General features: G+C 64.0%; 55 protein-coding genes and 1 other RNA gene (2 of these 56 cut by a window edge). 30 read left to right on the plus strand and 26 right to left on the minus strand.

All coding sequences use genetic code 11. The features are described 5' to 3' along the window. Both NCR39_RS01380 and NCR39_RS01385 read left to right on the plus strand, forming a co-directional pair. Positions 1-535, plus strand: partial view of an acetyl-CoA C-acyltransferase gene (locus NCR39_RS01380; RefSeq protein ID WP_250450260.1) — the final stretch only. The gene continues 665 nt to the left of window position 1, outside the view; only the last 535 of its 1,200 coding nucleotides appear in the window; its start codon lies off the left edge, out of view; the stop codon is at positions 533-535. Between the two features lie 55 nt (positions 536-590). Continuing rightward, positions 591-1,355, plus strand: coding sequence for an enoyl-CoA hydratase (locus NCR39_RS01385; RefSeq protein WP_250450261.1), 765 nt, complete (start codon positions 591-593; stop codon positions 1,353-1,355). 6 nt (positions 1,356-1,361) lie between these two features. On the opposite strand, the gene fdhD is transcribed toward NCR39_RS01385, so the two are convergent. Then, positions 1,362-2,189, minus strand: coding sequence for a formate dehydrogenase accessory sulfurtransferase FdhD (gene fdhD / locus NCR39_RS01390; protein WP_250450262.1), 828 nt, complete (start codon positions 2,187-2,189; stop codon positions 1,362-1,364). Between the two features lie 202 nt (positions 2,190-2,391). Here fdhD and NCR39_RS01395 point away from each other — a divergent pair, with 202 nt between their 5' ends. Together NCR39_RS01395 and NCR39_RS01400 are read left to right on the plus strand one after the other, a co-directional pair. Next, a complete protein-coding gene (locus NCR39_RS01395) occupies positions 2,392-2,871 on the plus strand; it encodes a nitrate reductase associated protein (RefSeq protein ID WP_250450263.1) in 480 nt (159 codons plus the stop codon). A gap of 167 nt (positions 2,872-3,038) precedes the next feature. Beyond that, a complete protein-coding gene (locus NCR39_RS01400) occupies positions 3,039-6,176 on the plus strand; it encodes a sensor domain-containing protein (RefSeq protein WP_250450264.1) in 3,138 nt (1,045 codons plus the stop codon). 14 nt (positions 6,177-6,190) lie between these two features. Here NCR39_RS01400 and NCR39_RS01405 read toward each other — a convergent pair whose 3' ends face one another. Continuing rightward, positions 6,191-6,586, minus strand: a complete 396-nt coding sequence (locus NCR39_RS01405; RefSeq protein ID WP_250450265.1) for an acyl-CoA thioesterase — start codon at positions 6,584-6,586, stop codon at positions 6,191-6,193. A gap of 238 nt (positions 6,587-6,824) precedes the next feature. Between NCR39_RS01405 and NCR39_RS01410 the strand changes: the two genes are divergently transcribed. Further along, the gene (locus tag NCR39_RS01410) at positions 6,825-8,702 is read left to right on the plus strand and encodes an ABCB family ABC transporter ATP-binding protein/permease (RefSeq protein ID WP_250450266.1); all 1,878 of its coding nucleotides are present in this window, start codon (positions 6,825-6,827) and stop codon (positions 8,700-8,702) included. Positions 8,703-8,717: 15 nt separating this feature from the next. On the opposite strand, the gene NCR39_RS01415 is transcribed toward NCR39_RS01410, so the two are convergent. Continuing rightward, a complete protein-coding gene (locus NCR39_RS01415) occupies positions 8,718-10,106 on the minus strand; it encodes an MFS transporter (RefSeq protein WP_250450267.1) in 1,389 nt (462 codons plus the stop codon). A 261-nt stretch (positions 10,107-10,367) separates the two neighbouring features. Between NCR39_RS01415 and NCR39_RS01420 the strand changes: the two genes are divergently transcribed. The 6 genes from NCR39_RS01420 (at position 10,368) to NCR39_RS01445 (ending at position 16,115) form a co-directional block, all read left to right on the plus strand. Then, positions 10,368-11,339 carry a LysR substrate-binding domain-containing protein gene (locus tag NCR39_RS01420; protein WP_250450268.1) on the plus strand — a complete coding sequence of 324 codons (972 nt, stop codon included), beginning with the start codon at positions 10,368-10,370 and terminating at the stop codon, positions 11,337-11,339. A gap of 108 nt (positions 11,340-11,447) precedes the next feature. Next, positions 11,448-12,740 (plus strand): Glu/Leu/Phe/Val family dehydrogenase, encoded by a 1,293-nt coding sequence (locus tag NCR39_RS01425; RefSeq protein ID WP_250450269.1) that lies wholly within the window; start codon positions 11,448-11,450, stop codon positions 12,738-12,740. A gap of 273 nt (positions 12,741-13,013) precedes the next feature. After that, positions 13,014-13,907 (plus strand): glutamate/aspartate ABC transporter substrate-binding protein, encoded by an 894-nt coding sequence (locus NCR39_RS01430; RefSeq protein ID WP_250450270.1) that lies wholly within the window; start codon positions 13,014-13,016, stop codon positions 13,905-13,907. Positions 13,908-13,975: 68 nt separating this feature from the next. Further along, positions 13,976-14,716 carry an amino acid ABC transporter permease gene (locus NCR39_RS01435; protein WP_250450271.1) on the plus strand — a complete coding sequence of 247 codons (741 nt, stop codon included), beginning with the start codon at positions 13,976-13,978 and terminating at the stop codon, positions 14,714-14,716. Beyond that, positions 14,716-15,393: a glutamate/aspartate ABC transporter permease GltK gene (gene gltK / locus NCR39_RS01440; RefSeq protein ID WP_250450272.1), complete on the plus strand. Its 678-nt coding sequence runs from the start codon at positions 14,716-14,718 to the stop codon at positions 15,391-15,393. The genes NCR39_RS01435 and gltK overlap by 1 nt, the downstream gene beginning before the upstream one ends. Further along, positions 15,390-16,115: an amino acid ABC transporter ATP-binding protein gene (locus tag NCR39_RS01445; protein ID WP_250450273.1), complete on the plus strand. Its 726-nt coding sequence runs from the start codon at positions 15,390-15,392 to the stop codon at positions 16,113-16,115. The genes gltK and NCR39_RS01445 overlap by 4 nt, the downstream gene beginning before the upstream one ends. Positions 16,116-16,162: 47 nt before the next feature. Here the strand turns inward: NCR39_RS01445 and NCR39_RS01450 are convergent, their stop codons facing one another. After that, the gene (locus NCR39_RS01450) at positions 16,163-17,065 is read right to left on the minus strand and encodes a class II glutamine amidotransferase (RefSeq protein WP_250450274.1); all 903 of its coding nucleotides are present in this window, start codon (positions 17,063-17,065) and stop codon (positions 16,163-16,165) included. 229 nt (positions 17,066-17,294) lie between these two features. Here NCR39_RS01450 and pyrC point away from each other — a divergent pair, with 229 nt between their 5' ends. From pyrC to rnpB, 3 genes are all read left to right on the plus strand, one after another. Continuing rightward, positions 17,295-18,365, plus strand: coding sequence for a dihydroorotase (pyrC, locus tag NCR39_RS01455; protein WP_250450275.1), 1,071 nt, complete (start codon positions 17,295-17,297; stop codon positions 18,363-18,365). 1 nt (position 18,366) lies between these two features. Then, positions 18,367-19,215 carry a DUF3025 domain-containing protein gene (locus NCR39_RS01460; protein ID WP_250450277.1) on the plus strand — a complete coding sequence of 283 codons (849 nt, stop codon included), beginning with the start codon at positions 18,367-18,369 and terminating at the stop codon, positions 19,213-19,215. Between the two features lie 12 nt (positions 19,216-19,227). After that, positions 19,228-19,640, plus strand: an RNA gene (gene rnpB / locus NCR39_RS01465) — RNase P RNA component class A. 64 nt (positions 19,641-19,704) lie between these two features. On the opposite strand, the gene NCR39_RS01470 is transcribed toward rnpB, so the two are convergent. Next, the gene (locus NCR39_RS01470; RefSeq protein WP_250450279.1) at positions 19,705-20,127 is read right to left on the minus strand and encodes an OsmC family protein; all 423 of its coding nucleotides are present in this window, start codon (positions 20,125-20,127) and stop codon (positions 19,705-19,707) included. 621 nt (positions 20,128-20,748) lie between these two features. On the opposite strand from NCR39_RS01470, the gene rplM reads away from it, so the two are divergent. The 3 genes from rplM to erpA all read left to right on the plus strand — a co-directional run bounded on the left by rplM (position 20,749) and on the right by erpA (position 22,158). Further along, on the plus strand, positions 20,749-21,177 hold the full coding sequence (rplM, locus tag NCR39_RS01475; protein WP_040052975.1) for a 50S ribosomal protein L13: 429 nt from the start codon (positions 20,749-20,751) through the stop codon (positions 21,175-21,177). 11 nt (positions 21,178-21,188) lie between these two features. Then, positions 21,189-21,581, plus strand: a complete 393-nt coding sequence (gene rpsI, locus NCR39_RS01480; RefSeq protein WP_008351569.1) for a 30S ribosomal protein S9 — start codon at positions 21,189-21,191, stop codon at positions 21,579-21,581. Positions 21,582-21,792: 211 nt separating this feature from the next. Then, positions 21,793-22,158 (plus strand): iron-sulfur cluster insertion protein ErpA, encoded by a 366-nt coding sequence (gene erpA / locus NCR39_RS01485; protein WP_040052974.1) that lies wholly within the window; start codon positions 21,793-21,795, stop codon positions 22,156-22,158. A gap of 72 nt (positions 22,159-22,230) precedes the next feature. Here the strand turns inward: erpA and NCR39_RS01490 are convergent, their stop codons facing one another. Next, positions 22,231-23,361 carry an anhydro-N-acetylmuramic acid kinase gene (locus tag NCR39_RS01490; protein ID WP_350029658.1) on the minus strand — a complete coding sequence of 377 codons (1,131 nt, stop codon included), beginning with the start codon at positions 23,359-23,361 and terminating at the stop codon, positions 22,231-22,233. A gap of 245 nt (positions 23,362-23,606) precedes the next feature. On the opposite strand from NCR39_RS01490, the gene tyrS reads away from it, so the two are divergent. From tyrS to NCR39_RS01510, 4 genes are all read left to right on the plus strand, one after another. Then, entirely contained in the window at positions 23,607-24,863 is a 1,257-nt protein-coding gene (tyrS, locus tag NCR39_RS01495; RefSeq protein WP_250450281.1) for a tyrosine--tRNA ligase, read from the plus strand. Beyond that, positions 24,860-25,303, plus strand: coding sequence for a D-aminoacyl-tRNA deacylase (gene dtd, locus NCR39_RS01500; RefSeq protein WP_040052972.1), 444 nt, complete (start codon positions 24,860-24,862; stop codon positions 25,301-25,303). Before tyrS ends, dtd begins: the two co-directional genes overlap by 4 nt. Continuing rightward, positions 25,300-25,947, plus strand: coding sequence for a histidine phosphatase family protein (locus tag NCR39_RS01505; protein ID WP_250450283.1), 648 nt, complete (start codon positions 25,300-25,302; stop codon positions 25,945-25,947). Before dtd ends, NCR39_RS01505 begins: the two co-directional genes overlap by 4 nt. Positions 25,948-26,027: 80 nt before the next feature. After that, positions 26,028-26,291: a hypothetical protein gene (locus tag NCR39_RS01510; RefSeq protein WP_250450285.1), complete on the plus strand. Its 264-nt coding sequence runs from the start codon at positions 26,028-26,030 to the stop codon at positions 26,289-26,291. On the opposite strand, the gene NCR39_RS01515 is transcribed toward NCR39_RS01510, so the two are convergent. Together NCR39_RS01515 and ruvB are read right to left on the minus strand one after the other, a co-directional pair. Further along, entirely contained in the window at positions 26,288-27,205 is a 918-nt protein-coding gene (locus NCR39_RS01515; RefSeq protein WP_250450287.1) for an oxygenase MpaB family protein, read from the minus strand. The genes NCR39_RS01510 and NCR39_RS01515 overlap by 4 nt on opposite strands. A gap of 3 nt (positions 27,206-27,208) precedes the next feature. After that, a complete protein-coding gene (gene ruvB, locus NCR39_RS01520; RefSeq protein WP_040052969.1) occupies positions 27,209-28,270 on the minus strand; it encodes a Holliday junction branch migration DNA helicase RuvB in 1,062 nt (353 codons plus the stop codon). 240 nt (positions 28,271-28,510) lie between these two features. Between ruvB and NCR39_RS01525 the strand changes: the two genes are divergently transcribed. After that, the gene (locus NCR39_RS01525; RefSeq protein WP_250450288.1) at positions 28,511-28,894 is read left to right on the plus strand and encodes a hypothetical protein; all 384 of its coding nucleotides are present in this window, start codon (positions 28,511-28,513) and stop codon (positions 28,892-28,894) included. A gap of 62 nt (positions 28,895-28,956) precedes the next feature. On the opposite strand, the gene ruvA is transcribed toward NCR39_RS01525, so the two are convergent. From ruvA to NCR39_RS01565, 8 genes are all read right to left on the minus strand, one after another. After that, entirely contained in the window at positions 28,957-29,538 is a 582-nt protein-coding gene (ruvA, locus tag NCR39_RS01530; protein ID WP_250450289.1) for a Holliday junction branch migration protein RuvA, read from the minus strand. 24 nt (positions 29,539-29,562) lie between these two features. Further along, positions 29,563-30,105, minus strand: a complete 543-nt coding sequence (gene ruvC / locus NCR39_RS01535) for a crossover junction endodeoxyribonuclease RuvC (RefSeq protein WP_250450290.1) — start codon at positions 30,103-30,105, stop codon at positions 29,563-29,565. 89 nt (positions 30,106-30,194) lie between these two features. Beyond that, entirely contained in the window at positions 30,195-31,760 is a 1,566-nt protein-coding gene (purH, locus tag NCR39_RS01540) for a bifunctional phosphoribosylaminoimidazolecarboxamide formyltransferase/IMP cyclohydrolase (RefSeq protein ID WP_250450291.1), read from the minus strand. A 64-nt stretch (positions 31,761-31,824) separates the two neighbouring features. Continuing rightward, complete coding sequence (locus NCR39_RS01545) at positions 31,825-32,058, minus strand: Fis family transcriptional regulator (RefSeq protein ID WP_040052966.1); 234 nt, start codon at positions 32,056-32,058, stop codon at positions 31,825-31,827. Next, a complete protein-coding gene (dusB, locus tag NCR39_RS01550; RefSeq protein WP_250450292.1) occupies positions 32,055-33,146 on the minus strand; it encodes a tRNA dihydrouridine synthase DusB in 1,092 nt (363 codons plus the stop codon). The genes NCR39_RS01545 and dusB overlap by 4 nt, the downstream gene beginning before the upstream one ends. Positions 33,147-33,485: 339 nt before the next feature. Beyond that, positions 33,486-34,685, minus strand: coding sequence for a UbiH/UbiF/VisC/COQ6 family ubiquinone biosynthesis hydroxylase (locus NCR39_RS01555; RefSeq protein ID WP_250450293.1), 1,200 nt, complete (start codon positions 34,683-34,685; stop codon positions 33,486-33,488). A gap of 16 nt (positions 34,686-34,701) precedes the next feature. Continuing rightward, entirely contained in the window at positions 34,702-36,099 is a 1,398-nt protein-coding gene (locus NCR39_RS01560; RefSeq protein WP_250450294.1) for an aminopeptidase P N-terminal domain-containing protein, read from the minus strand. A gap of 101 nt (positions 36,100-36,200) precedes the next feature. Next, positions 36,201-37,502, minus strand: coding sequence for a THUMP domain-containing class I SAM-dependent RNA methyltransferase (locus NCR39_RS01565; RefSeq protein WP_250450295.1), 1,302 nt, complete (start codon positions 37,500-37,502; stop codon positions 36,201-36,203). A 218-nt stretch (positions 37,503-37,720) separates the two neighbouring features. On the opposite strand from NCR39_RS01565, the gene NCR39_RS01570 reads away from it, so the two are divergent. Further along, on the plus strand, positions 37,721-38,500 hold the full coding sequence (locus NCR39_RS01570) for a response regulator (RefSeq protein ID WP_250450297.1): 780 nt from the start codon (positions 37,721-37,723) through the stop codon (positions 38,498-38,500). Between the two features lie 84 nt (positions 38,501-38,584). Here NCR39_RS01570 and NCR39_RS01575 read toward each other — a convergent pair whose 3' ends face one another. The 3 genes from NCR39_RS01575 to NCR39_RS01585 are packed head-to-tail and all read right to left on the minus strand — an operon-like array spanning position 38,585 to position 41,511. Next, complete coding sequence (locus tag NCR39_RS01575) at positions 38,585-40,027, minus strand: NAD(P)(+) transhydrogenase (Re/Si-specific) subunit beta (RefSeq protein ID WP_250450299.1); 1,443 nt, start codon at positions 40,025-40,027, stop codon at positions 38,585-38,587. Continuing rightward, complete coding sequence (locus NCR39_RS01580; RefSeq protein WP_250450301.1) at positions 40,028-40,348, minus strand: NAD(P) transhydrogenase subunit alpha part 2; 321 nt, start codon at positions 40,346-40,348, stop codon at positions 40,028-40,030. Positions 40,349-40,362: 14 nt separating this feature from the next. Continuing rightward, positions 40,363-41,511 (minus strand): Re/Si-specific NAD(P)(+) transhydrogenase subunit alpha, encoded by a 1,149-nt coding sequence (locus NCR39_RS01585; protein WP_250450302.1) that lies wholly within the window; start codon positions 41,509-41,511, stop codon positions 40,363-40,365. Positions 41,512-41,716: 205 nt separating this feature from the next. On the opposite strand from NCR39_RS01585, the gene NCR39_RS01590 reads away from it, so the two are divergent. The 4 genes from NCR39_RS01590 to NCR39_RS01605 all read left to right on the plus strand — a co-directional run bounded on the left by NCR39_RS01590 (position 41,717) and on the right by NCR39_RS01605 (position 45,292). Then, positions 41,717-42,199 (plus strand): NUDIX hydrolase, encoded by a 483-nt coding sequence (locus NCR39_RS01590; RefSeq protein ID WP_250450303.1) that lies wholly within the window; start codon positions 41,717-41,719, stop codon positions 42,197-42,199. Positions 42,200-42,206: 7 nt separating this feature from the next. Further along, the gene (gene mnmA, locus NCR39_RS01595; RefSeq protein WP_250450304.1) at positions 42,207-43,343 is read left to right on the plus strand and encodes a tRNA 2-thiouridine(34) synthase MnmA; all 1,137 of its coding nucleotides are present in this window, start codon (positions 42,207-42,209) and stop codon (positions 43,341-43,343) included. 135 nt (positions 43,344-43,478) lie between these two features. Continuing rightward, positions 43,479-44,036: a TetR/AcrR family transcriptional regulator gene (locus NCR39_RS01600; RefSeq protein ID WP_250450305.1), complete on the plus strand. Its 558-nt coding sequence runs from the start codon at positions 43,479-43,481 to the stop codon at positions 44,034-44,036. 230 nt (positions 44,037-44,266) lie between these two features. Beyond that, positions 44,267-45,292, plus strand: a complete 1,026-nt coding sequence (locus tag NCR39_RS01605; RefSeq protein WP_250450306.1) for an alpha/beta hydrolase — start codon at positions 44,267-44,269, stop codon at positions 45,290-45,292. A gap of 39 nt (positions 45,293-45,331) precedes the next feature. On the opposite strand, the gene NCR39_RS01610 is transcribed toward NCR39_RS01605, so the two are convergent. From NCR39_RS01610 to NCR39_RS01630, 5 genes are all read right to left on the minus strand, one after another. Further along, positions 45,332-45,943, minus strand: a complete 612-nt coding sequence (locus NCR39_RS01610) for a glutathione S-transferase (RefSeq protein ID WP_208863103.1) — start codon at positions 45,941-45,943, stop codon at positions 45,332-45,334. Between the two features lie 215 nt (positions 45,944-46,158). After that, complete coding sequence (locus tag NCR39_RS01615; protein ID WP_250450307.1) at positions 46,159-46,836, minus strand: PqiC family protein; 678 nt, start codon at positions 46,834-46,836, stop codon at positions 46,159-46,161. Further along, on the minus strand, positions 46,833-48,539 hold the full coding sequence (locus NCR39_RS01620; protein ID WP_250450308.1) for a PqiB family protein: 1,707 nt from the start codon (positions 48,537-48,539) through the stop codon (positions 46,833-46,835). Before NCR39_RS01620 ends, NCR39_RS01615 begins: the two co-directional genes overlap by 4 nt. Further along, entirely contained in the window at positions 48,532-49,221 is a 690-nt protein-coding gene (locus tag NCR39_RS01625; protein ID WP_250450311.1) for a paraquat-inducible protein A, read from the minus strand. Before NCR39_RS01625 ends, NCR39_RS01620 begins: the two co-directional genes overlap by 8 nt. Beyond that, the gene (locus NCR39_RS01630) at positions 49,218-49,880 is read right to left on the minus strand and encodes a paraquat-inducible protein A (RefSeq protein WP_250450313.1); all 663 of its coding nucleotides are present in this window, start codon (positions 49,878-49,880) and stop codon (positions 49,218-49,220) included. The genes NCR39_RS01625 and NCR39_RS01630 overlap by 4 nt, the downstream gene beginning before the upstream one ends. Before the next feature lie 405 nt (positions 49,881-50,285). Between NCR39_RS01630 and NCR39_RS01635 the strand changes: the two genes are divergently transcribed. The 3 genes from NCR39_RS01635 to NCR39_RS01645 all read left to right on the plus strand — a co-directional run bounded on the left by NCR39_RS01635 (position 50,286) and on the right by NCR39_RS01645 (position 52,169). Further along, positions 50,286-50,855, plus strand: coding sequence for a cytochrome b (locus NCR39_RS01635; protein ID WP_250450315.1), 570 nt, complete (start codon positions 50,286-50,288; stop codon positions 50,853-50,855). Positions 50,856-50,976: 121 nt separating this feature from the next. Then, a complete protein-coding gene (locus tag NCR39_RS01640) occupies positions 50,977-51,540 on the plus strand; it encodes a YceI family protein (RefSeq protein WP_250450317.1) in 564 nt (187 codons plus the stop codon). Positions 51,541-51,605: 65 nt separating this feature from the next. Beyond that, positions 51,606-52,169 (plus strand): YceI family protein, encoded by a 564-nt coding sequence (locus tag NCR39_RS01645; RefSeq protein ID WP_502800169.1) that lies wholly within the window; start codon positions 51,606-51,608, stop codon positions 52,167-52,169. 75 nt (positions 52,170-52,244) lie between these two features. Here NCR39_RS01645 and secF read toward each other — a convergent pair whose 3' ends face one another. After that, positions 52,245-53,195, minus strand: a complete 951-nt coding sequence (secF, locus tag NCR39_RS01650; protein ID WP_250450321.1) for a protein translocase subunit SecF — start codon at positions 53,193-53,195, stop codon at positions 52,245-52,247. 18 nt (positions 53,196-53,213) lie between these two features. After that, a protein-coding gene (gene secD / locus NCR39_RS01655) for a protein translocase subunit SecD (RefSeq protein ID WP_250450323.1) crosses the window boundary here: on the minus strand, positions 53,214-55,120 show its 3' portion. It continues 160 nt past the right edge of the window; 1,907 of the gene's 2,067 nt are visible here — the last part of the coding sequence; the start codon falls outside the window, past its right edge; the stop codon is at positions 53,214-53,216.

Below are 55,120 nucleotides of genomic sequence, written 5' to 3' on the forward strand. Positions count from 1 at the left end.
CGACGAAGGTCCGCGCGCCGACACCACGCTCGAAGGTCTCGCGAAGCTGCGTCCCGTGTTCGCGAACAAGGGCTCGGTGACGGCGGGCAACAGCTCGCAGACGTCGGATGGCGCGGGCGCGTTGATCGTCGTCTCGGAAAAGATCCTGAAGCAGTTCAACCTGACGCCGCTCGCGCGTTTCGTGAGCTTCGCGGTGCGCGGCGTGCCGCCGGAGATCATGGGCATCGGGCCGAAGGAAGCGATTCCGGCCGCGCTGAAAGCGGCTGGGCTTACGCAGGACGACCTCGACTGGATCGAACTGAACGAGGCGTTCGCGGCGCAATCGCTCGCGGTCATCAACGATCTCGGCCTCGATACGTCGAAGGTCAATCCGCTCGGCGGCGCGATCGCGCTCGGGCATCCGCTCGGCGCGACGGGCGCGATCCGCGCATCGACGGTCGTGCACGGCCTGCGCCGCCGCAACCTGAAGTACGGCATGGTGACGATGTGCGTCGGCACCGGCATGGGCGCGGCGGGGATCATCGAACGCGTTTGAGGCCGAATGGTCCGCGAGCGCCGTCGCTCGCGGATCGACATGAAGGAGACAGCGGATGGACATTCAGATCGAACGCGCGGAAGGCGTGTTGAGCATCGTGCTCAATCGTCCGGAGAAGAAGAACGCGATCACCGCGGCGATGTATCAGGAAATGGCCGACGGCCTCTACGAAGCCGAGAAGGACCCGGCCGTGCGCGCCGTGCTGCTGCGCGGCAACGGCGGCGCGTTCAGCGCGGGCAACGACCTCGAAGACTTTCTCAACGATCCGCCGAAGGACCAGGACGCGCCCGTGTTCCAGTTCCTGCGTCGCTTGAGCGCGATGCCGAAGCCCGTGATCGCGGCGGTATCGGGCGTGGCGGTGGGTATCGGCACGACGATGCTTCTGCATTGCGACATCGTCTACGCCGCGAAGCACGCGAAGTTTTCGCTGCCGTTCGTGCAACTCGGGCTGTGTCCGGAGGCGGCGTCGAGCTTGCTGCTGCCGCGCATCGCGGGCTATCAGCGCGCGGCCGAGAAGCTGCTTCTGGGCGAAGCGTTCGATGTCGATGAAGCGATCGGCATGGGCTTCGTCAACGGCGCGATGGACGCCGCCGAACTCGACGCCTACGCCTTCGAGCGTGCGAGGCGGCTTGCGGCGCTGCCGGCCGGATCGCTGCGCACGACGAAGGCGCTGATGAAAGGCGCGCAGTCGACGGACGTGGCCGCGCGCATGGAAGAAGAGGCGGCGCATTTCGCGCGGATGCTCGTCGCGCCGGAAGCGCGGGAGGCGTTCGCGGCGTTCTTCGGGAAGCGGAAGGCGGATTTCACGCAGTTCGAGTGAGGCCGCTCACTCCACGTCGTATTCCACGAAGCTGCTCTCCCGCGCGAAGCTGACGAGCCGCAATCCCGCCTGCTTGGCAATCGCAATGGCAAGCGACGTCGGCGCGGAAATGGTCACGACCATCGGCACGCCGACGCGCGCCGACTTGCGCACGAGTTCATAGCTCGCGCGGCTCGACAGGAAGACGAAGCCTTGCGTCGTGTCCACGCGCTGCAGCACAAGCTGACCGATGAGCTTGTCGAGCGCGTTGTGCCGGCCGACATCCTCGAACGCGAATCGCACGGCGCCGCTTTCGTCGCACCACGCGGCGGCGTGCAGGCCGCCCGTGAGCTTCGTCAATCGCTGATGCCCGGGCAACTCGCGCGCCGCGCGCTCGATCGCATCGGGCGAGAGCCGCGCGAGAAAGCCCGTGTCCGGCACCCGCTCCGGCTGAAGATCCAGCAAGTCGATGCTCTCGATCCCGCACACGCCGCAACCCGTGCGCCCCGCGAGCGCCCGCCGCTTGTCCTTCAGCGATGCGAACGCCTGCTGCACCACCTGCAAATGCACCTCGGCGTGCGGCAGCGCGTGACCGTCGTCGCGGTAATAGACCTCGATATCGTGGATATCGCTTCCCCGCTCGACGATGCCCTCCGTCAGCGAGAAGCCCACCGCGAACGCTTCGAGATCGCGCGGCGTGCACATCATCACCGCGTGCGAGATGCCGTTGTACACGAGCGCGACGGGCCATTCCTGACCGACGTTATCGCTCGCGACGGCAGTCTCGCCGCGCCGGTTTCTTCGCACTTGCCGTTCGACATAGCCCGGCTGATCTTCGGTTTCGATTTGATTCACTTGACTGCACTCCGTTGCCGCACGAACGATGACCGACGACGCCCGGGTATGCGGCTTGCTAAAGGAACGTGCTGTTCGCGCTGGTTCACAGGCGCACGCAGCGGCACAGATTGCACGGTTCCAGTTCAACACCAGGCCCTACAATAACTTAAGCGGGCGATGGGCGCCGGCGCGCGCCCCTCAAACCAACGAGGCTATCGCCATGGGACTTTACGACGCCGCCCGTCTCTTTCAGTTCGAGATCGAATCCTCGGACAACCTGCGCTTCATTCCGCTCGCGGTTCGCTTCAATCTCGACCGTTTCGGCATGCGCATCTCGCTCGATCAATGGCAGATGCTTCCTTATGACGATCGCGTGCTGCTCGCGCGCTTTCCGATAGAAGACGAAGCGGAACTGGAGAAGAACTTCGACCTCGCGCTCGAAGAGATGCTGAAAACGCACGCGAACGCCGCGCCGGAGAAAATCCCGCGCGATACCGAGCCCGTCTGGGCGCATACCGACGCCGTGCCCGAGACCGTCATCCGCCAGAGCAGTCTCGCGGGCGTGAGCGCGCCGAGCCTGTCGCGCTGGGCGAAACTCGACCGCTTCCAGCGCTATGCGCTCGCCAAGCTGTCGCGCAACACGGACAAGGCCAATCACGACTTCCTGCCCGCGATGCGCGAGTTCGGGCTGGACGAGTAGGGCGGGCGAAAGTTTTTTTCACGCGGCACTAAAGCCCGCGCAAACGCTGCCGTTATCCACGTTATCCATTAATCGCGGTGTGAACCTTGCGTTCGCACCGCGCTTTTGCGTGGGCGCGCGCGGCATGGGCGCATCCATCGCGGAACAACAGGATCGGCCCGTCGCTCATGACTCGTTTCCTCTCCAGGCGTTTGCTGGTCAACATCGCCGTGGTCCTTGCCGCACTCGGCGCGAATGCGTTCGTCGCGTGCGAGCGGATCGCGGATCTGCGCGACAGCAACGCCCGCACGCTGCGCTCGATGAGTCTCCTCCGCGATATCGCCGCGTATCGCAGCGCGCTCGGCGAGGCGCTCACGCAACTGAGCCGATTCGAGGCGACGGGCGTGGCCGAGTCGGCGGCGCAGCACGAAGCGCGCGAAGCGCATCTCGACGCGCTCGAAAGCGGCCTGCGCGCCCAGACCGCGATGGAGCCGGGACTCGGCGGCGCATTCGAAGCGCTCGCCGCGCGCGCCGCGATCATGCGCGACGACGCCAATCTCGCCGACGAACGCGCGCGCAACGCCCCCGCCGACGACTCGCGCGCCTGGGCCGACGCCGCGTTCGTCAGGCTCGGCGAAGATCAGCAGGCGATCGACGAAGAACTCGCGGCCGTCCGTTCTCGAATCGACATGGCGACGATCGCCGCGCTCGATCGCTCGGCAACCGGCTCCGGCGGCGCGATGCTGCTGCTCGCGTTCACCATGCTCGCGGGCAGCGGCGTGCTCATCTATCTCTTCGCGAGCCACGAGCGTTCGTCGCGCGAGAAGCTCGGCGTCGCGCGGGCGAAGCATCGCAGCAACGAGCGATTCCGCAGCATGTTCGAGGCGCATCCGGTGCCGATGTGGATCGTCGACCGGGAAACGATGCGCTTCATCGCCGTGAATCCGGCGGCCATCGGGCATTACGGCTATTCGGAAGCCGAGTTCATGGAGATGACGCTGCGCGATCTCCACGTCGCCGACGACTTCGACCGCTTCACGGCGCGGCTCGCGCGCGGCGGCGCGGAAAGCGGCGAGCGGGCGAACGAGCGTAGCGTTGAACGCGCGACGCGCGGCCAGCGATCGAGCGGCGTGTGGCGCTACCGGCATCGCGATGGCTCGACGATCAGCGCGGACGTGTCGCATCACGCGCTCACGTATTCGAACCGGCCGGGGCTCTTCATGCTCGCGAACGACGTGACCGACCGCATCAACGCGGAAGCCGAAGCGCGCCGTTCGAACGAGATGCTCGAAGCGGTCATCGACAACATTCCGCAGCGCGTGTTCTGGAAGGACCGCGAATCGCGCTATCTCGGCTGCAACAACGCGTTCGCCCGCGATGCGGGGCTCGCGTACAACGAGCAGATCATCGGCAAGACGGACTTCGAACTGCCGTGGTCCGCCGCCGCCGACGTGGTGCGCGCCGACGATCAGGAAGTCATTCAGACGACCGTGCCGAAGATGCATTTCGAGCGCGACGTGCTCGTCGGCGACACGCTGCATACGGTCGTCACGAGCATGCTGCCGCTGCTCGATGGCGAGGGCAATTCCATCGGCGTGCTCGGTTCGTATCAGGACGTGACCGAACGCAAGCGCGCCGAACTCGCGCTGCGCCTGCAAAGCCGCGCGCTAGACGCGAGCGTGAACGCCATTCTCATCACCGGCGTGGTGAACGGCGCGAACGTGATCGAGTATGCGAACCCGGCGTTCAAGCGCATCACCGGTTACGACCCGAGCGAAGTCATCGGGCGCGACTGCCGGTTCCTGCACGGCAAGGACAGCGAACAGGACGGGCTCGCGTCGATCCGCCGCGCGCTCTCAGCCAACGCGGAAACGAGCGTCGTGGTGCGGAACTATCGCAAGGACGGGGCGCTGTTCTGGAACCAGCTTTTCGTCGCGCCGGTGCCGAACGCGCAGGGCATGACGACGCATCACATCGGCATCATCAACGACGTGACCGACCTGATGGACTATCAGGAGCAGCTCGAATATCAGGCGAATTACGACACGCTCACGCGCCTGCCGAACCGCAATCTGCTGCGCGATCGCTTGCAGCATGCGATCGAACAGGCGCGGCGGCGCGACTCGAAGATCGCGGTCGTGTTCATGGACCTCGACGGTTTCAAGAACGTGAACGATAGCCTCGGCCACAGCGTCGGCGACCGGCTGCTCGCGGTCATCGGCGAGCGGCTCGCGCGTTCGGCGCGCACGAGCGATACGGTCGCGCGTCATGGCGGCGACGAGTTCGTGATCGTGCTGACGGACGTAACCGACGAAGCCGATCTCATCGCATGGATGGAGCGCACGCGCGCGGCGATTTCCGAACCGGTATGGCTCGACGAAACGGAGCTTTACGTCGGCTGCAGCATGGGCGCGAGTCTTTTCCCGCAGGACGGCGACGACGCCGAGACCGTGCTCCAGAAAGCCGATCTCGCGATGTATCGCGCGAAGGATCTCGGGCGCAACACGTACCAGTTCTACGAGCCGGAGATGAACGCGAGCGCCGGCGCGCGCATGAATCTGGAGCGGCGGCTGCGGCGCGCGCTGCGCGACGGCGAATTCCTGCTGCACTATCAGCCGCAAGTGGACATGGCGACGCGCGCGATCGTCGGCATCGAGGCGCTCGTGCGCTGGCACGATCCGGAGCAGGGGCTCGTGTCGCCGGCGGCGTTCATTCCGGTCGCGGAGGAAAGCGGGCTGATCGGGCCGCTGTCCGAATGGGTGCTGCGCGAGGCGTGCCGGCAGAACAAGGCGTGGCAGGACGCTGGGCTGCCGCCCGCGCGCATGTCGGTGAATCTGTCGGCGCGGCATTTCCAGCAACGCGATATCGCGGCACTCGTCACGTCCGTGCTCGAAGAAACCGGCCTGGAGCCGCGCTATCTCGAACTCGAACTGACCGAAAGCGCGATCATGCGCAACGCCGACAACGCAGCGGCCATGCTCTCGGAACTGTCGGCGCTCGGCATCGGCATTGCCATCGACGACTTCGGGACCGGCTATTCGAGCCTGTCGTATCTGAAGCGCTTTCCGGTGCATCGGCTGAAGATCGACCGCTCGTTCGTCGCGGACATCGGCTCGTCGGGCGACGACGAAACCATCACGTCCGCGATCATCGCGCTCGCGCATTCGCTCGAATTGCAGGTGATCGCGGAAGGCGTCGAAACGGACGCGCAGCACGAATTCCTGCGCAAGCGCGATTGCGACGAAATGCAGGGCTTCCTGTTCTCACGCCCGATGCCGCACGACGCCATTCCAGGCTTGTTGCAGCAGGGCGTGCTGTTGAACTGAAGAGGACGCCGCGTTCAATCCAGCGGCGGAAGCGCGCGCGGGCGGCGGTCGTTGTCGGTGGCGACGTAGGTGAGCGTCGCTTCCGTCACCTTGACGACTTCCTCGGCGAGGCTCAGGCGCTGCGCGTAGACTTCGACGTAGATGGTGACCGACGTATTGCCCGTCTTCACGATGTCGGTATAGAAGCTCAGCAAATCGCCGACGAATACCGGATTCTTGAACAGGAACGAATTCACCGCGATGGTCGCGACGCGGCCGTTCGCGCGACGGCTCGCCGGAATGGAACCGGCAATGTCCACTTGCGCCATGATCCATCCGCCGAAGACGTCGCCGTGCATGTTGGAATCGGCGGGTTGCGGCACGACGCGCAGCGTGACGGGCTTCTGGGGAAGTTTCGATTCTTCAGGCATGAAAGGTAGTCCGGTCCGCATGCCGCGCGACGCAAGGCAGGCGCGAGCGTGGCCTTGAACCTTCTGCGACAATGCTCATGTATAGGGAAAGGCCGCGCGCCGAAGCGCCGCGGCCTTCGATAAATTGTACGGGATGCACGCACGGCGTGCGCCCGCTTTCCCTGTCAGGCGTCCCCACGCCGCGCGTCGCCAGGCAACGTCCGCCACGTGCTTTTACTGCGCCTCACAACTCGAACTCATGCGCCGCTATTCGAACACCGAGCCGGGCCCGCTCGCGCAAGGTCCGCGCAACGACTGGCAGACCATCCGCTCGCTGCTGCCTTATCTGACCACCTATAAATGGCGCGTCGCCTTCGCGCTGACGTGCCTCATCGGCGCGAAGGTCGCCAATCTCGGCGTGCCGATCGTGATGAAGCGCATCGTGGACAGCCTCGCGTCCGTGCAGCATCTGACCGCGCTCGGCCGCGCCAACGACGCGCCGGGCATCGTGCTGATCGGCGGCATCGGGCTGCTCGTGGTCGCGTATGCGGGCGTGCGGCTTTCGACATCGCTATTCACGGAACTGCGCGAACTGCTCTTCGCCAAGGTTACGGAAAGCGCGGTGCGGCAACTCGCGCTGAGGGTGTTTCGTCATCTGCATTCGCTGTCGCTGCGGTTTCATCTGGAGCGGCAGACGGGCGGCATGTCGCGCGATATCGAACGCGGCACGCGCGGCATTCAGCAACTCGTGTCGTATTCGCTGTACAGCATCTTGCCGACGCTCGTCGAAGTCGGTCTCGTGCTCGCGTTCTTCGTGACGAAGTACGAGGCGTATTACGCGATCGTCACGTTCGTCGCGCTGTGCCTGTATATCGGCTTCACGGTGAAGGTGACGGAGTGGCGCACGCATTATCGGCGCACGATGAACGAGCTGGATTCGAAGGCGAATTCGCGCGCCATCGATTCGTTGCTCAACTACGAGACCGTGAAGTACTTCGGCAACGAAGAATGGGAAACGCGCCGATACGACGAGAATCTGCAGCGGTATCGCGCGGCCGCGATCAAGTCGCAGCGTTCGCTTTCGATGCTCAATTTCGGGCAGCAGACGATCATCGGCCTGGGACTCGTGTTCATCCTGTGGCGCGCGACGCAGGGCGTGATGGCGGGGCGGCTCACGCTCGGCGATCTCGTGCTCATCAACACGTTCATGCTGCAGCTTTATATCCCGCTGAATTTTCTGGGCGTGGTGTATCGCGAACTGAAGCAGGCGCTCACCGACATGGATCGCATGTTCACGCTGCTCGGCGCGGGCCGCGAAGTGCCGGACGCGCCGAACGCAGCGCCGCTGCGGGTGGCGGGCGGCGAAGTGCGATTCGAGCGCGTGAGCTTCGCGTACGAAGCGGCGCGGCCCATCCTGCACGATGTCGATTTCACCATCGCCGCCGGCACGACGACCGCCGTGGTCGGACATAGCGGCTCGGGCAAATCGACGCTCGGGCGGCTCCTGTTCCGCTTCTACGATCTGGATCGCGCGACGGGCGGGCGCATCGTGATCGACGGGCAGGACATTCGCGACGTCACGCAGGATTCGCTGCGCGCGTCGATCGGCATCGTGCCGCAGGACACCGTGCTCTTCAACGATTCGATCTACTACAACATCGCGTACGGTCGGCCATCGGCGACGCGCGACGAAGTGATCGCGGCGGCGCGGGCTGCACACATTCACGACTTCATCGAAGGGCTGCCGGCGGGTTATGAAACGGCGGTCGGCGAGCGCGGACTGAAGCTGTCGGGCGGCGAGAAGCAGCGCGTGGCGATCGCGCGGACGCTGCTCAAGAATCCGCCGATCCTCATTTTCGACGAAGCCACGTCCGCGCTCGATTCCAAATCCGAACGCGCGATCCAGCGCGAACTCGATTCGATCGCGCGCGAGCGGACGACGCTCATCATCGCGCATCGGCTATCGACGGTCGTGCATGCGCAGCAGATCATCGTGATGGATCATGGGCGCGTGGTCGAGCGCGGCACGCACGCGGAGTTGCTGCGTGCCGGCGGGCTGTTCGCGCAGATGTGGGCGTTGCAGCAGCAGCGGGCGGCGGAGCCCGCCGTCGAGCAGGGCGATGCGGCGAGGGTTTGAGTCCCAAGCGGCGCATCACTCCATCGCGTGTGCGCCGTTGATCGCGACGGCATCGCGCTCGTGCGCCGACAGCGCCGACCACCGCAGCCACTGTCCGCGCAGCACGAACAACGCGCCGAACGCGCACGTCGCGAGCACGCCGAACGTGGCGAAGCCCATCTGATAGCTGCCGGTGCTTTCCTTCGCAATCCCCATGATCACCGGCAGATAGAATCCGCCGATACCGCCCGCCGCGCCGACGATCCCCGACAGCAATCCCGTCTTGCCCTTCCATCGATGCGGCACGAGCTGAAACGTCGAGCCGTTGCCCAATCCGAACGCGAGATACAGACACACGAGCAGCGCGAGACCGCCGGTCACGGGCGGCATCCAGATCGCGAAGGCGAAGTCCGCGGCAGCGATCAGCGCAAGCAGCACGAGCAGCGCGCGCACGCCGGTCACGCGATCGGCGACATAGCCGCCGAACGGCCGCACGATCGCACCGAGAAACGCGAGCAGCGACATGAAGAGGCCGGCTTCGAGCTTCGGCATCTGGTAAAGCGACGTCAGCAGCAGCGTCACATACGACGACATGCCGACGAAGCCGCCGAACGTGATGCTGTAGATGAGCATGATGACCCACGTATCGCGCTCGGCCAGAACCGAACGATACCGGCGCGGCAACACGGCAATCGCGATGAGCGCGCCGATCACCGGCAGCAGCAGCACGCCCGCGCGCCCCGTGCCGAACACGCCGCCGTGCACCGCGAGCACGAGCACGATGAGGCTCGCGAGCGTCACGCCGAAGCTGGCGAGCGCGCGCATCGTGCTGCCGGTTTTCTCGCCGGCATCCGACGCCCACGCGTACAGCGCGGCCGCCGTGATCGCGAGCAGCGGCAGCGCGGCGGCGGTCGATACCTTCCAGCCGAAGGCATCGGCGAGATGGGGAAACAGGAAGCCGTCGAGCACCGCGCCGATGTTGCCCGCCGCCGCGAGCCCGAGCACGAGGCCCTGGACCTTCGGCGGATAGTTGCTGCCGGCCATCGGCAACGCGACGGCGAAGCTCGCGCCGCCCATGCCGAGGAACACGCCGAGCACGAGCAGCAGCGCATGGGAAGGCACGCCCGGCACGAGCGGCAGCACGATCGACGGAATCGACGAAAGCAGCACGCCCATCAGCGCGATACGGCGGCCATCGGTCGATTGATAGAGGTTGCCGAGCGTCACGCGCAGGATCGCGGCGGCCAGCACCGGCACCGCGACGAGAAAGCCTTGCTGCGCGGCGGACATCGTCACGTCGCGGCCGATGAACGGCGCAAGCGGGCCGTACAGCACCCAGACGGTGAAGCCCGTATCGAAGTAAAGGAAGCAGGCGAGCAGTGAGCGCCAGTTGCCGCTCTTGAGCGATACGACGAGATTCGACATTGCATGTCCCGGTGGATGCGAAGCGTCCGAGCGACGGCTTCGCGGCGGCCCGGACTTTTGCAACCATCATGCCAATCGCATGCATCTTTTCGCGAAGGACGTCGCACGCACGCCGGCGCGTGTTCCGAGCGATACCGGCGGCGATGCTTCGAACGTGGAACACCGCACCGCTTCCGTGCGACGCGTCCGCCGATGGTGCGCTGCGCCACGCGCGTGCCCCGCTAAAATGCCGCATCCCGCATATCAAGGCGCGAATCCAGCATGGAACTGAAATGGCTCGAAGACTTCGTTTCGCTCGCGGAGACGCGCAGCTTCAGCCGATCCGCCGAGCTTCGGCACATCACGCAGCCCGCGTTCTCGCGACGCATCCAGGCGCTCGAAGCGTGGCTCGGGACGGAACTCATCGACCGTTCTGTCTATCCGACGCGGCTCACGCAAGCAGGCAACGTGTTCTACGAACAGGCGCTCGCGATGCTCTCGCAGTTCCACGAAGCGCGCACGTTGCTGCGCGGGCAGGGCGGCGTGCCGGCGGCGACCATCGAGTTCGCGGTGCCGCATACGCTTTCGCTCACGTACTTCCCGCGCTGGCTGCAGCATATCGAAGCGCGGCTCGGGCGTATCCGCACGCGGCTGCGCGCGCTCAACGTGCATGATGCGGTGCTGTCGCTCGTCGAAGGCGGCTGCGATCTCGTGATGGGCTATCACCATCCGAGCCATCCCGTCGCGCTCGATCCCGCCCGCTACGACATGCTCACGCTCGGCGCCGAGCCGATCAGCCCGTTCTCCGCCGCGAACAAGGCGGGCCGCGCGCGCTACACGCTGCCCGCCACCGCCGATGCGCCCGTGCCGTATCTGTCGTACACGCCTAATGCGTATCTCGGCCGCATGACGGAAGTGATCATCGCGACCGCGCCTGCGCGCCTTCATCTCGACAAGGTCTATGAAACCGACATGGCCGAAGGCCTCAAGGCGATGGCGCTCGCGGGCCACGGCATCGCGTTCCTGCCGCACAGCGCGGTGGAAGACGCGGTCGACGAAGGCCGCCTCATCCGGCTCGATCGCGGAACGCGCGGCACGCCCGCCGGTCAGTTCACGTTGACGATGGAAATCCGCCTCTATCGCGACAAGCTTGCATCGCAAGGCGACGAGCCGCGTCAAGCGTTGATGCGCGCGCTATGGGACGCAGTCGGTGAAGAATTGTTGAAGGCATCGGCGCAAACGCCCGTTGTGTAAGGTTCTGCGACGTTATGCAAGAAACGCATGACGGGATAAGGAAACGGCATTGGATTTGGAATCGCCGTTTTTCGACAATGCATGCATTCCACAACCGCTGGAGCATCAATGTCCTCCCCGAAGCTTGACCATGCCATCCCCTCGTATCTGCATGCCGACGATCTCGGCCCCTGGGGTAACTATCTGCGGCAGGTCGATCGCGTCGCGCCGTATCTCGGCTCCCTTTCCCGCTGGCTCGAAACCCTCAAGCGTCCGAAGCGCATTTTGATCGTCGATTGCCCGATCGAACTCGATAACGGCACGGTCGCGCACTTCGAAGGCTATCGCGTGCAGCACAATACGTCGCGCGGTCCGGGCAAGGGCGGCGTGCGTTATCACCAGGACGTGACGCTTTCCGAAGTCATGGCGCTGTCCGCGTGGATGTCGGTGAAGAACGCGGCGGTGAACGTGCCGTACGGCGGCGCGAAAGGCGGTATCCGCGTCGATCCGCGCACGCTGTCGCGCGGCGAACTCGAACGCGTGACGCGTCGTTATACGAGCGAAATCGGCATCATCATCGGGCCGAACACGGACATTCCCGCGCCGGACGTGAACACGAACGAGCAGATCATGGCGTGGATGATGGACACGTACTCCATGAACCAGGGCCAGACGGCGACCGGCGTCGTGACCGGCAAGCCCATCTCGCTCGGCGGCTCGCTCGGCCGCAAGGAAGCGACGGGACGCGGCGTGTTCGTCGTCGGCACGGAAGCGGCTCGCCGCGTCGGGCTCGATATCGAAGGCGCGCGCATCGCGGTGCAAGGCTTCGGCAACGTCGGCGGCATCGCGGCGCGTCTGTTCCAGGAAGCGGGCGCGCGCGTGATCGCCGTGCAGGATCACACGGGCACCGTGTTCAACTCGAAGGGCCTCGATACGGTCGCGCTCGCCGACCATGTTGCAAAGAACGGCGGCGTCGGCGGCTTCACGGGCGGCGATCCGGTTTCGCGCGACGAATTCTGGACCATCGAAAGCGACATCCTGATTCCGGCCGCGCTCGAAGGGCAGATCACCGAAGCGAACGCGCCGAAGATCAAGACGAAGATCATCGTCGAAGGCGCGAACGGCCCGACGACCACTGCCGCGGACGACATTCTGCACGACAAGGGCGTGCTCGTGATTCCGGACGTGGTCGCGAACGCGGGCGGCGTGACCGTCTCGTACTTCGAATGGGTGCAGGATTTCTCCAGCTTCTTCTGGACCGAAGACGAGATCAACCTGCGTCTCGAACGCGTGATGCGCGAAGCGTTCGCCGCCGTGTGGCAGGTTGCAAGCGAACAACAGGTTTCGGTGCGTACGGCGGCGTTCATCGTGGCGTGTACGCGCATCCTGATGGCGCGCGAAATGCGCGGCCTGTACCCCTGATCGGCGCTGACCGTGCGCGACGGGAGCATGCATCGCAACCGGTCGATGGCGCGGCGCGCAGGCCGCGTCAGCGTCGTCTCAAAATAGGCGGACGGCATTCATCTGAATGCCGTCCGCTTTTTCTTTTTTCGCGTAATATGCGCGCCTACGCAGAGTTGCACCGGGTTGCACCGACCGTCTCAAAAATGTCACGGACCTGCGGTTAACAATCATTCTTTCAGAATAATTACCCTGCTAAACTTGGCCCGGTTTTTCGCCATAGGAGATCGAACGATGAAGGTTAAAAAGGCTGCGCTGCTCGTTGCCGCGCTCGGAATTTTTGCTACGGGCGCTTACGCGCAGGACGCCGGCACGCTGAAGAAAATCAAGGACACGGGCGTGATCTCGCTGGGGCATCGCGAGTCGTCCATCCCTTTCTCGTACTATGACGACAAGCAAAACGTCGTGGGCTATTCGCACGAATTCGCGCTGAAGGTCGTGGACGCGGTCAAGCAGAAGCTCAACATGCCGAACCTGAAGGTGAAGCTCACGCCGATCACCTCGCAGAACCGCATTCCGCTCGTGCAGAACGGCACCGTCGACCTCGAATGCGGCTCGACCACGAACAACGCCGAGCGCCAGCAGCAAGCCGCCTTCTCGAACACGATCTTCGTGATCGGCACGCGCCTCATGACCAAGAAGGATTCCGGCGTGAAGGACTGGGCGGACCTGAAGGGCAAGACGGTCGTGACGACCGCCGGCACCACGTCCGAGCGCCTGCTTCGCAAGATGAACCAGGACAAGAGCATGGGCATGAACATCATCAGCGCGAAGGATCACGGCGAGTCGTTCCTGACGCTGTCGACCGGCCGCGCGGTTGCGTTCATGATGGACGACGCACTGCTCGCAGGCGAGCGCGCGAAGTCGAACAATCCGGGCGATTTCGTGATCGTCGGCGCGCCGCAGTCGCATGAAGCGTACGGCTGCATGCTGCGCAAGAACGATCCGGAGTTCAAGAAGGTCGTCGACGACGCGATCGCCAAGGTCGAAACGTCGGGCGAAGCGGACAAGATCTACAAGAAGTGGTTCGAAAGCCCGATTCCGCCGAAGGGCCTCAACCTCAACTTCCCGGAAAGTGACGACATGAAGGCTCTCTTCAAGAGCCCGAATGACAAGGCAATCGACTAACCGGTTCGAGCATCGAACGAACGAAACGGAAGGAGCTTGCTTCTTCCGTTTCTTTTTGGAGTGAGTCCATGTCTTACCACTGGAACTGGGGCATCCTGCTGAGTCCGGTCTCCACCGGCGAACCCACCACGTATCTGGGCTGGCTGATATCCGGCTTCTGGGTGACGATCACCGTGTCGCTCGCGGCCTGGGTCATCGCGCTCGTGGTCGGCTCGTTGTTCGGCATCTTGCGCACGGTCCCGAATCGCACGCTGGCGGGCATCGGCACCGTCTATGTCGCGATCTTCCGCAACATTCCGCTGATCGTGCAGTTCTTCGTCTGGTATCTCGTGATACCGGAATTGCTGCCGCCATCCATCGGCAACTGGTTCAAGCAACTGCCGCCTTCGGCGCAGTTCTTTTCGTCGTCGATCATCTGTCTCGGGCTTTTCACCGGCGCGCGCGTGTGCGAACAGGTGCGCTCGGGCATCAACGCGCTGCCGCGCGGACAGCGCAACGCGGGTCTCGCGATGGGCTTCACGCAATGGCAGACGTATCGCTATGTGCTGATGCCGGTGGCTTACCGCATCATCGTGCCGCCGCTCACGTCGGAATTTCTCAACGTGTTTAAGAATTCGGCGGTGGCCTCGACCATCGGTCTGCTCGATCTGTCCGCGCAGGCGCGCCAGCTCGTCGACTACACGGCGCAGACGTATGAATCGTTCATCGCGGTGACGCTCGCTTACATGCTCATCAACCTCGTCGTCATGCTGTTGATGCGCTGGGTCGAAGCAAAGACGCGGCTGCCTGGCTACATCGGAGGCAAGTAATGCATCAGTTCAACTGGAGTGGCGTCATCGGGGCGCTGCCTACGCTGTGGACGGGCGCCATCATCACGCTGCAGATCACGGTGCTCGCCATCGTCATCGGCATCATCTGGGGAACGGTGCTCGCGCTGTTCCGCCTCTCGGGCGTCAAGCCGCTGCAATGGTTCGCGGGCGCGTACGTCACGCTGTTTCGCTCGATTCCGCTCGTGATGGTGCTGTTGTGGTTCTTCCTGATCGTGCCGCAATTGCTGCAGAACGTGCTCGGGCTGTCGGCGGATATCGACATTCGCCTCGCATCGGCGATGGTCGCGTTCTCGCTCTTCGAAGCCGCGTACTATTCGGAAATCATCCGCGCCGGCATTCAGGCGGTGCCGCGCGGTCAGGTGAATGCGGCGTTCGCGCTCGGCATGACCTACGGTCAGGCGATGAAGCTCGTCGTGCTGCCGCAGGCGTTTCGCGCGATGGTGCCGCTCCTGCTCACGCAGGCGATCGTGCTGTTCCAGGATACGTCGCTCGTCTACGTCATCAGTCTCGCGGACTTCTTCCGCACGGCGACGAACATCGGTGATCGCGACGGCACGACCGTCGAAATGGTCCTGTTCGCCGGGGCATGTTATTTCGTGATTTGCGTGGTGGCGTCGGCCCTCGTCAAAAGTCTTCAGAAAAAGGTCGCAAGATGATCTCTATCAAGAATGTTTCCAAGTGGTACGGGCAGTTTCAGGTGTTGACCGACTGCACGACCGAAGTGAAGAAGGGCGAGGTCGTCGTAGTGTGCGGCCCGTCGGGTTCGGGCAAATCGACGCTGATCAAGACCGTGAACGGCCTCGAGCCGTTCCAGAAGGGTGAGATCACGATCAACGGCCAGTCGCTGACGGACAAGAAGACGAATCTGTCGAAGCTGCGCTCGAAGGTCGGCATGGTGTTCCAGCACTTCGAACTGTTCCCGCATCTGTCGATCGTGCAGAACCTGACGCTCGCGCAGATCAAGGTGCTCGGCCGCTCGAACGAGGAAGCGACGTCGAAGGGCCTGAAGCTGCTCGATCGCGTGGGCCTGCGCGCGCACGCGGACAAGTATCCGGGGCAACTGTCGGGCGGTCAGCAGCAGCGCGTGGCGATTGCGCGCGCGTTGTCGATGGACCCGATCGCGATGCTCTTCGACGAGCCGACATCCGCGCTCGATCCGGAGATGATCAACGAAGTGCTCGACGTGATGGTCGAACTCGCGCAGGAAGGCATGACCATGATGTGCGTGACACACGAAATGGGCTTCGCCAAGAAGGTCGCGCATCGCGTGATCTTCATGGACAAGGGCTTGATCGTGGAAGACGACCAGAAGGAAGCGTTCTTCGCGAATCCGAGGTCGGATCGCGCGAAGGACTTTCTGGCGAAGATCCTGCACTGACCTCGTCGGGAAAGAAAACGGCGCTTCCGAAAAGAAGCGCCGTTTTTTTATTCGATGCCCAGTTCCGATTCCACCGCCGCCGTCGTTCTTATCTCGTCGATCTTCAACGCCGACCCGACGCAAGCCTTCGCGAGCGGCTCCGCCGCTTTCTTCGCCACGGCTTCCGGCACCGGAATGTTCACCGTCCGCGCGAGCGCGCCTTTCTGGAACATCGCGAGATCGCCGGGCGCGAAGCGCGTCCAGACTTCGTTGTCCGTGAGCGGCGACGTGGCGATCACCGCGACGCGATCTTCAGGCGTCGTGTACTTCGCGAAGTCGATGGACATGTCCGCGTCGATCAGATGCGCCGTCGAAAACGGCCAGCTTCTCACCAGATAGTACAAATGCGTCGAGCAGTGCGAGAAGAGCGCCTGTCCGTTCGACATCAGGAAATTGAAGACGCCGTATTGCGTGATGTCGCGCGTGAGCGTGGCGAGCGCGTCGAAGAGTTCGTCGAGCGGCGGCTGCGAACACGGAAACGCGCGTCGCAAGCCTTGCAGCAGCGCGCAAAACGCGAGTTCGCTGTCCGTCGTGCCGACCGGCTGATACACGCCGGTCAGTTCGGGCGCGTGGCCGTTCAGGTCGCCGTTATGCGCGAAGATCCAGTGCCGTCCCCAAAGCTCCCGCATGAACGGATGGCAATTCTCGAGCAGGATATGCCCTTGCGTCGCCTTGCGGATATGCGCGATGGTGTTCTTCGACTTGATCGGATAGCGCTTCACCATCTCGGCGAGCGGCGAACTCGCGGACGACTGATGATCGATGAAAAGCCTGCACGCCTTGTCCTCGAAGAACGCGATTCCCCAGCCGTCCGCGTGGTGATCCGTCATTCCGCCGCGCGCCGCGAAGCCGGTGAACGAGAAGGTCACGTCGGTCGGTTCGGCGCAATTCATTCCGAGAAGTTGGCACATTTGCTTCAGGCAGACGGGCTAAGGCCGTGGGGCCGGGTTGATACAATACGTCCGACAAGCATATCACCCGGGCCTCTTCGAAAAAATCGAACGACGCCCGCGCCAGCCGCGCGTTGTGCGATTTCCACGGCGATTTTTTCCGGTGCGCGCGGCCTTCGAAGCGCAGTTTCGGCGCATCCTGCTTGCGGTTTGCTTACCTCTTCCAACGTCTTCGCCGCCACACCACGCCATGTCCGCCCATTCCGCTTCGAACTCGACTCTGACATTCGCCCGTCCCGACGACTGGCACCTCCACGTGCGCGACGGCGCGACGCTCGCCGCCGTCCTGCCGCACACGGCGCGCCAGTTCGGCCGCGCGATCATCATGCCGAACCTGAAGCCGCCCGTGACGACCACGGAGATGGCCGCGGCGTATCGCGAGCGCATTCTGGCCGCGCTGCCGAAGGAAGGCGCGGCGGCGCGTTTCGAGCCGCTGATGACGCTCTATCTGACCGACAACACGCCGCCCGAGGAAATCCATCGCGCGCGTGATAGCGGCTTCGTGCATGGCGTGAAGCTGTATCCGGCGGGCGCGACGACCAATTCCGACGCGGGCGTGACGGACCTCGCGAAGTGCGCGAAAACGCTCGAAGCGATGCAGGCAAGTGGCATGCCGCTGCTGATCCACGGCGAAGTGACCGACGGCGACATCGACGTGTTCGACCGCGAAAAGGTGTTCATCGACCGCGTGATGACGCCGCTGCGCCGCGATTTCCCGGAACTCAAAGTCGTGTTCGAGCACATCACGACGAAGGATGCCGCCGAGTACGTCCGCGACGCGCAAGGCCCCATCGGCGCGACGATCACCGCGCATCACCTGCTGTTCAATCGCAACGCGATGCTCGTCGGCGGCATCCGCCCGCACTATTTCTGCCTGCCGGTGATCAAGCGTGAGACGCATCGCGTGGCGCTGGTCGAGGCGGCCACGTCGGGCAATCCGCGCTTTTTCCTCGGCACGGACAGCGCGCCGCATCCGAAGGGCCTGAAGGAACACGCGTGCGGTTGCGCCGGATGCTATACCGCGCTGCACGCGCTCGAGCTTTACGCCGAAGCATTCGATAAGGCCGGCGCGATCGACAAGCTGGAAGGATTCGCGAGCTTCCACGGCGCTGATTTCTACGGCCTGCCGCGCAGCACGGAAACGGTGACGCTGGAGCGCGCATCGTGGACGCTGCCGGCGGAATTCGCCGCCGGCGACACGCAGATCGTTCCGCTGCGCGGCGGCGAATCGATCGGCTGGCGCTTCGTCGACGGAAAATAAGTTGTCGCAGATCGCGGATGATCGGCACCCGGACGCGCTCGCGCCGTTTCGCGCAATCGACTGGACGCGTCCGTGGCTCGCGCCGATCGAATCGCGCGGCAGGTGCTGGCAGGCCGCCGCGCTCGACGGCCACGCGCGCTACCTCGCGCAACTGAACGACGACGCGTCGAAGGCGGCGCACGTCACCGGACGCGGCCAGCCGCTCGCGTTCATCGCGCAGGAAGCGTTGCCGCCGGATGCATCGTACGAAGGTCATATCGCGCAAACGGGCTCTGTGCCGACGCGCCACAATCTCCACGATTTCTTCAACGCGCTGATGTGGTTCGAGTTTCCGCGCACGAAGGCGGCGCTGAACGCGCGTCAGGCCGATCAGATCGATGCGCTCGGCATCGGTCCGACGCGCGGCGGCGTGCGCGACGCGCTCACGCTCTTCGACGAAAACGCGGTGCTCTTCGCGTGCGCCGACGCCTCGCTCGCCGATGCGCTGCGCCGCTTCGACTGGCGCGCGTTGTTCATCGGCGGCCGCGCGTCGTGGGGCGCGCAATGCGAGGCGCGCATCTTCGGCCATGCGCTGCTGGAAAAGCTCGTCGCGCCGTACAAGGCGTGCACGGGGCACGCGTGGATCGTCGAGGTTCCCGCGCATTATTTCGACGCCGACGAACCCGCGCGCCGCGCGATGCTCGACGAACGCGTGTCGCGCAGCCTCGACGCCGAGCCGATCCGAAGCCGCGCCTTCGCGCCGCTGCCGGTTCTGGGCGTGCCGGGCTGGTGGGCGGCGAACGCGTCGCCCGCGTTTTACGACGATACAAGCGTGTTCCGTCCGGGACGCCGGCTGCATCGTCAATGCTAGAATCGATGCCGCAAAGCAGGCCCGGCAGTCGCGGCCTTGGCGCTTAACGGCGTCGAGGGCGAGGAAAGTCCGGACTCCACAGGGCAGGGTGATGGCTAACGGCCATCCGTGGCAACACGCGGAACAGGGCAACAGAAAGCAAACCGCCGATGGCTTCGGGCGCGAGTCCGAAGATCAGGTAAGGGTGAAACGGTGCGGTAAGAGCGCACCGCGGACGTCGCGAGACGCTCCGGCACGGTAACCTCCACCCGGAGCAATTCCAAATAGGCAGGCGCGCATCTTCGGATGCAGGACGGGGCCCCCGTTTCGTCTGCGGGTAGGAAGCTTGAGCGCGTCAGCAATGGCGCGCCTAGAGGAATGGCTGCCATGCGCGTCGCTTTCGGGCGGTGCGTGCACAGAATCCGGCTTATCGGCCCGCTTTGTCGTCATTCAAAAGAAAGAGCCGGCGTTTTCCGACGCCGGCTCTTTTTTCTTGCTGATGCGATCGGCTCAGCGCTCGACGATATCGAACGAATGCGTCAGCTCCGCCGTTTTCGCGAGCATGATCGACGCCGAGCAATATTTGTCGTGCGACAGGTTGATCGCGCGCTCGACCGTCGCCGGATTCAGATTCTTGCCGGTAACCGTGAAATGGAAGTGGATCTTCGTGAACACCTTCGGGTCTTCGCTCGCGCGTTCGGCCTTGAGCGTCACCGAGCAGTCCTCGATTTCCTGACGGCTCTTTTTCAGGATCATCACGACGTCGTAGGCGGTGCAGCCGCCCGTGCCGAGCAAGACCATTTCCATCGGGCGCGGCGCGAGATTGCGGCCGCCGCCTTCCGGCGCGCCGTCCATCGCGACGAGGTGACCGCTTCCGGTTTCGGCGGCGAAAGCCATGCCGTCTTGTCCCATCCAGCTAACTTTGCATTCCATGCTTGGACTCCAGCCGCTTGACACGTGTTTCAGAGGTTTCATTGTAGCGGGTCATGCGTCCAGCAGCCGCGCGCGAGTTCGCGCATTCACCGGTTGACTGGCGGCTCGGCGTGGCGCGCGCTGGCGGGACGCGGGTTATTTCCATGATTCGAGAAAGGCTTCTAGACGGCGTTCGGCGGCGCGTGGACAGTTAAGTTATTGTTTTTTTTTGTGTTTTTCCGGCCTACGAATATCCCGTAATGTGAGATATCATTTCATGATGCAAATCTCCTTGCCTCGGCGCACGAGCGTGCCTATACTCGGTTCATTGGTTGTCGCAGTTCGACAAATCTACCGTGTCTCCTCCACCTCCTCCTTTGGTGGATTAAACCCGAGCCTCAAGCCGCTCGGGTTTTTTTTCGCCTGCGCCGTCCGCGAAGGGCGAAACTCCGCGAAAAGCGTCGCAACCCTTTGACGCGCCGGGCAATTTCCCGCTATACTTCAAAGTTCTCTTTGCCACAAGCCCGCGAAGAGAAGCCTGTGAGAGCCTGCACGCGCCGTCGAGCGCCGCTCGTCGAGTGCACCTATAAGCAGGACCGAACAAGGTAAGAGCAAAAGGGCGAATCAATTTTTGGATCGATCATGAAGACGTTTTCCGCAAAAGCCGAAGAGGTGACGCGCGAATGGTACGTGATTGACGCGACGGATAAGGTTCTCGGCCGTGTCGCCAGCGAAGTGGCACGCCGTCTTCGCGGCAAGCATAAGCCTGAGTTCACTCCGCACGTCGACACTGGTGATTACATCATCATCATCAACGCCGGCAAGCTGAAGGTCACGGGCAACAAGACCACGGACAAGAAGTACTATCGTCACTCGGGCTACCCGGGCGGCATTTATGAAACGACGTTCGGCAAGATGCAAGAGCGCTTCCCGGGCCGCGCGCTCGAGAAGGCAGTGAAGGGCATGCTGCCGAAGGGTCCGCTCGGCTACGCGATGATCAAGAAGCTGAAGGTCTACGCCGAAGCAACGCATCCGCATACGGCTCAACAGCCTAAAGCGCTCGAGATCTAAGGGGAGCCCACATGATCGGTAACTGGAACTACGGTACGGGCCGCCGCAAGAGCGCCGTCGCTCGTGTCTTCATCAAGTCGGGCAAGGGCGAGATCATCGTCAATGGCAAGCCCATCGCCGACTATTTCTCGCGTGAAACGTCGCTGATGATCGTGCGTCAGCCGCTGGAACTCACGAACCACGCCACCACGTTCGACATCAAGGTCAACGTGAACGGCGGCGGCGAAACGGGTCAGGCAGGCGCGGTTCGCCACGGCATCACCCGCGCGCTGATGGACTACGACGCAACGCTCAAGTCGCAACTGTCGAACGCAGGCTTCGTCACCCGCGACGCGCGTGAAGTGGAACGTAAGAAGGTCGGTTTCCACAAGGCACGCCGCAGGAAGCAATTCTCGAAGCGTTAAGCGCTTCGGCATCGCGTGGAGCCGGAATCTCCGGCTTCGAAGCGAAGCTGCCGCAAAAGCCGCCCGCACTGCACGTGCCGGCGGCTTTTTCTTTTCCCGCGTGGCGGCGCGCTGTGTCGAAATTGCATATAGCCTCTTGATTACATGGGCATTCGGCACGATTTTGAGATCAGCCCTACAATGGTGGCTAGAAGCTAATTGGAGAATTCGCATGAGCGCTGTCAGCGACACCCCCACGACCGAAATGCCGATGCCCTTCGTCTTCACCGACGCGGCTGCGGAGAAGGTCAAGCAATTGATCGACGAAGAAGGCAATCCGGATCTGAAGCTGCGCGTGTTCGTGCAAGGCGGCGGATGCTCGGGTTTCCAGTACGGTTTCACGTTCGACGAAGCGGTCAACGAGGACGACACCGTGATGGACAAGAGCGGCGTGCAATTGCTCGTCGATTCAATGAGCTATCAGTATCTCGTCGGCGCGGAGATCGACTATAAGGACGACCTCAACGGCGCGCAGTTCGTGATCAAGAATCCGAACGCGACGACGACGTGCGGCTGCGGTTCGTCGTTCTCGGTCTGAGCGGGAATCAGAGCATTAAAGCGAAACGGAGCCTTCGGGCTCCGTTTTGCGTTTCAGAGTGCGGAGAACGCGTCAGTGCGGGTAAATCGCGCCGAGCACGCGCTCGCCCGCCGCGCCCGTCACCGCCGCCAGGTTGCCCGGCTCCCGGGCGACGCAGCGCATCGCGAGCCACGCGAACGCGAACGCTTCGACTTGCTGCGGCGGCACGCCGAGCGCTTCGGTCGTCATGACGGGCACGCCCGACACGCCGCTTTCGTTCAGCGCCTGCTCGATCATCTTCAGCAGCACGGGATTGCGCGCGCCGCCGCCGCAAACGTAGACCGCGCGCGCGTCGGAGGCGTGGCGCTCGATTTCCCGCGCGACCGTCGTGGCCGTGAGCGCGGTGAGCGTCGCCTGGACATCGGCGGGAGCGAGACTCGTGAACGCCGCGAGTTTCGCGTCGAGCCACGCCGGGTTGAACAGATCGCGCCCGGTGCTTTTCGGCGGCGCTTCTTCGAAAAACGGCTCGTCCAGCAGCGCATTCAATAGCGGACGATTCACCTCGCCGCTCGCCGCGAACTTCCCGCCATCGTCGTAAGGCCTTTGCAAGTGCCGATTCGCCCACTCGTCGAGCAGCGCGTTCGCCGGGCCGCAGTCGAAGCCGCGCACCGCGCCGCGCGCCGCGAGAATCGTGATATTGCTGATGCCGCCCAGATTGCAGACGACGCGCGTCTCGTTCTTCGCGCCGAAAATCGTCGCATGAAACGCCGGCACGAGCGGCGCGCCCTGACCGCCGGCGGCGACGTCGCGGCTGCGGAAATCCGCGATCACGTCGATGTTCGTCATCTCCGCGAGCAGCGCCGGATTGTTGATCTGCCGCGTGTAACCCTTCTCCGGCCGATGCCGCACCGTCTGCCCGTGCACGCCGATCGCGCGCACTTTCGACGCCGAATATCCGCTCATGCTCTGCAATTCGTGGCAGCAGACGGCATAGCGCGTGGCGAGGGCGTTGGCGGCGAGCGCCTCGCGTTCAAGTTCGTTGTCGCCGGGGGCTTGCAGCGCGAAGAGGGCGTCGCGCAGGCCTTGGGAAAACGAAACGTGCGCCTCGCCGAGCACGACGGGCGGCTTGCCGGTGGCGAACTGCACCGCGACGCCGTCGACGCCGTCCATGCTCGTGCCGGACATCAGACCGAAGTAGACGCCGTCCGCCTTGCCGGTTTCGATTGCTTCGGCTTTCTTCCCCACGTTGCTCTCCTCGTCGATGCGCGTCCGTCAAGCCGCGATTATCCGCGCAACCGGGGCGCGCGTTAAGACGCGTCTGCACGTTTCGCGGACGACCGCCGCGCGCGGGAACGGCACGGAAGGGCACGTCATCGCGTAAAATCCTGTGCCTGAACAAGCCTTTGCGCGCGATCCGCACATCGCGCGCCGCGAGGCATCGCATCCATTACACATCACAAGCCGCAAGCATGACCACAGACTCCAACGCTTCATCCGCGTCCGCCGAGAAGGCCTATCCGATCACCGACGACGTGCGCGCCGCGCTCGCCATCGCCAAACGCGGCTGCGACGAACTGCTGATCGAAGAGGAATTCGCGCAGAAGCTCGCGAGGAGCGCCGCGACGGGCAAGCCGCTGCGCATCAAGCTCGGCCTCGATCCGACCGCGCCGGACATCCACATCGGCCATACGGTCGTGCTGAACAAGATGCGCCAGTTGCAGGATCTCGGGCATCAGGTGATCTTTCTGATCGGCGATTTCACGTCGCTGATCGGCGATCCGTCCGGCCGCAACGCCACGCGCCCGCCGCTCACGCGCGAGCAGATCGAAACGAACGCGAAGACATATTTCGAACAGGCGGCGCTCGTGCTCGACCGCGAGAAGACCGAAATCCGCTACAACAGCGAATGGTCGATGCCGCTCGGCGCCGACGGCATGATCAAGCTGGCCTCGCGCTACACGGTCGCGCGCATTCTGGAACGCGAGGATTTCACCAAGCGCTTCCAGAGCGGCGTGCCCATTTCGATCCACGAATTCCTGTATCCGCTGATGCAGGGTTACGACTCGGTCGCGCTCAATGCCGATCTCGAACTCGGCGGCACGGACCAGAAGTTCAACTTGCTCGTCGGCCGCGAATTGCAGAAGCAATACGGTCAGGAACAGCAATGCATCTTGACGATGCCGCTGCTCGAAGGTCTCGATGGCGTCGAGAAGATGTCGAAGTCGAAGAACAATTACATCGGCATCAGCGAGAAGCCGACGGACATGTTCGGCAAGCTCATGAGCATTTCCGACGTGCTGATGTGGCGTTACTTCGAACTGCTGTCGTTCCGCAGCATCGAGGAGATCGCGCGTTTCAGGCAGGAAGCGGAAGGCGGCCGCAATCCGCGCGATTTCAAGGTGATGCTCGCGCAGGAAATCGTCGCGCGCTTTCACTCGCAGGCCGACGCGGAACGCGCGCTCGATGACTTCAACCATCGCGCGAAGGGCGGCGTGCCGGACGATATCGCGTCGGTCACGCTGGCGGGCGCGCCGCTCGCCATCGGCCAGTTGCTGAAGCAGGCGGGCCTCGTGCCGTCGACGAGCGAAGCGCTGCGCAACATCGAGCAGGGCGGCGTGAAGATCGACGGCGCGACCGTCTCCGACAAGGGCCTCAAGGTCGAAGCGGGCGAGTTCGTCGTGCAGGTCGGCAAGCGCCGCTTCGCGCGCGTCACGCTGACCGCATGATCGCGCTCATTCAGCGCGTGCGGCGCGCGGACGTGCGCGTCGGCGACCGCGTGACCGGCGCGATCGATGCGGGCCTGCTCGCGCTGGTCTGCGCCGAGCGCGGCGACAACGAAGCCGCCGCCGACAAGCTGCTCGCCAAGATGCTCGCGTATCGCGTGTTCAGCGACGCCGCGGGCAAGATGAATCTGTCGGTGCAGAACGTCGAAGGCGGCCTGCTGCTCGTGTCGCAATTCACGCTTGCCGCCGATACGTCGAGCGGCTTGCGCCCGAGCTTCACGCCCGCTGCGCCGCCTGACGAAGGCAAGCGGCTCTTCGATTACTTCGTGCGCGAGGCGCGGGCGAAGCATCCCATTGTCGAGACGGGAGAATTCGGCGCCGACATGCAGGTGTCGCTCGTCAACGACGGCCCCGTTACTTTCTGGCTTCAGGTACGTCCATGACGACTCAGGTGCTTTTCATCCGCCACGGCGAAACCGACTGGAACCGCATCAAGCGCATTCAGGGGCATATCGACATTCCGTTATCCGGGCACGGTTTCCTGCAAGCGGAACAGTTGGGCGCGCGGCTCGCGCGCGAGGGCGGGCTCGATGCGGTCTATTCGAGCGATCTGCTTCGCGCGCAGCAGACGGCGCGTCCGTTCGCGGATGCGCTCGGGCTCGATCTGCGGCTGTCGGAAGGCTTGCGCGAGCGTCAATACGGCGCGTTTCAGGGCCACGACAGCGACGAGATCAACGTGAAGTTTCCGGCGGAGTATGTCGAATGGCAGACGCGCGATCCGGGTTTCGCGCCGCCGGAAGGCGAGTCGCAGCGCGTGTTTTATCACCGCGTGATCCATGCGATGGAGCCGATCGTGGCGGCGCATCCGGACGGACGGATTGCGTGCGTCGCGCATGGCGGCGTGCTGGATTGCATCTATCGATTCGCGATGAAACTGCCGCTCACGGAGCCGCGCGACTGGCCGCTCTTGAACTGCAGCGTGAATATCGTCGATTACGACGACGGCGGCGCGAAAGTCGTATCGTGGGGCGATGTAAGCCATCTCGCGACGGACACGGAAGACGACAACCTGCGCAAAATAAAGTGACGAGGTTCGGCCAAATCTGAGCGCTCGCGCGTTGATATTTCGGTACCGAAAATGTAGTATTCGGTACCGAATTTACAACCATGAAGAAGCGTATGTCTAGGAACGAACTCACTGAAAGCGAACTCGAGACTTACAAACAGGCTCTCGCAAGTTCGATTCGAAAAGACTTCATCAAGAAGGACGTCTCGTATCAAAATCGAAACGAGTTGAAGTTCCTGGCCGGCTATCGTCGCGAGCGCGACGACACAATGAGCCAAGTCCGACGAATTTTGAAGGAAGAGTTCGGCGCGAGCGTGGTTTCTGTCGGAGGTAACATGGCGGCGATTGTAAAGCGCCGAGACTAGTCGGCGTTTGCCGCCGCCGCTCTCGCCCGCGCGCGCTTCGAGATTCCATTCACGAGCGCCCAGCGCATGACGGGCGCCATCGCGCGCACGCCGGGCCGCGCGATCACCCGCCGCACCGGGGCAAAAGCGGACAGCCCGAGCATCGCCTGCGCCCAATCCGGCAGCAAATCGACGCCCGCGCTGAACACGAGCTTGCTCGCCGGCTTCATCGCGATGCGCGGCGTCGGCGCATCCTTCAGCACGCGAATCACTTCCCGCGTGCGTTCGCTTGCCTGCAATCGCGGACGCATGGCCGCGAGGTACGCGTCGACCTGTGCGCGCGTGACCGGCACGTCGAGCGCGCCGAGCATCCGCGCGATGGTCGCGGTTTCATCGAAATAGCGGTCTTGATCGGCAACCGACAACGCGGGATTCACGTAGCGCAGATAGCCGTTCAGAAAGCTCGACACTTCCGCGACATGCACCCACGTCAACAGCTCAGGGTCGCTCGCGCGATACGGCCGGCCATCGGTCGCAACGCCGGTCACGCCGAGATGGATGTTCTTCACGCGCTCGATGAGCGCGAGCGCGTCGCGGCGATTGCCGAACGTCGTGCCCGCGACGAAGGTTGCCGTGCGGCGCAGGCGGCCAAGAATGTCGGTGCGAAACGTGGAGTGATCCCACACGCCCGCGAGCGCCAGCGGATGCAGCGTCTGCAACAGCAGCGCGCTGATGCCGCCCGTCATCATCGACGTGAAATCGGCGTGGACTTTCCAGCAAACGGAATCGGGACCGAAGAGGCCGGGATCGCCGGGCGGCGACGAGTAATCGAGTCCCGGACCGCCGCCGCCGCTCGTCAGGCTGGTGATGCCGCGTGCGATCGATGAGCGCACGGATGACCGCACGCGCGTAACGAACGTCGCCTGATCCGACATGCGCTAGCTGTTGCCCGCGTCCCAGAGATCGCGGATAGGGCCGGCGTCCGGCGCGGCGAGGCCGAAGTGCCGGTAGGTGAGCAGCGTGGCGACGCGTCCGCGCGGCGTGCGCTGCAAATACCCTTGCTGGATCAGATACGGTTCGAGCACGTCCTCGATGGTGTCGCGCTCCTCGCCGATCGCCGCCGCGAGATTGTCGACGCCGACCGGGCCGCCATCGAACTTGTGCAGGATGGCTTCGAGCAGCTTGCGGTCCATCAGGTCGAAGCCGACCGGATCGACGTCGAGCATTTTCAGCGCGGCATCCGCGACGTCGCCGGTGATGCTGCCGTTCGCCTTCACTTCCGCGTAATCGCGCACGCGGCGCAGCAGCCGGTTGGCGATACGCGGCGTGCCGCGCGAGCGCCGCGCGATCTCCAGCGCGCCTTCGGGCACGATGTCCGCCTTCAACAGCGACGCCGAGCGCGACACGATGCGCGCCAGCTCGTTCGCGTTGTAAAACTCGAGCCGCGACACGATGCCGAAGCGATCGCGCAGCGGATTGGTCAGCATGCCCGCGCGCGTGGTCGCGCCGACGAGCGTGAACGGCTGAAGATCCAGCTTCACGCTGCGCGCGGCCGGTCCTTCGCCGATCATGATGTCGATCTGATAATCCTCGAGCGCCGGATACAGAATTTCCTCGACGACCGGCGAGAGACGGTGAATCTCGTCGATGAACAGCACGTCGTTCGCTTCGAGATTGGTGAGCAGCGCGGCGAGGTCGCCCGCACGCTCCAGCACCGGCCCCGACGTCTGCCGCAGATTCACGCCCATTTCTCGCGCGATGATATGCGCGAGCGTGGTCTTGCCGAGACCCGGCGGCCCGAAGAGCAGCACGTGATCGAGCGCTTCGGAGCGGCGCTTGGCCGCTTCGATGAAGATTTCGAGTTGGCCGCGCACCTTTTCCTGCCCGACGTATTCGTCGAGCTGACGCGGACGCAGCGCGCGTTCGAACGCTTCTTCGTTCGGCGAGACGGGCGTGGCCGAGATGATGCGTTCGGCGGCGAGTTTGTCGGTTTCGATCATGGGTCGATTGTACAGCGTGGTTTTAGGCGGCGAAGCTGGCCGAATGGCCTAGTGGTGCGTCGTGGGGATCGACGGCAGAGTCGGTGCATCCGAAACGATGCCGACGAGCGCAATGAGCCATGCCGCTTTATCAAAAAGGCCTATATCTGATCCGTATGAATCTGGAGGAGCTACAGCGAGGGGGAAGGGTGACTGTTGTTCCGGTCGGCCGCCTGACGAGCACGCAGCATGGCGCGATCAATGCCCAGCGAGCCGCACAGGCGTTACCGCCGCTGGCCGACCCCGGAGATCGTGGTTATCGGCAAACACATTCATGACAGCCGCATCGTGCGTGACGACTACACCGTGGAAGACGTGCTTACGCAGATAGCAAGCGCTTTGGCTGCGGATTCCGTGGTCGTCGCGTCCAGAAGAATGACGGCGCTGGATGCACCCAAGCGTCGCGCGGACGGCTACGGGAACTGGGTGCGCGACCGCGCCATTCTGGAGCTGACCCAACGCAAGCCGCGCGCCGAGTTGTTTTCCGTCATTCCGAAAGGGGACGCGAACAAGCCATCGGACTGCGAAAAAGAAAAAGGCCGCTCGAAAGCGGCCTTGAATACTTCGGAACACTCGCCCGGGTAACTTACTGCCGCCGGCGCACCAGTGTTTCGAACATCGATCTTATCACCGATTCGGGGCCACCCTCACCCCTTCGACAACGCCTTCAACGCCAGCTTGATACCCTCCGACACGCCCGTTCCCGCCGGCACGTTCTTGATGGCCGCGAGCGCTTCCTTCTCCGAGTACCCGAGCGCGAGCAGCGCGTTGAGAATGTCCGACGCGTGATCCGACTGCGAAGCCGCACTCGCCATCGCGCCGAGATCCGCGCCGAGCTTGCCCTTCAGTTCGAGCAGCAGCCGCTCGGCCGTCTTCTTGCCGATGCCCGGCACGCGTGTCAAACGCGCCGTGTCTTGCGTCGTCACCGTCTGCGCGAGTTCCTGCACGCTCATGCCGGAAAGCACGGCCAGCGCCATGCGCGCGCCGATGCCGCTGATCTTCAGCAGCTCCCGAAACGTCGCGCGTTCCTGCGACGTCAGAAAGCCGTAAAGCAGATGCGCGTCCTCGCGCACGATCATCTGCGTGAGCAGCACGACCTTCTCGCCGGCATGCGGCAGGTTGTAGAACGTGCTCATCGGCACGTCGACTTCATAGCCGACGCCGTTGCAGTCGACGAGCAAATGCGGCGGATTTTTTTCCAGCAGAACGCCGGCGATGCGACCGATCATGTTTTCTTGCTAAAAGTGAAAGTGTTAGCCGATAAGCCTGCCGCGCCGCACGCGCAAGCCCTTCTTCGCGAGCGACGGCGCAATGCCGCCCAGCGTCGCGAGTCCCGTGCCGCCGTGCGCATGACAGATCGCCATGCCGAGTGCATCGGCGGCGTCGGTGCTCGGCACGCCGGAAAGGTTGAGCAGCCGCACGACCATCTGCTGCATCTGCTCCTTCGTCGCGCGGCCGTAGCCGACGACGGCCTGCTTCAACTGCAGCGCCGTGTATTCGGCAACCGGCATGCCGCTCGTGACGAGCCCGCAAATCGCCGCGCCGCGCGCCTGGCCGAGCAGAAGCGTCGATTGCGGATTGACGTTCACGAAGACTTTCTCGATCGCGGCCTGATCCGGATTGTGCTGGCGAATGAGCGTGGAAATGCCGTCGAAGATGGTGTTCAGCCGCGAAGGCAGATCGGCGTCGGCGGTCTTGATGACGCCGCTCGTCACGTAGGAGAGCGAATGCCCGGCCACGTCGATGATGCCGAAGCCCGTCACGCGCAAGCCGGGGTCGATGCCAAGAATTCTCATTCGTTCGCGATGCGGCTCGTTGAAATCAAAATGGCCTGCTTGCGCCGACAGCAGCGCAAACAGGCCAATAGTAAATGAAGCGAGCCGGATTAATGGCGGAAGTGACGCGTGCCGGTGACGATCATCGCGACATTGTGCTCGTCGGCAGCGGCGATCACTTCGTCGTCGCGCATGGAGCCGCCCGGCTGGATCACGCAGGTCGCGCCCGCGTTCACCACGACGTCGAGGCCGTCACGGAACGGGAAGAACGCATCCGACGCCACCGCCGAGCCGTTCAGCGACAGCCCCGCGTTCTGCGCCTTGATGCCCGCGATGCGCGCCGAATCCACGCGGCTCATCTGGCCCGCGCCGACGCCGAGCGTCATGCCGCCGCCGCAGAACACGATCGCGTTCGACTTCACGTACTTCGCCACGCGCCACGCGAACATCAGGTCGTCCATTTCCTTCGGCGTCGGATGGCGCTTCGTCACGACGCGCAGTTCGTGCGGCTGCACGTTCTTCGCATCGAGCGATTGCACGAGCAGGCCGCCGCCGACGCGCTTCAGATCGAACGTGTTGTGACCGTCGCCGAGCGCGATCTGCAACAGGCGCACGTTCTGCTTCGCCGCGAACACGGCGCGCGCCGCCTCGCTGAACGAAGGCGCGATCAGCACTTCGACGAACTGTTTCGCCACCGCTTGCGCCGCCGCTTCGTCGACTTCGCGATTGAACGCGATGATCCCGCCGAACGCGGAAGTCGGGTCCGTCTGGAACGCCTTCGAGTACGCTTCGTGCGCATCGACGCCGACCGCCACGCCGCACGGATTCGCGTGCTTGATGATGACGCACGCGGGCGCATCGAACGTCTTCACGCATTCCCACGCGGCGTCCGAATCGGCGATGTTGTTGTACGACAGTTCCTTGCCCTGCAACTGCTCGTAGTTCGCGAGCGCGCCGGCGGGCACGGAAAGATCGCGATAGAACGCCGCGCTCTGATGCGGGTTCTCGCCGTAGCGCAGATCCTGAACCTTCTCGAACGCCATGTTGAAGGTCGCCGGATACGTGTTGCGGCTCGAATGCTGAAGTTCTTCGGTGAGGCTCGTCAGATAGTTCGTGATCGCGCCGTCGTATTGGGCGGTGTGCGCGAACACCTTCGTCGCGAGGCGGAAGTTCGTCTTGTAGCCGACGGTGTTGCCGTTCGCGCGCATTTCGTCGAGCACGGCGGCGTAATCGGCCGGATCGACGACGACCGTCACGTCGCGATGATTCTTCGCCGCCGAGCGCAGCATGGTCGGCCCGCCGATATCGATGTTCTCGATCGCGTCTTCCAGCGAGCATTCTTCCTTCGAGACCGTCTGCACGAACGGATACAGATTCACGACGAGCAGGTCGATGGTCGGAATGTCGTGCTTTTCCAGCGCGGCCATGTGTTCGGGCAGGTCGCGGCGGGCGAGAATGCCGCCGTGAACTTTCGGATGCAGCGTCTTCACGCGCCCGTCGAGCATTTCCGGAAAGCCGGTGTAGTCGGCGACCTCGGTCACGGGCAGGCCCGCGTCGGCGAGCAGTTTGGCCGTGCCGCCGGTCGAGAGGATCTTGACGCCGAGTTCCGACAGCGATTTCGCGAAATCGACGATGCCGGACTTGTCGGAAACGGAGATGAGCGCTTGCTTGATCATGATGAACACTGAAACCGAAAAGGATAACCAGGCCGGACCAAGGCAAGCGCCTCAGTCCGATGAATCAAATCAATCCGTGCTGCTGCAGCTTCTTGCGTAGCGTGTTGCGGTTGATGCCGAGATATTCGGCTGCAAGCGACTGGTTGCCGCCCGCCTGCTCGAGCACCACTTCGAGCAGCGGTTTTTCCACACACGAAATCACCATGTCGTAGACGTCGTGCGGGTTGGAGCCGTCCAGATCCTGAAAGTAGTTGTCCAGGCTCTGGCGGACGCATTGTTCGATGTTATGTCTGCTCATGCGGCTATTAGTCGGTCGGTGTTGTCTTGCCCGCCGCACGATTCTTCCCCCGCCGCGTCCTCGGCGTCCTGCGCCTCGTCCACGTAGATGAGACGGTCCGACAGCGCCTTCTGCGCGTCGAAGAATTCGTTCACGGCGAGCAATTGTTCTTTGGTCGTGTCGAGCGTGTTCATCCGGTGGCGGAAGGTGCCCGCGCCGGAAAGGCCGCGAGTGTACCAGCCGATGTGCTTGCGCGCAGTCCGAACGCCGGTGAATTCCCCATAGAAAGCATAGTGGTCTTCGAGGTGCTCGTTCATGACCTGCTGAATCTCGTCGATGCGCGGCGGCGGCATGCGCTCGCCCGTCTTCAGGAAGTGCTCGATTTCGCGAAACAGCCACGGACGCCCCTGCGCCGCGCGGCCGATCATGATGGCGTCCGCGCCGGTCGCGGCGAGCACGTCGCGCGCTTTCTCGGGCGTGGCGATGTCGCCGTTCGCGACGACCGGAATCTTCACCGACGCTTTGACGGCCGCGATGGTTTCGTACTCGGCGTCGCCCTTGTAGAGATCGGCGCGCGTGCGGCCATGCACGGTCAGCATGGAGATGCCGGCCTCTTGCGCAATCCGCGCGATGGTCAGCGCGTTCTTGTTCTCGCGATTCCACCCCGTGCGAATCTTGAGCGTGACCGGCACCGCGTCCGGCCCGACACCGACCGCCTGCACCACCGCCTCGACGATGCGCGCCACGAGCGGTTCGTTCTGCAGCAGCGCCGAACCCGCGGCGACGTTGCAGACCTTCTTGGCGGGACATCCCATATTGATGTCGATGATCTGCGCGCCGTTCGCGACGTTGTGGCGCGCGGCTTCGGCGAGCATCTGCGGGTCCGCGCCCGCGATCTGCACGGAGATCGGCTCGACCTCGCCGGCGTGATTCGCGCGGCGCATGGTCTTCTCGCTCTTCCACAACTGCGCGTTCGACGCGACCATCTCCGACACCGCGTAGCCCGCGCCCATGCGCTTGCAGAGCTGGCGGAACGGGCGATCGGTGACGCCCGCCATCGGAGCGACGAACAGGTTATTGCGCAGAACGTGTGAACCGATGGTGGGCATGAAGGCTTGGGCCTCCGCACGGGCGATCGAACGGCGAGCGTGCCGGTGTCGCGTCAGGCGGATGCAAGGATGCGGAAGGGAAACGCGTATTTTAACGCTAAGCGGCTGCTGAAATTAAGTGCAATCGCGTGCAAGTCTTTAAATCTTCGACGAAAGCGCGCGGTGGGGCGGAGGATAAGTGGGCGCGGCGCGCGGCGGCGTGAGGCCGCGCGCCGCTGTCTGGAGCGGGCCGAAGCGCCCGTGTGTCTGTCGTCGCGGCCTGCGCAGCGTCTGCCGCGCGAGCGCGCATCGCGGTGGCGCGCAGGCGAACCGGTCGGACGATAAGCGCCCCCGTGCCGCCTATCGCCGCTGCCCGAACATCATCTGCCGCGCCAGCGCCGTCTTCACGGGCGGCAAGAACTCGAGCGCAGTGAGCGCAAGCCCGCGCATCGCGGCGAGCGGCGGGAAATCGACGGTGAAAATGCGTGCAAGCGTGTCCGTCGCGCCGATCGTCAGACGCCGGTCCAGCGCCCGCCGCTGTGCGAAATGCGCGAGCGCGAGCGGCCGCGGTCCGTCGATGGACAGCGCATCGCAGAGCGCCTGGGCGTCGCGCAAGCCGAGATTCAGCCCTTGGCCCGCCACCGGATGCAGCGTCTGCGCCGCATTGCCGATGGCCACCGCGCGCCGTTCGACGAGCGCGTGCAGCGCGGTCAGTCCGAGCGGAAACGCCGCGCGCCCGACGATGCGCGTGAACCGCCCCATGCGCGCGCCGAACGCGGCGCCGAGTTCCGCGAGAAATGTGTCGTCGTCGAGTTGCATGCGGCGCGCGGCTTCATCGGGCGAGCCGCACCAGACGAGCGAGTAGTCCGCGTGACGCTGCCCGCCGCACGGCAGGAGCGCAATCGGCCCTTCGTTCGTGAAACGCTCCCACGCGACATTCGCTTGCGGATCCGACACGCTCACCGTGCCGACGATAGCCGTCTGCCCGTAGTCGCGCGCGCGCCGGTCGTTGGATACGGCGGCTTCGCGCGGCGCTTGCTGATACAGGCCGCCCTCGGCGTTGACCAGCACCCGCACGCGGATCGTGCGCTCGCCGCTCGCGGATTGCAGCGGCACCGTGACGCTTTCGTCGTCCTGCAGCGGCGGCAGCGCGGAAGTATCGGTGATCCAGTGGACGTGCGTCTTGCGCACCGCGTCCGCGAGCGCCGCGACGAGCGAGCCGTAACGCACGACATAGCCGAGTTCCGGCAATTCGTGCTCGTCGTGCTCGATCAACGTGCGCCCGAAGTGCCCGCGCTGCGACACGTGGATGCGGCGAATGGGCGTGGCGTCGGCGGGAAAGCCGAGCGGCTGCAGCATCACGCGGCTGCCGTGCGACAGCGCGAGCGAGCGCGGGTCGGTCGCGGCGGCTTCGGGCGTGCGTGCGTCGATCAGCGCGATGGACAGCCGCGATGTCGCGCTGCGCCGCGCGAGCCAGCCGGCGAGCGCCAGCCCGACCGGCCCCGCGCCGACGATGGCGATGTCGTAGTCGAAATGCGGTTGGGAGATCGCGTCGCTCATGTTCTGCTCTTCATCTTCAATTACCGATGGATTCGCGCATCAGCGCTTCGATTTCGACCGCCGCGACGGGGACTTCGCGCGTCAGCAGTTCGCACCCGCCGGAGGTGACGAGCGCGTCGTCCTCGATGCGGATGCCCGTGTTCCAGTAACGCTCGGGCACGTTTTCGGCGGCGCGCACGTAGAGGCCCGGCTCGACCGTCAGCACGTTGCCCGCCGCGAGCGTGCGCCAGGGCCGCGCGCCTTGTTCGTCGCGCGGGCCGTCGGCGTCGCGGTAATCGCCCGCGTCGTGCACGTCCATGCCGATCCAGTGCCCCGTGCGATGCATATAGAAAGGCAAGTACGCGCGCTCGGCGATGACGTCATCGGCGCTGCCGAACTTCGTCTTGTCCACGATGCCCGTGTCGAGCAGTCCTTGCGACAGCACTTTCAATGCCGCCTGATGCGGCGCGTCGAAGCTGACGCCGGCGCGCGTTGCCTCGATCGCGGCGGCTTGCGCGGCGAGCACGATGTCGTACAGCTCGCGTTGCGCGGGCGTGAAGCGGCCGTTCGCCGGGAAGGTGCGCGTGATGTCGGACGCGTAGCCGTCGAGTTCGCACGCGGCGTCGATGAGGATGAGGTCGCCGTCGCGCGCCACCGCGTTGCCCGCCGGATAGTGCAGCACGCACGCGTTCGCGCCCGCCGCGACGATCGAGCCGTACGCGGGCGCCTGAGCGCCGTGGCGGCGGAACGTGTAGAGCAGTTCGGCTTCGATCTCGTGCTCGCGCATGCCTGGACGGCACGTTTGCATCGCCCGGCGATGCGCTTGTGCGGATATCGACCCGGCGCGGCGCATGATGGCGATTTCGTGCGCATCTTTCACGAGCCGCATTTCATCGATGAGCGGCAGCACGTGTTGCGCCTTCGCCGGCGCGCGCACGCCGCTGCGGCTCCGCGCGCGCACGGCGGCGAGCCAGCCGCGCACTTGCGCGTCGAGTTCGGCCGACGTGCCGAGCGCGTAGAAGAGCGCGGGCTTGTCGGCGATCAGGCGCGGCAGTTGTTCGTCGAGTGTGGCGACGGGTAACGCCGCGTCGAGACCGAACGCATCGCGGGCGGCTTCCGGCCCGTAGCGAAAACCTTCCCACGTTTCGCGCTCGGCGTTCTTCTCGCGGCAAAAAAGAATGGACGCCGGCTCGCCGTTCTGCGCGCTCGCGTCCAGCACGAGCGTCGCCTCGGGTTCGGTGAAGCCCGTCAGATAGTAGAAATAGCTGTCGTGACGGAAGGGGAAGTCCGTGTCCCGATTGCGCATGACTTCCGGCGCAGTCGACAGGATGGCGACGCCGCCGCCCTGCGCGCGCAACGCCGCGAGCAGACGTTCGCGGCGGCCACGGTAGACATCGACGGCGATCGGATTGGCATGTTCGGTCTGTGAGTTCATGCGCCCGATTGTATCGCCGGGTCTGAGGCGGCGCGACTAGGCCATTCGGCCTAGTGTTCAAGCGAATGTGCGCGTTGGATACTTGTCGCGAAGCGGTGAGGCTAGTCTTCCGCGCGATGACGCACGCTGCCCGCAACGAGGTCGAAGCGGAACAGACGGCATTCCAGCGCGCCGTTGAAGAGCGGCGTTTTCGTCGATTCGCGCAGTCGCAACATGCCCGGCAGCTTGCGGTCGGACGTGAGCACGTATGCGCGCCAGCCGGGAAAGCGCTGCTTGAGCGCGTTGCCGAACGAGACGAAGAACTCGGTATCGGCGGGATCGGGTTGCGCGCGGGCGAAGGCGTCGTCGTCTTCGCGGCGCGAGCGGGCCGTATCGCGGATCTCGCCGCGCGGGCCGCGTCCGCGCACTTCAATGCGCTCGCCATACGGCGGATTCGCAACGAGGATGCCGGGCGCGTCCGTCGGTGGCGTCATGTTGCGGGCGTCGAGCTGTTTGAGCGCCAGGTCGGGGATGCCCGCGCGGCTCAGATTCGCGCGCGCTTTCTCGAGCATGTCGCCCGAGATGTCGCTGCCGAAGATGTTCAGTTGCGATTGCGTCGCGCGCGTGGCGCGTCTCGCTTCCGTCGCGGCGGTCTTGAGCTTCTGCCACATGCCCGGATGAAACGGCTTGAGCTTCTCGAAGCCGAAGCGCCGCTCGCTGCCCGGCGCGATATTGAGCGCGGTCTGCGCGGCTTCGGCGAGGAAGGTTCCGCTGCCGCACATCGGATCGAAAAGGGGCGTGCCGGGCATCCAGCCGGTGAGGCGAAGAATGCCTGCCGCGAGGTTTTCGCGCAGCGGCGCCGCGCCCTTGTCGAGCCGCCAGCCGCGCTTGAAGAGCGGTTCGCCGGAGGTGTCGAGATAGAGCGTGCATTCGTTCATCGTGAGGAACGCGAACACGCGCACGTCCGGCTGCGCGGTGTCGATGCTCGGGCGCGCGCCGCTGATGTCGCGCAGCCGGTCGCAGACGGCGTCTTTCACGCGCAGCGTCGTGAATTCGAGGCTCTTGAGCGGCGACTTGATCGCGGTGAGGTCGACGCGCATTGTCTGGCTCGGCGTGAACCATTGTTCCCAGCGCTGGCGATGCGTGAGGTCGTAGATGTCGTTTTCATTGCGATACGGGCCGTGCGCGATTTTCAGCAGCACGCGGCTCCCGATGCGCGAATGCAGATTCGCCGCCATGCCCGCGACCCAGCTACCCCGGAAGTGCACGCCGCCGGGCACTTGCGCGCCGACGTTCAGCGGACCGCCGCCGGAAAGCGGCGCGCTATTGACGTGACGTTCCCCGATCTCCGCAAGCTCGGCGGCGAGCGGCGCTTCGAGACCGCGCGGGCAGGGGACAAACCAGTCGAAGAGGGGGGAGGACATGTGGGGAGAGTGCGGGGTTCAAAGGCGGTATTGTACGCGGGGAGGGGAGCGGAGCAGTGATCGTTCTCTGTGAACGGTCGAGCCTGGTAGGGCGAGCCAGTCGCGACAACGCGACGCGCCGATGCGGCGCGCGTTACTCCCAAAATGATTGGCGCGATCGCTGGACATTTCCACAGGTCAACCTATCGTTAATTCAACGAATTCATGGACTCGCACGTATGAACGGAACGCAAACCAGTATCCTCGGCGCAGCTAAGCCATTAGCCAAGAATCCGCTTGGGATCATTGCCTTGTTTATCGTGCTGGTCTACGGCGTTGCGTCGCTAATGACCACCTTTGCGAGTGGCTTCTCACATGAGGAGCGCATGCCTCTCATCTACTTTCTCGTCCTCTTTCCGATTCTCGTGCTGCTTGTCTTTGCATGGCTTGTGAGCAGTCACAACGCGAAGCTTTTTTCTCCTTCGGATTTCAAGGACGAAGAAAACTACGTGCGCATGCAATTGTCTGCCGCTACGTCACTCGCGTTCGCTAGCGCAAAAACCGGGGCTGGCGACCATACAACGGATGTATCGCGAATTGTTGACGTTGTCAGAACAAGTAAGACAGTCCACGAACAGGCGGGTAGCGACTGGCGAAATTGCATTCTCTGGGTTGACGATCGGCCAGAGAACAATGTCTTCGAGCGGAAAGCGTTCGAATCGATTGGCTTTCGCTTCTCGCTTGCTTTATCTACCAATGAAGCCCTGGATCAACTAAGCCACCGCCGATTCGCTGCTGTCATCTCCGATATGGGACGGAAAGAAGGGCCACAAGAGGGCTACGTACTGCTTGACGCATTGCGCGAAAAGGGCGACCAGATACCCGTTTTTATCTATGCGGGTTCAAATTCGCAAGAACATCGGCAGGAAACCTTGAAGCACGGAGGGCAAGGCTGTACCAACAACGCAGAAGAACTCTTCGCAATGGTTACGAGAACAATCGTCACGTCGACGCGTTAGTCGTTGGACGTTTCAGCGCGTACGGGAGCGACCGTAACAAGTGTCCGGTCGTTCTCCGCATGCAGTCAACAAATCAGCTACACCTCACTCCACCGCCTTCATCATCTCCTCCACCACCTTCTTCGCATCCCCAAACACCATCATCGTCTTGTCCATATAAAACAGTTCGTTATCCAGCCCGGCATAACCCGCTGCCATCGACCGTTTATTCACGATGATCGTCCGCGCCTTGTAAGCCTCGAGAATCGGCATGCCCGCGATCGGCGATTTCGGGTCCGTCTTCGCCGCAGGATTCACCACATCGTTCGCGCCGAGCACGAGCACCACATCCGTCTGCCCGAACTCGCTGTTGATGTCCTCCATCTCCTGCACCATCTCGTACGGCACTTCCGCCTCGGCAAGCAGCACGTTCATGTGCCCCGGCATCCGCCCGGCGACGGGGTGAATCGCGTATCGCACGTCGATTCCCTTCTCCACGAGCTTGTCCGTCAGCTCCTTCAGCGCATGCTGCGCGCGCGCGACCGCGAGCCCGTATCCCGGCACGATCACCACGCTCTCCGCATTGCCGAGCATGAACGCGGCGTCGTCGGCGGAACCGGATTTCACCGGACGCTGCTCCTGCGCGCCGCCCGCCACCGCACCGCCCGCTTCGCCGCCGAAGCCGCCGAGAATCACGTTGAAGAACGAGCGATTCATCGCGCGGCACATGATGTACGAGAGAATCGCGCCCGACGAGCCGACCAGCGATCCCGCGATGATCAGCATCGGATTGTTCAGCGAGAAGCCGATGCCCGCCGCCGCCCAGCCCGAGTACGAGTTGAGCATCGAGACGACCACCGGCATGTCCGCGCCGCCGATCGGAATGATGATGAGCACGCCCAGCGCGAACGCGATCAGCGTCATGATGACGAACGGCAGCCACGACTGCGTCAGCATGAAGATGATGCCGAAGCCGATCATCGCGACCGCGAGCAGCAGGTTGATCAGATGCTGTCCCGAGTACACGACCGGCGCGCCCTGAAACAGCCGGAACTTGTATTTGCCCGAGAGCTTGCCGAACGCGATCACCGAGCCGGAAAACGTGATCGCGCCGACGAACGTGCCGATGAACAGTTCGACGCGATTGCCGTACGGAATCGGATCGCCGGGTGCGGCGAGACCGAACGCGGACGGCTCCGACACCACGCCGTACGCAATGCAGACCGCCGCGAGACCGATCAGCGAGTGCATCGCGGCGACCAGTTCGGGCATCTTCGTCATCTCGACTTTCGCCGCGATATACGCGCCCGCGCCGCCGCCGATGATCAGCGCCACGAACAGCAGCGACAACCCGAGCGCGAGATTCGCCTCGAGATAGGCGGCCTGTTTCACGATGAGCGCGAGCGTCGTGAGAATGGCGATCGCCATGCCCGCCATGCCGAACGTATTGCCGATGCGCGCGGTCTTCGGATTCGACAGGCCCTTCAGCGCCTGAATGAAGCACACCGACGCGACCAGATAAAGGAGAGTGACGACGTTCATGCTCATTTACGCGCCCTCCTTGCCAGCCAATTTCTTCGGTTCTTTCTTCTTGAACATCTCCAGCATTCGCCGCGTGACGAGAAAGCCGCCGAACACGTTCACCGCCGCGAGCAGCACCGCGAGCGTGCCGAAGAACTTGCCCGCGCCGCCGATCGTCAGGCCCACCGCAAGCATCGCGCCGACGATGACGATCGCCGAGATCGCGTTCGTCACCGCCATCAGCGGCGTATGCAGCGCGGGCGTGACGTTCCAGACCACGTGATAGCCGACGTAGATCGCCAGCACGAAGATGATCAGGTTGATCACCGTGTGATTGATGACATCCATGTTCGTCTCCGTGTTCAGGCGATGGCGGCGCGTGCGGGCTGTCCGTCGCGGCACTGGAGCGTGGCCGCGACGATGTCGTCCGCGAGGTCGATGTTGAGCGTGCCTTCCTTCGTGATGATCAGCTTGAGGAAGTCGAGCAGATTGCGCGCGTAGAGCGCGGACGCGTCGGCGGCGACCATCGACGCCAGATTCGTATGGCCGACGATATGCACGTCATGCTTCGTCACTACCTGGTCCACTTCGGTCAGCGGACAGTTGCCGCCTTTTCGGCCCTCGAACTCGGGGCCGCGTCCGGCGGCGAGATCGACGATCACCGAGCCCGGCTTCATGTGCTTCACCGTTTCGACCGAAAGCAGCGTCGGCGCGGGACGGCCGGGAATCAGCGCCGTCGAAATGACGATGTCCGCCGCCTTCGCGCGTTCGTGAACCTGCGCCGATTGCCGCGCGAGCCAGCTTGCCGGCATCGGCCGCGCGTAACCGCCGACGCCGACCGCCGCCTCGCGTTCCTCGTCGGTTTCGAACGGGACGTCGACGAACTTCGCGCCGAGCGACTCGATCTGTTCCTTGACCGCCGGCCGCACATCCGATGCTTCGACGACCGCGCCGAGGCGCTTCGCCGTGGCGATCGCCTGCAGGCCCGCGACGCCCGCGCCCAGCACCAGCACGCGCGCCGCCTTGACGGTGCCGGCGGCGGTCATCAGCATCGGCATGAAGCGCTGGTAGTAATGGCACGCGATCAGCACGGCCTTGTACCCGGCGATGTTCGCCTGCGACGACAGCACGTCGAGGCTTTGCGCGCGCGTGGTGCGCGGCGCGGCTTCGAGCGCGAACGCGGTGACGCCCGACGACGCGAGCCGCGCGGTGTTTTCGGTATTGAAGGGATCGAGCATGCCGACGAGCACGGCGCCCGGCTTCAGCATCGCCAGTTCGCTTTCGCTCGGCGACTGAACCTTGAGAACGATTTCGGCGGAAAAAGCGGTGGCGGCATCGACGATATCCGCGCCTGCAGACGCGAACGCGTCGTCGATATAACTGGCTTTGATGCCCGCGCCGCTCTGCACCGAGACGCGATGCCCCTGCGCGACGAGCTTCTTCACGGTCTCCGGCGTGGCGGCGACGCGCGCCTCGTTCGCCCGCGTTTCAGCAGGCACTCCGATGTGCATTTTTGAATCCTCCGGTTTTATTTTTCCTTCCCGCGCCCTGGGGCCCGGCGGCGGGAAGAATCGAGGCTGGCTTTCGTTTCAAATGCTGGATCAACGGCTAATGCAACTTTAACCGAAGAATGCACGTAAAAAATGCGATGCGGCACCGCGCTAACCCTTAGGGCATCGCGGGCGTGTTCGGGGCCGGGACGGTAAAATGTCGGCCATGAAATCAGATACTTGGGCACCACACGTTACGGTTGCAGCCGTCGTCGAGCGGGACGGGCGGTTCCTCGTCATCGAGGAGCACACTTCCGCAGGGCTGCGAATCAACCAACCGGCCGGTCACCTCGAAGCCGGCGAAACGCTCGTCGAAGCGGTCGTGCGCGAGACGCTCGAGGAAACGGCGCATCGCTTCGAGCCGGAGGCGCTCGTCGGCGCGTACATGACGCACTTCGCTCGGCCGGGACGCGACGTCACCTATCTGCGCTTCACCTTTTGCGGCAAATCCGCGGGCGAGGTCGCGGGAAGGGCGCTGGACAAGGGCATCGTCCGCGCGATGTGGCTCACGCCCGACGAACTGCGCGCGACGGCGGCGCAACATCGGACGCCGCTCGTCATGAAGTGTGTCGACGATTACTTGTCCGGGCGGCGCGTGCCGCTCGATTTCATCCATACGCATTCGGTCGCGCCGGTCGTGCGGGCGTGATATCCCTATGAGCAAGCAAAGAGTGGTGGTGGGCATGTCGGGCGGCGTGGATTCGTCGGTCACGGCATGGCTTTTGAAAGAGCAGGGCTACGACGTCGTCGGCCTCTTCATGAAGAACTGGGAAGACGACGACGACAGCGAATACTGCTCGACGCGTCAGGACTGGATCGACGTGGTGTCGGTGGCGGATCTGATCGGCATCGACGTGGAAGCCGTCAACTTCGCCGCCGAATACAAGGACCGCGTGTTCGCCGAATTCCTGCGCGAATACTCGGCGGGCCGCACGCCGAATCCGGACGTGCTGTGCAACGCCGAGATCAAGTTCAAGGCGTTTCTCGACCACGCGATGTCGCTCGGCGCGGAAACCATCGCGACCGGCCACTACGCGCGCGTGCGCGAACACGACGGCCTTTTCCAGTTGATGAAGGCCGCCGATTCGACCAAGGACCAGTCGTACTTCCTGCATCGGCTGAATCAGCAGCAGCTTTCGAAGACGCTGTTTCCGCTCGGCGAAATTCCGAAGACGAAGGTGCGCGAGATCGCGACGCAAATCGGCCTGCCGAACGCGAAGAAGAAGGATTCGACCGGCATCTGCTTCATCGGCGAGCGGCCGTTCCGCGAGTTTCTGAACCGCTATTTGCCGACCAAGCCCGGCCCGATGAAGACGGCGGAAGGGAAGATCGTCGGCGAGCATATCGGGCTCGCGTTCTATACGTTCGGGCAGCGCAAGGGCATCGGCATCGGCGGCGCGAAGGACGGCAGCGGCGAGCCGTGGTTCGTCGCGGGCAAGGACATGGCGAGCAACACGCTGTATGTCGTGCAGGGGCATGACCATCCGTGGCTGCTGTCGCATACGCTCCTCGCGGGCAACACGAGCTGGGTCGCGGGTTTCGCGCCGGACGACGGCGCGGCGTGCGCGGCCAAGACGCGGTATCGGCAGCAGGACGCGGCGTGCGCGTTCTCCCTCACCGGCGACGATGCGCACTTCGAGCTGCGTTTCGACGATGCGCAATGGGCGGTGACGCCGGGCCAGTCCGCGGTGCTTTATCAGGGCGACGTGTGTCTGGGCGGCGGGATCATCGAACACGCGGCGGTTGGCGCCGCTTCGGATGCGCCAGCAGTCGCGGTTTCGAGCGCAAGCTGACACAAAGCCCCGGCAGACGAGCGGGGCTTTTTTACCATTACCTATCGCACCGATAAAAAGTTATTCGATACAAGTGCTTGACTCTCTACCTATCAGTAGATAAATTTCACCCATCGAACGCAGGGGAAAGAGGTCATGGACAAGAACACGGTACGCGAGTCTTTGCTGGAGCACGCGCAGACCATCATGATGACGCGCGGCTACAACGGCTTCAGTTATCGCGACTTGTCCGAACTGGTCGGCGTGAAGACGTCGAGCATTCACTACTACTTCCCGACGAAGGAAGATCTCGCGCTCGAAGCCGTGAACGCGTACAGCGCGGACGTGATGTCGTCGATTTACGCAATCGACAGTTCCGCGCCCGCCGAAAAGAAGCTCGACCGCTACACGCGGCTGTTCGGGCGGATCATCGGCGACGGCAAGCAGGTGTGCCTGTGCGGCATGCTCGCGGCCGATATCGAAGCCTTGCCGGAGAAGGTGCGTCACGCGGTGCAGTCGTTCTTCAAGGCGAACGAGAACTGGCTGGCGAAGGTGCTTGCCGAAGGCGAAGCGCAAGACACGCTGGACGCAGGCGGCAAGCCGGACGCGGCCGCGCGTGCGCTGTACGCGGCGTTTCAGGGCAGCTTGCTGGCTTGCCGGCTCTTTCAAACGCGCGCCCGTCTGGACGAAGTCGCCGACACCGTGCGTCGGTAGATAAGCCTGTGGATAACTCTGTGAAGAAGCGGTTTCTTCACGCTGGATATTCTATCTTTTGATAGGTAGATTTTGTTTCAATCTGCTTGCCCGGCCTTGGCATGACGGCTCGGCTCACCGGCTTGTCCACAAACACGCTGCACCGTAGACGTTTCGCTGCAATCCGTTGTCTATCTAGTAGTAGATGCAAATTGAACTGTTGTTTCCCACTCAACGAAATGGAGTCCGCCATGAAGAATCTGAAAGCCGCGCTCGTCGCCAGTGCAATTGCCACCGCCGTCTTTTCCCACGCTGCGGCGCATGCCGCGCCGGTGCTCGAACCCGCGACGCAACAGTTCATCGATGCCCTCGCCGCGAAGAACGGACCACCGATCTACACGCTCTCCCCCGCCGATGCGCGCAACGTGCTGGCCGGCGCTCAATCGCAGCCGGTGAGCAAGCTGCCCGCGAAGATCGAAGACCGCGTGATCGAAGCCGGCCCGACCGGCAAGATTTCGCTGCGCATCGTGCGGCCCGAGCATGCGAAGGGCGCGCTGCCGGTCATCATGTATTTCCACGGCGGCGGCTGGGTGCTCGGCGACAAGAACACGCACGACCGCCTCGTGCGCGAGATCGCGAACGGCGCGCAGGCCGAAGTCGTGTTCGTCGACTATGACCGCTCGCCGGAAACGAAGTATCCGGTTCCGATCGAAGAGGCCTACGCCGCGACGCGCTACGTGGCGGAGCACGCGCGCGAGTTCAACGTCGATGCGTCGCGCATGGCGGTCGCGGGCGACAGCGTCGGCGGCAACATGGCGGCGGCCGTCACGCTGCTCGCGAAGGAGCGCGGCGGCCCGGCGCTGCGCGCGCAAGTGCTGTTCTATCCGGTGACGGACGCGAATTTCGACGACGCTTCCTACAACGAGTTCGCCAACGGTCCGTGGCTCACCCGCGAGGCGATGAAGTGGTTCTGGGACGCCTACGCGCCGAACGCGGCAGATCGCGCGAAGATCACGGCGTCGCCGCTGCGCGCGAGCATCGACGAATTGAAGGGATTGCCGCCGGCGCTCGTCATAACCGATGAAAACGACGTGCTCCGCGACGAAGGCGAGGCTTACGCGCGCAAGCTGAGTCAGGCGGGCGTGCGGGTGACATCGGCGCGATACAACGGCACGATCCACGACTTCGTGATGCTCAACGCCCTCGCGCAGACGCCCGCGACGCGCGCCGCCATCGCGCAAGCCAACGCGACGCTCAAGGCCGCGCTCAGAAAGTAACGCACGGAAACGCTCCCGCCTCGCGCGGGAGCGTGGCGTTCAGACGGGCTGCGTATCGATGAAGGATTGACGCTGCGCGAGACGCGCGTAGAGCTTGTCGAGCGTCGGATGCGCTTCGCGCCAGTTCAGTTCGGGCATGCGGAAATCGAGATAGGCGAGCGCGCAGCCGCACGCGATATCGGCGAGCGTGAAGCGATTCGCCGAGCACCACTGGTTCGAGCCGAGACCTTCGGCCATCGCGCGCAGGCCGTCCTCGATCTTGTGACGCTGCCGCGCGATCCACTTCTCGCTGCGATGCGCCTCTTCACGCAGCACGCCTTCGAGCCGAATGAGCACGGCGGCGTCGAGCATGCCGTCCGCGAGCGCTTCCCAGCAGCGCACGGCGGTGCGTTCGCGGCGCTCTTGCGGCAGCAGCTTGCCGACGGGCGTGAGCGTGTCCACGTACTCGCAGATAACGCGCGAGTCGAACACCGCTTCGCCGTCGTCGAGAATGAGGCACGGCACCTTGCCGAGCGGGTTGTAATCGTGGATTTTCGAATCGGATGCCCACACGTCTTCGAGCACGAGTTCGCAGTCGATCTTCTTTTCCGCCATCACGATCCGCACCTTGCGGACGAATGGACTGGTGTGCGAACCGATCAGTTTCATCATCTATTTTTCTCGTTTGTTTCAGAGGCAGCCGACCGACGATCTTAACCGGGCACACGCGCCTCAACGGCAATTTCAAGATGATGCGAAAGGCGATTGTCGTCTGCCGACAACATCGCACGGAATCGCGCGCGGGAAAAGCGTAGGAACCCGATGTTTCGGTGGCCAAAGGCAAGCAGTCCGGATCGGTCGATTGCTTCTGAGCACGCCCGGCGATATCACTGCGCGCTGGCCGTCGTCCCTGCGCCCGGCGCCGGGCAAGGCAGAACCGGCGTCGCGGCGTGCTTCGACGACGACGACGTTCCCGCCTTCACCGTCCCGAGACTGCGCACGGCCGCCGAAATTGCCGACGCGATTTCGTTCACCGCCTTGCGATGCCCGTCGACGAGCGCATCGTAACCGTCGCCCACGCGCTCGTCGGCGACGGTGCGGCACGTCATCACCGCTTGCGACGCGCCGCCGCGCACGCTCCACACCGCATCGATCACGGACTGCGATCCCGGCCACGATTCGAAACGCTGCACCTTCACCTTCACGCGATAAACCTGCGCCGATTCGGGATACGGCGTGCCGTACACGTCGATCGCGTTCAACTGCTGCGCGAGATCGCCGGAGAGGGCGCGGCGCACTTCGTCGGCGGGAAGCGAGGCCCAGCGTTCCTGTTCGAGCACGCTCACCTGCGCCGCACTCGACTGCACGACGAGCTGATTGCGCGACACCTGCTGCGGCATGTCGACGGGCGCGAGTTCGAAATAGAACGACGCCGGCGCCGACGATACCGCCATCTGTCCCTGTGCCGCCCCGCCCAGCGTGTAGAACCGGCTCGACGGCGACGATGCGCACGCGGCCAGCACGCCAGCCGCGCCCAGAGTCAATAACAACGCGCCGAACCTCATGGTTTGTCTCCCGGTTTGCCTCGCAGCAGCGATTCCGGATGACGCTCCAGATAATCGGCGAGCGAATTGAGCGATTGAAGCGTCCGCGTGAGTTCCTGCATCGCCTGATGCACGTCGGACTGAAGCGGCGAATCCTGCTGAAGCGTCGATTGCGCCTCGCCGAAGGTTTTCTTCGCCTGCGTGAGCGTGTCGCGCACTTCCGGCATGACTTCCTTGCCGAGCTGATCGAAGAGCGCGTTCGCGTTCTTGAGCGAGCCGTTCAGATTCGTGCCGATCTCGTCGAACGGAATCTTGTCCAGCTTGCGCGCGATGTCGGCAATCTGAAGCTGCAGTTCGTCGAGCGTGTTCGGCACGGTCGGCAGTTCGAGCGGATCGTTGCTCGCGCTCACCTTCGCGGGCGCCGCCTTCGGGAAGAAGTCGAGCGCGACGTAAAGCTGGCTCGTCAGCAGGTTGCCCGTGCGCAACTGTCCGCGCAGCCCGCGCTTGACGAGCAGTTCCAGCATGTCGTGACTCGCGGCCGAACCCTGTTCCGGCAACGCGGCCTTCGCGCGGCGGCCGAGGCGGTCCGGATAGAGATCGATCGTCACCGGCATCATGAAAGCGTGCGTTTTCTGGTCGTATTGCACGCCGATGCCCGTCACCTGGCCCAGCACGATGCCGCGGAAATCGACCGGCGCGCCCACCGACAAGCCGCGCAACGACTGATTGAAGTTCATCACGACATGCACGGCGTCGCCGTCGGGATCTCGCATCGCGTCGGCCTGATCCGAGGCGAGCCGGAACGTCGCGTTCTCCTTGGCCTGCGGGCCGGGCTGCTGATTCGGCGGCGTCTGGAAAGCGATGCCGCCCAGCACGACCGTCGCGAGCGACTGCGTGTTGAGCGTGAAGCCGCTCGAATCGAGCCGCAGATCGACGCCGCTCGCGTGCCACCAGCGCGAATTGCTGCCGACGTACTGATCGTACGGCGCGTTGACGAACACTTGCATGGTCACGCCGGTGCCGTCCTTGTCGAGCGAGAACGCCGTGACCTGGCCAACCTGCACGCGGCGATAGTAGACCGGCGAGCCGATATCGAGCGACCCGAGCGATTCGCCGTGCAGCGTGAACGTGTGGCCGCGCTGATCGCCGGTGACGGCAGGCGGCGTTTCCAGTCCGACGAAGTACGTCTGGTCCTCGGTCGATCTGCCCGCGTCCACGCCGATGTACGAGCCGGACAGGAGCGTCGACAGCCCGGTGACGCCGCTCGCGGCCACGCGCGGTCGCACGACCCAGAAGCGCGTGTCCTTCACGGCGAAATCGGTGGCTTCCTTGGTGAGCTGAACGTCGACGAGCACGCGCGAATGGTCCTTCGACAACGTGATGGTCTTCACCGTGCCGATGTCCACGTCCTTGTACTTGACCTTGGTCTTGCCCGGCTCCAGCCCTTCGGCGCTCACGAAGCTGATGGTGACGGTCGGGCCTCGGCTCGATACCGTCTTCACGACGAGAAACACGCCGATCAGCGCCGCGACGATCGGGATCACCCACACGAGCGACGGTAGCCAGCGGCTGCGCGGCTCGATCACCGGTTCGGGCAGATTCGGGGGCAGGCCGCCGCCGCTTCCCTGCCCGGACGCGGCGGGCGGCTTGGGCGAAGCGGGCGGGGTGTTCGGCGTGGAAGTGTCGCTGGTCTCCGGTCCTTCCGGACCTTGGCCACTAGTCATATTTCTTTCCTGACGGTTCTATGTTGTCCCAGATCAGACGCGGATCGAACTGCATGGACGCGAGCATCGTCAACACGACGACCGACGCGAACGCGAGCGCCGCCGGTCCCGCCGTGATGACCGCCACCGACTTGAAGCGCACGAGCGCAACGGTGAGCGTGACGACGAAGATATCGAGCATCGACCATCGGCCGATGCCTTCCACCACGCGATACAGCTTCGTGCGCTGGCGCGGGCGCCACACGGAGCGCCGCTGCACGCCGACGAGCAGGAACGCGAGCGAGAGCAGCTTGAGCATCGGCACCAGAATGCTCGCGACGAAGATGACAACCGCGAGCGGATAGTCGCCGTCGTTCCAGAAGAGCGCGACGCCGCTCATGATCGTGTCGTCCTCGGCGCCGAGAATCGACGACGTATGCAGCATCGGAAAGACATTCGCTGGAATATAGAGGATCGCCGCGCTGATGAGCAGCGCCCACGTCCGCGCGATGCTGTCCGGATTGCGCCGGTGCACGACCGCGTCGCACCGCGTGCAGCGCTGCTTTTCGATGGTGCGCGCAAGCGGCTGCACGAGCCCGCACGCGTGACACGACACGAGCTTCGAGCGCGATGCCGTGGTGAAGCGCGTGGGCGACGGCGCTTCGGGTTCGTCGATGGCCGCGTCGAGCGGTTTGTCGTTCACGATTTCTGCCTCACGGATGTGGCGACCGGCCGGCGCGCGCGCCGCTTCGGCAGCCGGGCCGCGATATCCCACAGCGAGCGCGGATCGAAGCTCACGACGACGGCGACCATCAGCGTCAGCGCGCCGAAAGCGAAGAGCGCGGCTTCGGGAATCACGCGCGCGACGCTCAGCATCTTCACGAGCGTGACGAGCACGCCGAGCATGAACACTTCGATCATTCCCCACGGGCGCACGAACTGTATGGCGCGCAACGTGAGATGAAAGCCGGGCGGCACGTAGCCGGCGCGCACGGGCATCAGCACGTAGAGCAGCGCGACGAGTTCGCACAGCGGAAAGAGGATGGTCGCGCAAAAGACCAGCACGGCGACCATCTCCATCTGCTCGCTCCACAACGCGACGATCGCGCCGATGAGCGTCGTTTGCGACGTGATGCCGTTCGCATCGAGTTCGACGATGGGAAACGCCTGCGCGATCACGAAGGTGATGAGCGCGGCGAGCGTCATTGCGCAGATGCGGTCGAGATTGCGCGCGATGCTTCTGTAAAGCAGCGCGCCGCAACGCGGGCAGTTCGCCGAGCTGTGCTCGGGAAGCGCGCGCTTCTTGAAGAGCGCGTCGCATTCGTGACACGCGATCAGTTCTTCCGATTCGTTCACGTTCATAGTCGGAGGGCGAGCCTTCTCATGCGTGTTCGTCTGGTGGCGGAGATGGGCCCGCAGCGTTGGCAGCAAATTGCGGGCCAGCGGCGATGGTAGCAGCATCGTAACAAAGTTCGCCAAGCGGCCTGCGCGCGGGAATACGAGCGATGCCTGCATCGTTCTCTTCTCGTCGCGGCGCGGACTTGATCGACCGTTGCATGGGCAGAATAGTTCGTTGCATAAACGGCGCGCATCGCTCGGATGCGGCCGGAAAGCCCCGCCCAGCATGGCTTTGAGCGCGTGCCGCAGGCTTTTGCACGCACAATGGCATTTCGCGGACGTTGCGGTAGCATGGCGGCGCGTGCATCGGCGAGTGACGTGGCGACAGCGCCGAAGCGCGACATAACGATTACCCAGGACATGCGCATCATGGAAAGCAGTGTTCGCAGCACGCCGGCGACGCCCGGCGAACGATACGGCATCACGGCGATCAGCCTGCACTGGCTGATCGCGTTGCTGATCGTCGGCGGCTTTTATCTCGGCTGGATCATGACCGATATCCCCGGCTTCACGCCGACGAAGCTCAAGTACTTCTCGTGGCACAAGTGGATCGGCGTGACCGTGTTCGTGCTCGCGGCGCTGCGGCTCGTGTGGCGCGTCACGCATCGCGCGCCCGAGTTGCCTGTCGGCATGGCGCGCTGGCAGCAGAGCGCGGCGCACGTCACGCATATTCTGCTTTACGTGCTGATGCTCGTGATTCCCGCGTCGGGCTATTTGTACAGTTCGGCGGCAGGCTTGCAGGTCGTGTACCTCGGCGTGCTGCCGTTGCCGACGATCATCGGGCCGGACAAGGCGCTGAAGGCGACGCTGCGCATCGTGCACGTGGTGCTGAACTACGGGCTGCTCGTGCTCGTCGTCATGCACGTGCTCGCCGCGCTCAAGCATCATTTCGTCGATCGCGACGGCTTGCTCGGCCGCATGCTTCCATTCGTCAAGTAAGCGGCGCCGATTGTCGATTGTTTCCTCGCAGTTGGCAGGGCGTTTCCGGCCGGCTGTTGGCACCCGCGTGCTTTTCAGATTCAATACCCGCTGTTTGTTCGAACCGTTCAAAAAGGCACACATGAAAGTGAAACTCAACCGTTGGATGCTGGCTGCGGCGGCCGCGACGTCGTTCGCGCTGGCAGCGGGCGCACAGGCGCAGGTGGATATGGCGAAGAGTTCGGTCGTCGCCACGTCGAAGCAGATGAACGTGCCCACGGACGGCAAGTTCAAAAAGTTCAGCGCGCAGATCGCATTCGATCCGGCGAAGCCGCAGGCGGGCAGCGCGAACATCACCATCGACACGGGCAGCTACGACCTGGGCGACGACGACTACAACAAGCAGGTGCGCGGCGCGGAATGGTTCGACGCGGCGAAGTATCCGACCGCGACGTTCGTCTCGAGCGCGATCGCGCCGGCGGGCGGTAATCAGTACAAGGTGACGGGCAAGATCACGATCAAGGGCAAGTCGCAGACGGTGACGGTGCCCGTCACGGTCACGCAGCAGGGCGCGACGGAAACCTTCGACGGCTCCTTGCCGATCAAGCGCAGCCAGTTCGATATCGGCACGGGCGAATGGAAGGACACGTCCGTCGTCGCCGACGATGTCGTCATCAAGTTTCATATCGTCGCCGCGAAGAAGTGAGCGGCGGATCATTCACGCGAAGTCAACGCACATTCAGTCAGGAGAACAACTTGAATAAATTTTCGATGATCGCAGCGGGCATGCTCGCCGCTGGCCTGTCGTTCAGCGCGATGGCCGCTGACACGTATCAACTCGACCCGAACCACACGTACCCGAGCTTCGAGTCGGATCACTTCGGCGGCGTGTCGACATGGCGCGGCAAGTTCAACAAGAGCAGCGGCACCGTGGTGCTCGACCGCGCGGCGAAGACCGGCACGGTGGAAGTGAACATCGATCTGGCGTCGGTGAACACGGGCAACGCGAAGCTCGACGAGCATCTGCAAAAGGCCGAGTTCTTCGATGTCGCCAAGTACCCGACGGCGGTCTACAAGGGCACGTCGATTCGCTTCGACGGCGACAAGCCCGCGGAAGTCATCGGCACGCTGACGATGCACGGCGTCACGAAGCCGCTCAATCTGACGATCGAGAGCTTCAAGTGCTTCGTCAATCCGATGATGAAGAAGGAAGTGTGCGGCACCGAAGCGACGGCGACGTTCGATCGCGGCGACTTCGGCATCGACTACGGCAAGTCGTATGGCTTCAGCCTGAAGACGGTGCTGCATATCCAGGCGGAAGGCGTGAAGCAGTAAGTACGCGCATCCAAATGAAAAGCGGCCGGTCTTCACAGACCGGCCGCTTTTTTCATGCTTGCGTCGCGCGTGAAATCAGACCTGCGCGCCCGCGTTCGGATCGTTCGGATCGAACTTGTCCTTCTTGTCCTTGATCAGATCCTCGCGCTTCACGCCGAACCACATGGCGAGCGCGGCGGCCACGAACACCGACGAATAGATACCGAACAGAATACCGACGGTGAGCGCGAGCGCGAAGTAATGCAGCGTCGGACCGCCGAAGAAGAACATCGACAGAACCATCATTTCCGTACAGCCGTGAGTGATGATGGTTCGCGACATCGTGCTCGTGATCGCGTGGTTGATGACTTCGATCACCGTCATCTTGCGCTGCTTGCGGAAGGTTTCGCGAATCCGGTCGAAGATAACCACCGACTCGTTCACCGAATAACCGAGCACCGCGAGAATCGCCGCCAGCACCGAGAGCGAGAACTCCCACTGGAAGTAGGCGAAGAAGCCGAGAATGATCACCACGTCGTGCAGGTTGGCGATGATGCCCGCCACCGCGTACTTCCACTCGAAGCGGAACGACAGATAGATCACGATGCCGATCACCACGCACGCGAGCGCCGCGAGCCCGTTGGTGACCAGTTCCTTGCCCACCTGCGGACCGACGAACTCCACGCGCTGCAAGCTCACTTGCGGGTCGTTGGACTTGAGCGCGGTCATGACCTGATCGCTTTGCTGCGCGGACGTGAGCCCTTGCTTGAGCGGCAGGCGGATGAGCACGTCGCGCGACGTGCCGAAGTTCTGCACTTGCGCGTCGGCGTAGCCTAAGCGGGCCATCGTGCCGCGCACGGGTTCGAGCGGCACGGCTTGCGGATACTGCACCTCGACGACCGTCCCGCCGGTGAACTCCACCGACAGATGCAGCCCGCGATGCACGAGGAAGAACACGGCCGCGAGGAACGTGATGAGCGAGATCGCGTTGAAAATCAACGCGCGCTCCATCAGCGGCAAGTCACGGCGAATGCGGAAGAATTCCATGTTTCGTTGCTCCGGGGCTCAGTGGGACGAACCCGGTTTCTGTTGATCGACGCCCGGACCCGAGCGGCGGCGCACGGTCGGCTTGCCGGCGCGCGCGGGCTTCTGGGCCGCTGCGCGCGGCGCGACCGGCGCGGTCTTCGTCTTGCCTTGCGCGGTGGTCACGATCTCGTCGACGGGGGAATCGTCGCCGCGCTGCGCCGCCAGATAAGCCGCCGCAGCCGCTTCGCCGCTCGCGCCTTCGGGACGCCACACCTGGCCGATCGCCAGCGACTTCAGCTTCTTCTTGCCGCCGTACCACAGGTTCACGAGGCCGCGCGAGAAGAACACGGCCGAGAACATCGACGTCAGAATGCCGATACAGTGCACCACCGCGAAGCCGCGCACCGGACCGGAGCCGAACGCGAGCAGCGCGAGACCGGCGATCAGCGTGGTGACGTTCGAATCGAGAATGGTCGCCCACGCGTGCTTGAAGCCTTCCTGAATCGCGGTCTGCGGCGGCGCGCCGTTACGCAGTTCTTCGCGGATGCGCTCGTTGATCAGCACGTTCGCGTCGATTGCCATGCCGAGCGCGAGCGCGATAGCCGCGATGCCCGGCAGCGTCAGCGTGGCCTGGAGCATCGAGAGAATCGCGACGAGCAACAGCAGGTTGACCGACAGCGAGAGCATGGAGATCAGGCCGAAGAGCAGGTAGTACACGATCATGAAGATGGCGATCGCGGCGAAACCGTACTGGACCGAATCGAAGCCCTTCTTGATGTTGTCCGCGCCGAGGCTCGGTCCGACCGTGCGTTCCTCGATGATGTCCATCGGCGCGGCGAGCGAACCGGCGCGCAGCAGCAGCGCGAGGTCGGTTGCGGCTTGCGGCGTCGGCTGGCCGGTGATCTGGAAGCGGTCGCCGAGTTCCGACTGGATGGTCGCCACCGTCAGCACTTCGCCCTTGCCCTTCTCGAAGAGCACCATCGCCATCGGCTTGCCGATGTTCTCGCGCGACACCGCCGCCACCGCGCGGCCGCCGGCCGAGTCGAGGCGAATGTTCACGGACGGGCGCTGATGATCGTCGAAGCCGGCCGACGCGTCGATGATGCGGTCGCCGGTGAAGATCACTTGCTTCCTCAGCAGCACGTTGCGGTCGCCTTGCTTGAACGCTTCGTCGCCGGGCGGGACGGGATCGTTCGCGCCGATGTACGTGTTCACGGGGTCAGCCAGGCGCGCTTCGAGCGTCGCCGTGCGGCCGATGATGTCCTTCGCCTTCGCCGTGTCCTGCACGCCCGGCAGCTCGACCACGATGCGGTCCGCGCCCTGTTGCTGGATCACCGGCTCCGCGACGCCCAGTTCGTTCACGCGGTTATGCAGCGTCGTGATGTTCTGCTTGAGCGCGCCGTCCTCGACGGTCCGCTGCGTCGCCGCCGAGAACGTGCCGACGACCTGATAGCCGTCGCCGCCCTGACGCGTCGTCCATTGCAGTTCGGAGACGCCGGTGGTCAGCAGCGTGCGCGCGTTGTCGGCCACGGCTTGATCCGAGAAATTCACGACGACCGATTGCCCGACGCGGCTCACGCCGCCATCGCGGACGTTGCGGTCACGCAGGTAAGTGCGGGCGTCCGCTGCGTCGGAGTCGAGCTTCTTGTTCAGCGCACCGGCCATGTCCACTTGCAAAAGGAAGTGGACGCCGCCGCGCAGGTCGAGGCCGAGGTACATCGGCAGCGCGTGCAGCGCCGTCAGCCAGCGCGGCGAGGCGCTTTGCAGATTCAGCGCGACGATGAACTGCGGATCGGACGGGTCGCTGTTCAGCGTTTTCGTGAGCAGGTCCTTCACGCGCAACTGCGTGTCGGTGTCCTTCAGGCGCACGCGAATATTGGCGTTCGTCTGCGAGTTGTCGAACGTGACTTCGTCCGCGGCGATCTTGCTGGCAGCAAGCGCGCCTT

The sequence above is a fragment of the Caballeronia sp. ATUFL_M2_KS44 genome (assembly GCF_023630965.1).
Taxonomy (GTDB): domain Bacteria; phylum Pseudomonadota; class Gammaproteobacteria; order Burkholderiales; family Burkholderiaceae; genus Caballeronia; species Caballeronia concitans.

Bases quoted from the DNA above. Each gene is read 5' to 3' on its own strand.
- NCR39_RS01385 (WP_250450261.1), top strand. From the start codon at position 591: ATGGACATTCAGATCGAACGCGCGGAAGGCGTGTTGAGCATCGTGCTC.
- NCR39_RS01395 (WP_250450263.1), top strand. From the start codon at position 2,392: ATGGGACTTTACGACGCCGCCCGTCTCTTTCAGTTCGAGATCGAATCC.
- NCR39_RS01400 (WP_250450264.1), top strand. From the start codon at position 3,039: ATGACTCGTTTCCTCTCCAGGCGTTTGCTGGTCAACATCGCCGTGGTC.
- NCR39_RS01405 (WP_250450265.1), bottom strand. From the start codon at position 6,586: ATGCCTGAAGAATCGAAACTTCCCCAGAAGCCCGTCACGCTGCGCGTC.
- NCR39_RS01410 (WP_250450266.1), top strand. From the start codon at position 6,825: ATGCGCCGCTATTCGAACACCGAGCCGGGCCCGCTCGCGCAAGGTCCG.
- NCR39_RS01415 (WP_250450267.1), bottom strand. From the start codon at position 10,106: ATGTCGAATCTCGTCGTATCGCTCAAGAGCGGCAACTGGCGCTCACTG.
- NCR39_RS01420 (WP_250450268.1), top strand. From the start codon at position 10,368: ATGGAACTGAAATGGCTCGAAGACTTCGTTTCGCTCGCGGAGACGCGC.
- NCR39_RS01425 (WP_250450269.1), top strand. From the start codon at position 11,448: ATGTCCTCCCCGAAGCTTGACCATGCCATCCCCTCGTATCTGCATGCC.
- NCR39_RS01430 (WP_250450270.1), top strand. From the start codon at position 13,014: ATGAAGGTTAAAAAGGCTGCGCTGCTCGTTGCCGCGCTCGGAATTTTT.
- NCR39_RS01435 (WP_250450271.1), top strand. From the start codon at position 13,976: ATGTCTTACCACTGGAACTGGGGCATCCTGCTGAGTCCGGTCTCCACC.
- gltK (WP_250450272.1), top strand. From the start codon at position 14,716: ATGCATCAGTTCAACTGGAGTGGCGTCATCGGGGCGCTGCCTACGCTG.
- NCR39_RS01445 (WP_250450273.1), top strand. From the start codon at position 15,390: ATGATCTCTATCAAGAATGTTTCCAAGTGGTACGGGCAGTTTCAGGTG.
- NCR39_RS01450 (WP_250450274.1), bottom strand. From the start codon at position 17,065: ATGTGCCAACTTCTCGGAATGAATTGCGCCGAACCGACCGACGTGACC.
- pyrC (WP_250450275.1), top strand. From the start codon at position 17,295: ATGTCCGCCCATTCCGCTTCGAACTCGACTCTGACATTCGCCCGTCCC.
- NCR39_RS01470 (WP_250450279.1), bottom strand. From the start codon at position 20,127: ATGGAATGCAAAGTTAGCTGGATGGGACAAGACGGCATGGCTTTCGCC.
- rplM (WP_040052975.1), top strand. From the start codon at position 20,749: ATGAAGACGTTTTCCGCAAAAGCCGAAGAGGTGACGCGCGAATGGTAC.
- rpsI (WP_008351569.1), top strand. From the start codon at position 21,189: ATGATCGGTAACTGGAACTACGGTACGGGCCGCCGCAAGAGCGCCGTC.
- erpA (WP_040052974.1), top strand. From the start codon at position 21,793: ATGAGCGCTGTCAGCGACACCCCCACGACCGAAATGCCGATGCCCTTC.
- tyrS (WP_250450281.1), top strand. From the start codon at position 23,607: ATGACCACAGACTCCAACGCTTCATCCGCGTCCGCCGAGAAGGCCTAT.
- dtd (WP_040052972.1), top strand. From the start codon at position 24,860: ATGATCGCGCTCATTCAGCGCGTGCGGCGCGCGGACGTGCGCGTCGGC.
- NCR39_RS01505 (WP_250450283.1), top strand. From the start codon at position 25,300: ATGACGACTCAGGTGCTTTTCATCCGCCACGGCGAAACCGACTGGAAC.
- NCR39_RS01510 (WP_250450285.1), top strand. From the start codon at position 26,028: ATGAAGAAGCGTATGTCTAGGAACGAACTCACTGAAAGCGAACTCGAG.
- NCR39_RS01515 (WP_250450287.1), bottom strand. From the start codon at position 27,205: ATGTCGGATCAGGCGACGTTCGTTACGCGCGTGCGGTCATCCGTGCGC.
- ruvB (WP_040052969.1), bottom strand. From the start codon at position 28,270: ATGATCGAAACCGACAAACTCGCCGCCGAACGCATCATCTCGGCCACG.
- NCR39_RS01525 (WP_250450288.1), top strand. From the start codon at position 28,511: ATGCCCAGCGAGCCGCACAGGCGTTACCGCCGCTGGCCGACCCCGGAG.
- ruvA (WP_250450289.1), bottom strand. From the start codon at position 29,538: ATGATCGGTCGCATCGCCGGCGTTCTGCTGGAAAAAAATCCGCCGCAT.
- ruvC (WP_250450290.1), bottom strand. From the start codon at position 30,105: ATGAGAATTCTTGGCATCGACCCCGGCTTGCGCGTGACGGGCTTCGGC.
- purH (WP_250450291.1), bottom strand. From the start codon at position 31,760: ATGATCAAGCAAGCGCTCATCTCCGTTTCCGACAAGTCCGGCATCGTC.
- NCR39_RS01545 (WP_040052966.1), bottom strand. From the start codon at position 32,058: ATGAGCAGACATAACATCGAACAATGCGTCCGCCAGAGCCTGGACAAC.
- dusB (WP_250450292.1), bottom strand. From the start codon at position 33,146: ATGCCCACCATCGGTTCACACGTTCTGCGCAATAACCTGTTCGTCGCT.
- NCR39_RS01555 (WP_250450293.1), bottom strand. From the start codon at position 34,685: ATGAGCGACGCGATCTCCCAACCGCATTTCGACTACGACATCGCCATC.
- NCR39_RS01560 (WP_250450294.1), bottom strand. From the start codon at position 36,099: ATGAACTCACAGACCGAACATGCCAATCCGATCGCCGTCGATGTCTAC.
- NCR39_RS01565 (WP_250450295.1), bottom strand. From the start codon at position 37,502: ATGTCCTCCCCCCTCTTCGACTGGTTTGTCCCCTGCCCGCGCGGTCTC.
- NCR39_RS01570 (WP_250450297.1), top strand. From the start codon at position 37,721: ATGAACGGAACGCAAACCAGTATCCTCGGCGCAGCTAAGCCATTAGCC.
- NCR39_RS01575 (WP_250450299.1), bottom strand. From the start codon at position 40,027: ATGAGCATGAACGTCGTCACTCTCCTTTATCTGGTCGCGTCGGTGTGC.
- NCR39_RS01580 (WP_250450301.1), bottom strand. From the start codon at position 40,348: ATGGATGTCATCAATCACACGGTGATCAACCTGATCATCTTCGTGCTG.
- NCR39_RS01585 (WP_250450302.1), bottom strand. From the start codon at position 41,511: ATGCACATCGGAGTGCCTGCTGAAACGCGGGCGAACGAGGCGCGCGTC.
- NCR39_RS01590 (WP_250450303.1), top strand. From the start codon at position 41,717: ATGAAATCAGATACTTGGGCACCACACGTTACGGTTGCAGCCGTCGTC.
- mnmA (WP_250450304.1), top strand. From the start codon at position 42,207: ATGAGCAAGCAAAGAGTGGTGGTGGGCATGTCGGGCGGCGTGGATTCG.
- NCR39_RS01600 (WP_250450305.1), top strand. From the start codon at position 43,479: ATGGACAAGAACACGGTACGCGAGTCTTTGCTGGAGCACGCGCAGACC.
- NCR39_RS01605 (WP_250450306.1), top strand. From the start codon at position 44,267: ATGAAGAATCTGAAAGCCGCGCTCGTCGCCAGTGCAATTGCCACCGCC.
- NCR39_RS01610 (WP_208863103.1), bottom strand. From the start codon at position 45,943: ATGATGAAACTGATCGGTTCGCACACCAGTCCATTCGTCCGCAAGGTG.
- NCR39_RS01615 (WP_250450307.1), bottom strand. From the start codon at position 46,836: ATGAGGTTCGGCGCGTTGTTATTGACTCTGGGCGCGGCTGGCGTGCTG.
- NCR39_RS01620 (WP_250450308.1), bottom strand. From the start codon at position 48,539: ATGACTAGTGGCCAAGGTCCGGAAGGACCGGAGACCAGCGACACTTCC.
- NCR39_RS01630 (WP_250450313.1), bottom strand. From the start codon at position 49,880: ATGAACGTGAACGAATCGGAAGAACTGATCGCGTGTCACGAATGCGAC.
- NCR39_RS01635 (WP_250450315.1), top strand. From the start codon at position 50,286: ATGGAAAGCAGTGTTCGCAGCACGCCGGCGACGCCCGGCGAACGATAC.
- NCR39_RS01640 (WP_250450317.1), top strand. From the start codon at position 50,977: ATGAAAGTGAAACTCAACCGTTGGATGCTGGCTGCGGCGGCCGCGACG.
- NCR39_RS01645 (WP_502800169.1), top strand. From the start codon at position 51,606: ATGATCGCAGCGGGCATGCTCGCCGCTGGCCTGTCGTTCAGCGCGATG.
- secF (WP_250450321.1), bottom strand. From the start codon at position 53,195: ATGGAATTCTTCCGCATTCGCCGTGACTTGCCGCTGATGGAGCGCGCG.